Source organism: Variovorax sp. KK3 (assembly GCF_001984055.1).
Classification (GTDB): Bacteria; Pseudomonadota; Gammaproteobacteria; order Burkholderiales; family Burkholderiaceae_C; genus Variovorax.
Window position 1 is genome coordinate 1 of sequence record NZ_LYVO01000033.1, and the last position, 55866, is coordinate 55866.

The 55866-nt window shown below is 67.5% G+C and carries 53 protein-coding genes (1 of these 53 only partly in view); 15 read left to right on the forward strand and 38 right to left on the reverse strand.

The annotated features are described in order from the left end of the window. Positions 1-78 precede the first annotated feature (78 nt). Positions 79-726 (reverse strand): LON peptidase substrate-binding domain-containing protein, encoded by a 648-nt coding sequence (locus B0W80_RS17095; RefSeq protein ID WP_256856603.1) that lies wholly within the window; start codon positions 724-726, stop codon positions 79-81. A 50-nt stretch (positions 727-776) separates the two neighbouring features. Between B0W80_RS17095 and B0W80_RS17100 the strand changes: the two genes are divergently transcribed. After that, positions 777-1337: a YggT family protein gene (locus B0W80_RS17100; RefSeq protein WP_077000369.1), complete on the forward strand. Its 561-nt coding sequence runs from the start codon at positions 777-779 to the stop codon at positions 1335-1337. 25 nt (positions 1338-1362) lie between these two features. On the opposite strand, the gene accD is transcribed toward B0W80_RS17100, so the two are convergent. The 19 genes from accD to B0W80_RS17195 all read right to left on the reverse strand — a co-directional run bounded on the left by accD (position 1363) and on the right by B0W80_RS17195 (position 20696). After that, positions 1363-2235: an acetyl-CoA carboxylase, carboxyltransferase subunit beta gene (accD, locus tag B0W80_RS17105; RefSeq protein ID WP_077000370.1), complete on the reverse strand. Its 873-nt coding sequence runs from the start codon at positions 2233-2235 to the stop codon at positions 1363-1365. 101 nt (positions 2236-2336) lie between these two features. Beyond that, positions 2337-3182, reverse strand: a complete 846-nt coding sequence (trpA, locus tag B0W80_RS17110; RefSeq protein WP_077000371.1) for a tryptophan synthase subunit alpha — start codon at positions 3180-3182, stop codon at positions 2337-2339. Then, complete coding sequence (gene trpB / locus B0W80_RS17115; protein WP_077000372.1) at positions 3179-4456, reverse strand: tryptophan synthase subunit beta; 1278 nt, start codon at positions 4454-4456, stop codon at positions 3179-3181. Before trpB ends, trpA begins: the two co-directional genes overlap by 4 nt. 49 nt (positions 4457-4505) lie before the next feature. Next, a complete protein-coding gene (locus tag B0W80_RS17120; RefSeq protein ID WP_077000373.1) occupies positions 4506-5183 on the reverse strand; it encodes a phosphoribosylanthranilate isomerase in 678 nt (225 codons plus the stop codon). Continuing rightward, positions 5180-5992, reverse strand: a complete 813-nt coding sequence (gene truA / locus B0W80_RS17125) for a tRNA pseudouridine(38-40) synthase TruA (RefSeq protein WP_077000374.1) — start codon at positions 5990-5992, stop codon at positions 5180-5182. The genes B0W80_RS17120 and truA overlap by 4 nt, the downstream gene beginning before the upstream one ends. A gap of 25 nt (positions 5993-6017) precedes the next feature. Then, entirely contained in the window at positions 6018-8810 is a 2793-nt protein-coding gene (locus B0W80_RS17130) for a FimV/HubP family polar landmark protein (protein ID WP_306171862.1), read from the reverse strand. Between the two features lie 105 nt (positions 8811-8915). Continuing rightward, positions 8916-10058 (reverse strand): aspartate-semialdehyde dehydrogenase, encoded by a 1143-nt coding sequence (asd, locus tag B0W80_RS17135; RefSeq protein ID WP_077000376.1) that lies wholly within the window; start codon positions 10056-10058, stop codon positions 8916-8918. A 93-nt stretch (positions 10059-10151) separates the two neighbouring features. Next, complete coding sequence (gene leuB, locus B0W80_RS17140; protein ID WP_077000377.1) at positions 10152-11240, reverse strand: 3-isopropylmalate dehydrogenase; 1089 nt, start codon at positions 11238-11240, stop codon at positions 10152-10154. A 28-nt stretch (positions 11241-11268) separates the two neighbouring features. Continuing rightward, positions 11269-11919 carry a 3-isopropylmalate dehydratase small subunit gene (gene leuD / locus B0W80_RS17145; RefSeq protein ID WP_077000378.1) on the reverse strand — a complete coding sequence of 217 codons (651 nt, stop codon included), beginning with the start codon at positions 11917-11919 and terminating at the stop codon, positions 11269-11271. A gap of 20 nt (positions 11920-11939) precedes the next feature. Further along, positions 11940-13361: a 3-isopropylmalate dehydratase large subunit gene (gene leuC / locus B0W80_RS17150; protein WP_077000379.1), complete on the reverse strand. Its 1422-nt coding sequence runs from the start codon at positions 13359-13361 to the stop codon at positions 11940-11942. Between the two features lie 47 nt (positions 13362-13408). Continuing rightward, positions 13409-14353 carry a LysR family transcriptional regulator gene (locus tag B0W80_RS17155; protein ID WP_077000380.1) on the reverse strand — a complete coding sequence of 315 codons (945 nt, stop codon included), beginning with the start codon at positions 14351-14353 and terminating at the stop codon, positions 13409-13411. A 124-nt stretch (positions 14354-14477) separates the two neighbouring features. Next, positions 14478-14618, reverse strand: a complete 141-nt coding sequence (locus tag B0W80_RS17160; protein ID WP_077000381.1) for an entericidin A/B family lipoprotein — start codon at positions 14616-14618, stop codon at positions 14478-14480. Between the two features lie 120 nt (positions 14619-14738). Next, complete coding sequence (gene gltA, locus B0W80_RS17165) at positions 14739-16049, reverse strand: citrate synthase (protein ID WP_077000382.1); 1311 nt, start codon at positions 16047-16049, stop codon at positions 14739-14741. Positions 16050-16073: 24 nt separating this feature from the next. Next, positions 16074-16376, reverse strand: coding sequence for a succinate dehydrogenase assembly factor 2 (locus tag B0W80_RS17170; RefSeq protein WP_077000383.1), 303 nt, complete (start codon positions 16374-16376; stop codon positions 16074-16076). 22 nt (positions 16377-16398) lie between these two features. After that, positions 16399-17100, reverse strand: a complete 702-nt coding sequence (locus tag B0W80_RS17175; RefSeq protein WP_077000384.1) for a succinate dehydrogenase iron-sulfur subunit — start codon at positions 17098-17100, stop codon at positions 16399-16401. A 20-nt stretch (positions 17101-17120) separates the two neighbouring features. Then, entirely contained in the window at positions 17121-18932 is a 1812-nt protein-coding gene (sdhA, locus tag B0W80_RS17180; protein ID WP_077000385.1) for a succinate dehydrogenase flavoprotein subunit, read from the reverse strand. Positions 18933-18937: 5 nt separating this feature from the next. Then, entirely contained in the window at positions 18938-19303 is a 366-nt protein-coding gene (gene sdhD, locus B0W80_RS17185; RefSeq protein WP_077000386.1) for a succinate dehydrogenase, hydrophobic membrane anchor protein, read from the reverse strand. A 10-nt stretch (positions 19304-19313) separates the two neighbouring features. Continuing rightward, entirely contained in the window at positions 19314-19760 is a 447-nt protein-coding gene (gene sdhC, locus B0W80_RS17190) for a succinate dehydrogenase, cytochrome b556 subunit (RefSeq protein ID WP_077000387.1), read from the reverse strand. Positions 19761-19934: 174 nt separating this feature from the next. Continuing rightward, positions 19935-20696, reverse strand: coding sequence for a GntR family transcriptional regulator (locus B0W80_RS17195; RefSeq protein ID WP_143684668.1), 762 nt, complete (start codon positions 20694-20696; stop codon positions 19935-19937). 206 nt (positions 20697-20902) lie between these two features. On the opposite strand from B0W80_RS17195, the gene B0W80_RS17200 reads away from it, so the two are divergent. The 5 genes from B0W80_RS17200 to B0W80_RS17220 all read left to right on the forward strand — a co-directional run bounded on the left by B0W80_RS17200 (position 20903) and on the right by B0W80_RS17220 (position 26940). Next, positions 20903-21889 (forward strand): malate dehydrogenase, encoded by a 987-nt coding sequence (locus tag B0W80_RS17200; RefSeq protein ID WP_077000389.1) that lies wholly within the window; start codon positions 20903-20905, stop codon positions 21887-21889. 18 nt (positions 21890-21907) lie between these two features. Then, positions 21908-22684 carry a trans-aconitate 2-methyltransferase gene (gene tam, locus B0W80_RS17205; RefSeq protein WP_077000390.1) on the forward strand — a complete coding sequence of 259 codons (777 nt, stop codon included), beginning with the start codon at positions 21908-21910 and terminating at the stop codon, positions 22682-22684. 10 nt (positions 22685-22694) lie between these two features. Beyond that, a complete protein-coding gene (locus B0W80_RS17210) occupies positions 22695-23693 on the forward strand; it encodes a CoA ester lyase (protein ID WP_077000391.1) in 999 nt (332 codons plus the stop codon). Between the two features lie 27 nt (positions 23694-23720). Next, positions 23721-24287, forward strand: a complete 567-nt coding sequence (locus tag B0W80_RS17215; RefSeq protein ID WP_077000392.1) for a hypothetical protein — start codon at positions 23721-23723, stop codon at positions 24285-24287. A gap of 61 nt (positions 24288-24348) precedes the next feature. Further along, a complete protein-coding gene (locus tag B0W80_RS17220) occupies positions 24349-26940 on the forward strand; it encodes a bifunctional aconitate hydratase 2/2-methylisocitrate dehydratase (RefSeq protein ID WP_077000393.1) in 2592 nt (863 codons plus the stop codon). A 98-nt stretch (positions 26941-27038) separates the two neighbouring features. On the opposite strand, the gene B0W80_RS17225 is transcribed toward B0W80_RS17220, so the two are convergent. Together B0W80_RS17225 and B0W80_RS17230 are read right to left on the reverse strand one after the other, a co-directional pair. After that, positions 27039-27539, reverse strand: coding sequence for a pyridoxamine 5'-phosphate oxidase family protein (locus B0W80_RS17225; RefSeq protein ID WP_077000394.1), 501 nt, complete (start codon positions 27537-27539; stop codon positions 27039-27041). Positions 27540-27645: 106 nt separating this feature from the next. Then, complete coding sequence (locus B0W80_RS17230; RefSeq protein WP_077000395.1) at positions 27646-28473, reverse strand: helix-turn-helix domain-containing protein; 828 nt, start codon at positions 28471-28473, stop codon at positions 27646-27648. A gap of 130 nt (positions 28474-28603) precedes the next feature. Here B0W80_RS17230 and B0W80_RS17235 point away from each other — a divergent pair, with 130 nt between their 5' ends. Next, on the forward strand, positions 28604-29020 hold the full coding sequence (locus tag B0W80_RS17235) for a hypothetical protein (RefSeq protein WP_077000396.1): 417 nt from the start codon (positions 28604-28606) through the stop codon (positions 29018-29020). Between the two features lie 122 nt (positions 29021-29142). Continuing rightward, on the forward strand, positions 29143-31911 hold the full coding sequence (acnA, locus tag B0W80_RS17240; RefSeq protein WP_077000397.1) for an aconitate hydratase AcnA: 2769 nt from the start codon (positions 29143-29145) through the stop codon (positions 31909-31911). Between the two features lie 155 nt (positions 31912-32066). Here acnA and B0W80_RS17245 read toward each other — a convergent pair whose 3' ends face one another. Then, on the reverse strand, positions 32067-33521 hold the full coding sequence (locus tag B0W80_RS17245; RefSeq protein WP_179106953.1) for a C13 family peptidase: 1455 nt from the start codon (positions 33519-33521) through the stop codon (positions 32067-32069). A 100-nt stretch (positions 33522-33621) separates the two neighbouring features. Between B0W80_RS17245 and B0W80_RS17250 the strand changes: the two genes are divergently transcribed. From B0W80_RS17250 to B0W80_RS17265, 4 genes are read left to right on the forward strand one after another with little or no spacing between them, the layout of a single operon-like run. Next, entirely contained in the window at positions 33622-33915 is a 294-nt protein-coding gene (locus B0W80_RS17250) for a FeoA family protein (RefSeq protein WP_256856604.1), read from the forward strand. Then, on the forward strand, positions 33908-35806 hold the full coding sequence (locus B0W80_RS17255; protein WP_077000399.1) for a ferrous iron transporter B: 1899 nt from the start codon (positions 33908-33910) through the stop codon (positions 35804-35806). Before B0W80_RS17250 ends, B0W80_RS17255 begins: the two co-directional genes overlap by 8 nt. 1 nt (position 35807) lies before the next feature. Then, complete coding sequence (locus B0W80_RS17260) at positions 35808-36086, forward strand: DUF6587 family protein (protein ID WP_077000400.1); 279 nt, start codon at positions 35808-35810, stop codon at positions 36084-36086. Positions 36087-36091: 5 nt separating this feature from the next. Beyond that, positions 36092-37273: an FAD-dependent monooxygenase gene (locus B0W80_RS17265; RefSeq protein ID WP_077000401.1), complete on the forward strand. Its 1182-nt coding sequence runs from the start codon at positions 36092-36094 to the stop codon at positions 37271-37273. Positions 37274-37308: 35 nt separating this feature from the next. On the opposite strand, the gene B0W80_RS17270 is transcribed toward B0W80_RS17265, so the two are convergent. From B0W80_RS17270 to B0W80_RS17310, 9 genes are all read right to left on the reverse strand, one after another. Continuing rightward, the gene (locus B0W80_RS17270; protein ID WP_077000402.1) at positions 37309-37629 is read right to left on the reverse strand and encodes a type II toxin-antitoxin system PemK/MazF family toxin; all 321 of its coding nucleotides are present in this window, start codon (positions 37627-37629) and stop codon (positions 37309-37311) included. Beyond that, positions 37623-37877 (reverse strand): antitoxin, encoded by a 255-nt coding sequence (locus B0W80_RS17275; protein WP_077000403.1) that lies wholly within the window; start codon positions 37875-37877, stop codon positions 37623-37625. Before B0W80_RS17275 ends, B0W80_RS17270 begins: the two co-directional genes overlap by 7 nt. Before the next feature lie 81 nt (positions 37878-37958). Then, positions 37959-39206: an SMI1/KNR4 family protein gene (locus tag B0W80_RS17280; protein WP_077000404.1), complete on the reverse strand. Its 1248-nt coding sequence runs from the start codon at positions 39204-39206 to the stop codon at positions 37959-37961. 145 nt (positions 39207-39351) lie between these two features. Continuing rightward, entirely contained in the window at positions 39352-41673 is a 2322-nt protein-coding gene (locus B0W80_RS17285) for a molybdopterin-dependent oxidoreductase (RefSeq protein ID WP_256856605.1), read from the reverse strand. 2 nt (positions 41674-41675) lie between these two features. Next, positions 41676-42476 carry a CoxG family protein gene (locus tag B0W80_RS17290; RefSeq protein WP_077000405.1) on the reverse strand — a complete coding sequence of 267 codons (801 nt, stop codon included), beginning with the start codon at positions 42474-42476 and terminating at the stop codon, positions 41676-41678. Further along, a complete protein-coding gene (locus tag B0W80_RS17295; RefSeq protein WP_077000406.1) occupies positions 42466-42969 on the reverse strand; it encodes a (2Fe-2S)-binding protein in 504 nt (167 codons plus the stop codon). Before B0W80_RS17295 ends, B0W80_RS17290 begins: the two co-directional genes overlap by 11 nt. Continuing rightward, entirely contained in the window at positions 42966-43838 is an 873-nt protein-coding gene (locus B0W80_RS17300) for a xanthine dehydrogenase family protein subunit M (RefSeq protein WP_077000407.1), read from the reverse strand. The genes B0W80_RS17295 and B0W80_RS17300 overlap by 4 nt, the downstream gene beginning before the upstream one ends. Further along, entirely contained in the window at positions 43831-46122 is a 2292-nt protein-coding gene (locus B0W80_RS17305) for a xanthine dehydrogenase family protein molybdopterin-binding subunit (protein ID WP_077000408.1), read from the reverse strand. Before B0W80_RS17305 ends, B0W80_RS17300 begins: the two co-directional genes overlap by 8 nt. A 10-nt stretch (positions 46123-46132) precedes the next feature. Next, entirely contained in the window at positions 46133-47125 is a 993-nt protein-coding gene (locus tag B0W80_RS17310) for a tripartite tricarboxylate transporter substrate binding protein (protein ID WP_077000409.1), read from the reverse strand. Between the two features lie 97 nt (positions 47126-47222). Between B0W80_RS17310 and B0W80_RS17315 the strand changes: the two genes are divergently transcribed. Beyond that, the gene (locus B0W80_RS17315) at positions 47223-48077 is read left to right on the forward strand and encodes a helix-turn-helix domain-containing protein (RefSeq protein WP_077000410.1); all 855 of its coding nucleotides are present in this window, start codon (positions 47223-47225) and stop codon (positions 48075-48077) included. Here B0W80_RS17315 and B0W80_RS17320 read toward each other — a convergent pair. After that, on the reverse strand, positions 48001-48999 hold the full coding sequence (locus tag B0W80_RS17320; protein ID WP_077000411.1) for a LysR family transcriptional regulator: 999 nt from the start codon (positions 48997-48999) through the stop codon (positions 48001-48003). The genes B0W80_RS17315 and B0W80_RS17320 overlap by 77 nt on opposite strands. A gap of 165 nt (positions 49000-49164) precedes the next feature. On the opposite strand from B0W80_RS17320, the gene B0W80_RS17325 reads away from it, so the two are divergent. Then, positions 49165-49575 (forward strand): nuclear transport factor 2 family protein, encoded by a 411-nt coding sequence (locus B0W80_RS17325; RefSeq protein WP_256856607.1) that lies wholly within the window; start codon positions 49165-49167, stop codon positions 49573-49575. Here B0W80_RS17325 and B0W80_RS17330 read toward each other — a convergent pair. From B0W80_RS17330 to mdlC, 3 genes are read right to left on the reverse strand one after another with little or no spacing between them, the layout of a single operon-like run. After that, entirely contained in the window at positions 49572-50717 is a 1146-nt protein-coding gene (locus tag B0W80_RS17330) for an alpha-hydroxy acid oxidase (RefSeq protein ID WP_077000413.1), read from the reverse strand. The genes B0W80_RS17325 and B0W80_RS17330 overlap by 4 nt on opposite strands. Before the next feature lie 19 nt (positions 50718-50736). After that, entirely contained in the window at positions 50737-51702 is a 966-nt protein-coding gene (locus B0W80_RS17335) for a tripartite tricarboxylate transporter substrate binding protein (protein WP_077000414.1), read from the reverse strand. Between the two features lie 56 nt (positions 51703-51758). Beyond that, a complete protein-coding gene (gene mdlC, locus B0W80_RS17340) occupies positions 51759-53330 on the reverse strand; it encodes a benzoylformate decarboxylase (RefSeq protein ID WP_077000415.1) in 1572 nt (523 codons plus the stop codon). A gap of 87 nt (positions 53331-53417) precedes the next feature. On the opposite strand from mdlC, the gene B0W80_RS17345 reads away from it, so the two are divergent. Then, positions 53418-54329 carry a LysR family transcriptional regulator gene (locus B0W80_RS17345; protein WP_077000416.1) on the forward strand — a complete coding sequence of 304 codons (912 nt, stop codon included), beginning with the start codon at positions 53418-53420 and terminating at the stop codon, positions 54327-54329. A 27-nt stretch (positions 54330-54356) separates the two neighbouring features. Here B0W80_RS17345 and kynA read toward each other — a convergent pair whose 3' ends face one another. Next, positions 54357-55226 carry a tryptophan 2,3-dioxygenase gene (gene kynA, locus B0W80_RS17350; protein WP_077000417.1) on the reverse strand — a complete coding sequence of 290 codons (870 nt, stop codon included), beginning with the start codon at positions 55224-55226 and terminating at the stop codon, positions 54357-54359. 10 nt (positions 55227-55236) lie between these two features. Then, positions 55237-55866, reverse strand: partial view of a kynureninase gene (kynU, locus tag B0W80_RS17355; RefSeq protein ID WP_077000418.1) — the final stretch only. Its footprint extends 654 nt past the window's final position; 630 of the gene's 1284 nt are visible here — the last part of the coding sequence; its start codon lies beyond the right edge, outside the window — the gene reads right to left on this strand; the stop codon is at positions 55237-55239.

Genomic DNA, 55866 nt, shown 5'->3' on the forward strand with positions numbered 1-55866 from the left:
GGGCAATAAGGAGGCACGGGCGCTCGCGCGCAACCGGGCATTTTAGCCCGCGGTGTCCTGCCGCCCAGGTTGCGCGAGCTAGGTTGCGATGCCGGTTCGCGCCAGCAGGTCGCCGACCAATTCGAGGCGCATCAAGGGGCTGTCCAACTCCATCAAGCGCTGCTTGAGCGGCGGCGGCACAGGCAGCAACTCGCACCAGCGATTGGCGACCCAGCCGCAATCGTCGAAGCGGTAAGGGGGCTGGATGGGCAGGCGAACCTGCTCGCTGTCCTCCATGCGGCGACGCTCTTCGAGCGTGTTGACCAGTCGGCGCAAGGCGACGGCCGTGGGCTCGAGATCCTCGGGCACGGCCACGTCGATGTCGTCGGGCAGCATCTCGACCTGCGCGAGCCACAGGCCGTTCTTCTGCAGTTCGCTGGAATGCAGTCGGAAGCGCTGCGTGCCCTCGCATTCGATCTGCATCAGCCCGGCCTGGGGCACCTCGAAAGTGCGGATCGCGGCCAGCGTGCCGACCCCGGCGAATCGCTCGGCATCGGCGCCGGCGCGCCGGACTTCGCCGCCCTGCGTGAGGCTGACAACCCCGAAGGGCAGTGCTGCCTTGTGGCATTTGCCGATCAGGTCCAGGTAACGCACTTCGAAGATGCGCAACGGCAGGAAGCCGCCGGGAAACAGCACCGTGCCGAGGGGGAACAAGGGCAGCGGTTGAGTGAGGGGTTGAGTCGTCATCGTGAGACCTGGCGTGGCTATCATCGCATTCCGTTCACGACAGCGCCCTCATGCTCTACCAGATCCCTTCGTTTCTGCTCGACGTGATCGTCGGCCTTCTCGGCGGCGCCTGCCTGCTGCGTCTGTACATGCAGTACCACCGTGTGCCCTTCGGAAATCCGCTGGGTCGCTTCGTGTTCGCCGTCACCGACTGGATCGTGCTGCCGCTGCGGCGCATCGTGCCCTCCGTCAAGCGCTGGGACCTGGCCAGTGCCATCGCTGCCTGGCTGCTGGTGATGTTCAAGTTTCTGCTGCTGTGGACGCTGATGGGTGCGCTCGGGCGCTGGGCCATCTTGCCGCTGGTGTCGCTGATCGGGCTCATGCAGCTCGCGGTGTCGGGCCTCACCGCTTTGCTGATCGTCTACGCCATTCTTTCGTGGGTGCCGAGCGCATCGTCGATGCTGCAGGACCTGATCGCCCGGCTGGCCGAGCCATTGGTGCGCCCGTTGCGCCGCTTCATCCCGCTGGTGGGCGGCGTCGACCTGTCGGCGCTGGCGGCCATCGTGTTGCTCCAAGTCGGCGCCATCGTGCTCGGCAACCTGATGGGCGCGGCCTTCGGCATGGGCCGCTAGGCCCGGCGGCCGCGCCAGGTCTTTTTCAGATCACCGCGTCGGCCGGCTGGCGCAGCAGCATCGCCAGGGTGTTGGCCACGGTCTTGCGCAGCTCGCGCCGGTCGCAGATGAAATCGATCGCGCCCTTGGTCTGCAGGAACTCGGCCCGCTGAAAGCCCTCGGGCAAGGTCACGCGCACGGTGGATTCGATGACGCGCGGGCCGGCAAAGCCGATCAGCGCTTTCGGTTCCGCGATCACCACGTCGCCGACGAAGGCGAACCCGGCGCTCACGCCGCCCATGGTCGGGTCGGTCAGCACGCTGATGTAGGGCAGGCCCTTCTTGGCCAGTCGGGTGAGCGAGGCGTTGGTCTTGGCCATCTGCATCAGAGACAGCAGACCTTCCTGCATGCGGGCGCCGCCGGTGGCGGTGAAGCAGATGAAGGGCACCTTCTGCTCGATGGCGGTCTCGACGCCGCGCACGAAGCGCTCGCCGACCACGCTGCCCATGCTGCCGCCCATGAAGTCGAATTCGAAGCAGGCGACCACCACGTTGATGCTGTGGACGGAGCCGCCCATCACGACCAGCGCATCGGTTTCGCCGGTGTTCTCGAGCGCTTCCTTGAGCCGCTCGGGGTACTTGCGGCTGTCCTTGAACTTCAGGGCGTCGACCGGCAGGACTTCCTGGCCCACTTCGTAGCGGCCCTCGGCGTCGAGGAAGGCGTCGAGCCGGGCACGCGCGCCGATGCGGTGGTGGTGGCTGCAACTCGGGCACACGTTCTGGTTGTGCTCGAGGTCCGTCTTGTAGAGCACGGTGTCGCAGCTCGGGCACTTGATCCAGAGGCCTTCGGGCATCTGGCGGCGCTCGCTGGGGTCGCTGGGGGCAATCTTGGGCGGAAGCAGTTTTTCGAGCCAGCTCATGGAATCTCCAATTCGACGTTCTCGCGAAGGATGCCTTCGAGACAATTAGCTCCCCTCGCCCGCGGGCGGGAGAGGGGCTGGGGTGAGGGCGATACGACCGATTATCGGCCAGCCGCGTTCTTGGCCGTGGCGGCCGGCAGGGCATCGAGCGCCTGCCGGATCTCGGCCAGGAACTCCCGCACCAGCGGCACCACCTGCTCGCGCGGCTGACCGTCGATCAGCTGGATGATGCGCGTGCCGATCACCACCGCGTCGGCGGTCGATCCCACGGCCTGGGCCGTGCGTGCATCGCGGATGCCGAAGCCCACGCCCACGGGCAACTGCACGTGCTCGCGGATCTTGGGGATCATGCGGCCCACGGCTTCGGTGTCGAGGTGGCCCGCGCCGGTCACGCCTTTGAGGGAAACATAGTAGACGTAGCCTGCCGCGATACGCCCCACCTGTGCCATGCGTTCCGCAGTGCTGGTCGGCGCGAGCAGGAAGATCAGGTCGATGCCATGCGCCTGCAATGCCGCCGCGAAGTCTTCGCATTCCTCGGGCGGATAGTCGACCACGAGCACGCCGTCGACACCGGCCGCGGCCGCGTCGCGGATGAAGCTGCCCTTGCCGTGCACGCCGTCGTAGCGCTCGACCGGATTGGCGTAGCCCATGAGGACCACCGGCGTGGCATCGTCCTCCTGCCGAAACGTGCTTACCATGGCCAGCACCTGCTTCATGCCGACGCCGAACGCCAGCGCAGCCTCGCCGGCTGCTTGGATCACCGGTCCGTCGGCCATGGGGTCGGAGAACGGCACGCCGAGTTCGATCACGTCGGCACCGGCCTCGACCATGCCGTGCATCAGCTCGGGCGTGATGTCGGCGTAGGGAAAGCCGGCGGTGACGTAGGGGATGAGCGCCCTGCGGCCATGCGCGCGAAGGCGCTCGAAGGTGGCGGCGATACGGCTCATGCGCGGCCTCCCTTCACGCTCAGGCCGCGCATCGACGGCCGGTCGTAAAAGTCCACGCCCGACAGGTCGGCCACGGTGCCGATGTCCTTGTCGCCGCGGCCCGAGAGGTTGACCAGGATCGACTGGTCGGCACGCATCGTCTTGGCGATCTTCATCGCGTAGGCCACCGCATGGCTCGATTCGAGCGCCGGAATGATGCCTTCGCTTCGGCACAGGTAGTGAAAGGCTTCGAGCGCCTCGGCGTCGGTGATGCCCACGTACTCGGCGCGCCCGATGTCGGCCAGGTAGGCGTGTTCGGGGCCCACGCCGGGGTAGTCGAGCCCGGCGCTGATGCTGTGAGTTTCGGTGACTTGGCCGTCGTCGTTCTGCAGCAGGTAGGTGCGGTTGCCGTGCAGTACGCCGGGGCTGCCGCGCAGGATCGACGCCGCGTGCTTGCCACTGTCCAGGCCTTCTCCGGCCGCCTCCACACCGACCAGGCGCGTGCCGGCGAAGGGGATATAGGGGTGGAATATGCCGATGGCGTTGCTGCCGCCGCCCACGCAGGCGACCACGACATCGGGCTGCCGGCCCTCGGCCTCGCCGGTGATGCCTTGCGCAGCCAGCATGGCGGGCATCTGCGCGATGCATTCGTCGCCGATCACGCGCTGGAAGTCGCGCACCATCATCGGATAGGGATGCGGGCCGGCCACCGTGCCGATGATGTAGAAGGTGTTCTCGACGTTGGTGACCCAGTCGCGCATGGCTTCGTTGAGCGCGTCCTTCAGGGTCTTGCTGCCGGACTCCACCGGTACCACGGTCGCGCCCAGCAGGTTCATGCGGTAGACGTTGGGGCTTTGGCGCTTGACGTCCTGGCTGCCCATGTAGACCACGCATTCCAGTCCGTAGCGCGCACAGATGGTGGCCGTGGCCACGCCGTGCTGGCCGGCGCCGGTTTCGGCGATGACGCGCGGCTTGCCCATGCGACGGGCGAGCATGGCCTGCCCGATGGTGTTGTTCACCTTGTGCGCGCCGGTGTGGTTCAGGTCTTCGCGCTTCAGGTAGATCTGGGCGCCGCCCATCTCGCGGCTCATGCGCGCCGCGTGGTAGATGGGCGAGGGGCGGCCCACGAAATGGGCCAGCTCGTGGCGGAATTCGGCGAGGAACTCGGGGTCGTCCTTGTATTTGGCGTAGGCCTCGCGCAGTTCGTTGATCGCGAGCGTCAGCGTCTCGCTGGCGAAGGTGCCGCCATAGATGCCGAAATGGCCGCTGGCGTCGGGTTGGTCGTAGGTGTTCATGGTGTCGATCGGTAAGCGGCCGCGCCGGACGATCGAACCGGGCGACGCGCTAGGCCTCTGCATCGGCCGCTCGTACGGCGGCCACGAATTCGCGGATCTTCACGGCGTCCTTGATGCCCTTGGAGGCCTCGACGCCGGAGCTCACGTCAACGGCCAGCGACTTTGCGGCCGTGCGCAACCGGCGAATGCCATCGCCCACGTTTGCAGGTGCGAGCCCACCACTCAAGACGAGGTGAGCGTCGACGGCGGTTGGAAGAAGTGACCAATTGAATGCCTTGCCGCTACCGCCATAGCCGTCGACATGGGCGTCGAGCAGGATGGCCTGGGCGCGGGAGTAATCGGAGGCGTATTTTACGAGGTCGAAGTCCGCTGCGGTGGCATCCAGCGGAATGCGGGCTGCCCGCATGTATCGGTGGGCGCCTTGCCCGCTGGCTTCCCAGCAGTGCGCCGGCGACTCATCACCATGGAACTGGGCCATGCCGCCGGGCACGCCGCGCAGCGCAGCCTGTACAACCGCCGCCGGCTCGTTGACGAACAGCAGCACCGGTGTGACGAAGGGGGGCAGGCGCTCCGCCAACTGCCGCGCGCGTTCGGCGCTCACTGCGCGCGGGCTGGGCGGATACAGCACGAAGCCCACGGCATCGGCCCCGGCGAGCACTGCGGCGTCCACATCCTGCTCGCGCGTCAGTCCGCAAATCTTGATGCGCGTCCGGGCAGCGTGAGTCATGGCGGGCCATCATACGCAGCACCCTCGGCGTGCAATGTGGCCTCGGGCGGAAGCCCCCAGCCGGCGTCGTACAGCGGACCCACGAAATAAAGCCCATTCGGCGAGAAGGTCGGCGCCGCGACGAGGCGGCTGCGCGCTTCCAGCACTTCGAGCATCCATTCGGGCGAGGCTTTGCCGTGGCCGATGCGAACCAGGCAACCCATGATGTTGCGGATCATGTGGTGCAGGAAAGCGTCGGCCTCGAATTCGAAGTGCCAGCGGCAGCGATCGGACTCGCCGCGGCGGGTGATCTCGATGCGGCGGACTTCCTTCACCGGCGAGAGCGCTTGGCACGCCGATGCGCGGAAAGAGCTGAAATCGTGCCGGCCTACGAGCAGCGCTGCCGCAGCCTTCATGGCGTCACCATCGAGCGGATACATCGACCAGCCGACGCGGCCGGCGTCCAGGCTCGGTCGCACCGGCGACTGCGAGAGCACGTAAAGGTAGCGCCGCGTCAGCGCGCTGGCCCGGCAATGAAACGAATCGGGGACCGGCTGCGCCCATTGCACGGCGATGTCGTTGGGCAGGTAGCGGTTGGTGCCGCGCATCCAGGAGAAAGCGGTTCGGTCGACCGTGGTGTCGAAATGCACCACCTGCATCAGCGCGTGGACGCCGGTGTCGGTGCGGCCTGCGCACAGCGTGGAAATGGGCTGGGCGGCGAACCGTTCGAGCGCATGCTCCAACTTGTCCTGCACCGTTCGGCCCGAGGACTGGCTCTGCCACCCTTCGTAGGCCTGGCCGTTGTAGCGGATGCCGAGGGCCAGCCTCACCGGAACATCGGCGCCAGCATGGTGATCAGCGCAGCTCGCCGAGCAATTGCTTGGCTTCCGCCTTGATCTCGCCCGAGCCTTCCGCGGCCACTTCTTCGACCAGCGAGCGAGCGCCTTCGACATCGCCCAGCGCCTTCAGTTCGCGCGCCAGCGACAACTTGATGGCGTGTGGGTTCTCGCCGTGTTCGGGCAGCGATTCCAGGCGGGCGCGCTCGGTGTCGGCGGGGGCACGCAGGCCCGCCATGCCGCTCATGTCGAACTCGATGAAACCGGAATCGTTGGGCAGACCGGCGCGCACCGTGACCGGCTGCGTCATGTCGTCGTCCCTGGACAGCGGGGCGCGCACGGTGGTGGCGTCGAGCGCAGCCGGCGCGGTGTCGAAGTCGTTGTTCAGATCCAGGCGCGGTGCCGCCGTAGGACCGGAATGGCTGCCGTTCTTGACACCCGATGCGGCGGCCTGGTGGGCATTCAGCGACGGCACCTGGATCTGCGTGGGCGGCAAGGTCGCGCCGACCGCAGCCGGTGGCTTCGCCGGGACCGGGGGCTTGGTCAGGTCCAGGTCGAAATCCAGCGGTGCGACCGACGGCACGAAGGCCGGCGGCGGCGCCGGTGCAGGCGCCGGCGCAGGCGCCGGCGCAGTGATCTCGAAGGGAACCGGTGCGGTGTCGACCTGCGCGGAGGCTGAGGCGCTGGCTGCGGCAAGGGTGCCGGCGAATGCGGCTTCTTCTGCTGCCGTCACGTTGCTCCGGCTGCCCGATTCATACAGCGGATTGCCCGGGTCGAGTTCCTTGCCCATTTCGGCGACCCGGCCCCAGTCGCTGCCGGTACCGCCGGTCAGCTTGTGGACGTCCGTGGCCAACGCTTCGAAGGCGCGCAGATCGCGTCGCTTGGCGTGGATCTCGAGCAGCTTGAGGTGGATGGCCGTGCGCTCCGGATTGACGCGCAGCGCTTCGCGAAGAATCTCTTCGGCCTGAAGGTCGCGGCCATAGGCGAGGTAGACGTCGGCCTCGGCCACCGGGTCGACGTCGCCCGCGTCGAGCTGGCTCGGCGAATAGGACAAGGACGAAACGATGGAATTGCCGCGGTTCTTGGTGTCCACCGACTCGCCGCCGCTGGCGCCGAAGAAGGAATCCTTGGGAATGCGGCTTTCGAGGAACACGCTTTCGCCCGCATCCTTCTGCTTGCGGCCGAGCACGCGGTAGAGCAAGAAGCCGATCAGCAAGGCGATCAGCGCGGCGGCACCGAGCACCAGCGGGTTGTCGAGCAGTTCGTCGAACAAACCACGTTCGGGCGGCGCGGCAGCGGGCGCAGGTGCTTTGGCCGCAATTGCAGGTGCACCGGGCGTGGCCGGTGCAGCCGTCGGAGCGGGCGTAGACGCCGGCGCCGTTGCCGACGGCGCAGTTGCTGGCGCTGCGGTTGCCGGCGCCGCGGTGGCCGGTGTCGTCGCAGCCGGCACGGCGGGAGGCGCAGCCGAAGGTGGAGCGCCTGCAGGGGCAGGCGAGCCCGCTGCTGGAGCAGTGGCTGCAGGTGCAGCCGCCGCGGGCGTGGTTGCCGCCGGTGCCGGCGCGCCGGCCGGCGGTGTACCGGTGGCGCTTTGCAGTCTGTTCAGCTCCTCGATGTTCTTCGACAGTTCGGCGACGCGGGTGCTGTCGTTTTGCGCCTGGCGATTGCGGGCTGCCTGCTCTTCACCCTGCCGGGCGGCGCCGCCTTGCGTAACGCGGAGGCGGTCGGAAGTCGCGTTGGCCGCATTGCGGTCTTCGACGTTGGCTTGCAGCCTGCCCTTGGCCTGCCGGTCGGCCTCGGCGACTTGCGAGGTCGGCGCGTTCTCGGCCAGGCGGCGGCGGTAGCTGCCGAAGTCGCGGCTCTGCGCGACGACGGTGCGGCGGGCCTCGTCCGTCGGGACGGTGGTGGCCTGGGCGGCACTCGGCACTTCGAGCACCGAACCGGCCTTGATGCGGTTGACGTTGCCGTTGATGAAGGCGTTGGGATTAGCGCGCAGCAGCGCCACCAGCATCTGATCGAGAGAGACGTCGGCCGGCTTGTTGGCGGCGGCGATGCGGCCCGCCGTATCGCCCGGCTGAACGGTGACCTGCTGGCCGCCACCCCCCGCGGGTGCCGGTGCGACGCGGGCTGCTGCTGGTGCTGGCGGCGCGACGGGCGGCGCCACGGCGACGGCGGGCGCTTGGCGGCGTTGCGGCGCCGCAGCGATTTCGGGGGCGACACGCTGGACTGGCGGCGGACTGAGTTGGGGTGCGATCGGCGCGATCGGCGGGGCGGCCTGCGCTGTCCGGGCGCGGGGAGGATCGAGCAGCACCGTGTAGTCGCGCACCACGCGACCGGCGTTCCAGTTGGCCTCGATCAACAGGTCGATGAAGGGCTCGCTCAGCAGGCGATTGCTGGTGAGCCGCACCACGTAGCGCCCGTCGGCGCGGCGCTGCAGGCTGGTCCGCACATCGCCGAGCACCGAGTTGTAGGGCACGCCAGCGGCATTGAATGCCTCTGAAGAAGCGATGCTGACACGGAGGCCGTCGGCTTCACCTGGCGCGATTTCCGATACGTCGATCTCGGCCCGCAAGGGCTCGCCCAGAGCCGACTGCACGTTGAGCCGACCGAGCGTGAGCGCCGAAGCGTCGATGCTGACAAGCCCCAATCCCAAGGCGACCGCCGTGCTGAGAACAGAGAGCCTGCCGAGGGCTGGCAGGCGCAGGGACGGACAGGTGGCCGGGAGTCGGGCCTCTGGCAACGGGTGTCGTGTCATGCTGGTAGGGGCAAATCTCGCCCGAAAGTGTAAGAGGACGTTAACATCATCATCCCGCACTGACAAGGCGACAAGCCTTATCTACCCAGTACGCACCAACTTCGGCGCCCATTCTGCGTTGCAGTACCGCAACGCGAGACGCCTTTCGGGCGTCCCGAAGCTGCTTCAAGCCTCGAGCAGGATGCGCAGCATGCGGCGCAGAGGCTCGGCCGCACCCCAGAGCAACTGGTCGCCGATCGTGAATGCACCCAGGTATTCGGGCCCCATCGCGAGCTTGCGCAGGCGGCCCACGGGGATGTTCATGGTGCCCGTCACCGTGACCGGCGTCAGGTCGCGCATCGTGGCTTCGCGGTTGTTCGGCACCACCTTGACCCAGGCGTTGTCTTCGGCGATCAACGCCTCGACGTCGGCCAGCGGCACGTCCTTCTTGAGCTTGAAGGTCAGGGCCTGGCTGTGGCAGCGCATGGCTCCGACCCGCACGCAGAAGCCATCGACCGGCGTGGCAGCAGTGCCGAACCCCGCGCCCTGGCCGAGGATCTTGTTGGTCTCGGCACCGGCCTTCCACTCTTCCTTGCTGACGCCTTCGCCCAGGTCCTTGTCGATCCAGGGGATCAGGCTGCCGCCCAGCGGCACGCCGAAGTTGGCCGTTTCGGAAGCGCTCAGCGCCTGCTGGCGCGACAGCACCTTGCGGTCGATTTCAAGAATGGCGGACTTCGGGTCGTCCAGCAGGGCGCGAACCTCGCCGTTGAGCGTGCCGAACTGGGTGAGCAGCTCGCGCATGTGCTGCGCGCCGCCGCCCGAGGCGGCCTGGTAGGTCATGCTGGTCATCCACTCGACCAGTCCGGCCTTGTAGAGGGCGCCCACGCCCATCAGCATGCAGCTCACCGTGCAATTGCCGCCGATCCAGTTCTTGCCGCCCTTGGACAGGGCGTTTTGAATCACCGGCAGGTTGACCGGGTCGAGCACGATGATCGCGTCGTCGTTCATGCGCAGCGTGGAAGCCGCGTCGATCCAGTGGCCGTTCCAGCCGGCAGCGCGAAGCTTGGGGAACACCGCGCTCGTGTAGTCGCCGCCCTGGGCGGTGACGACGATGTCGCACTTCTTGAGCGCCTCGATGTCGTGCGCGTCCTTCAACGTGGTCTCGTTCTTCGCCATGGCCGGGGCCTTGCCGCCAGCGTTGGAGGTGGAGAAGAACAGTGGCTCGATCAGCTGGAAGTCGCCTTCGGCCTGCATGCGGTCCATGAGGACCGAGCCGACCATGCCGCGCCAGCCGACGAGACCGACCAAAGGTTGAGTTGCGTTCGCCATTTCAGTGTGCCCTTGTGAAGAAAGAAGAAAGTCGTTTTCTCTTTGCGCCCGGCTCGTCGGAGCCGGGGAAGGGCATGACGAAGCGGGCTGCGGTTAGCCGGTAATCGTCTTTTTGGTGATGGCTGCCACCACGGCGTCGCCCATCTCGCGCGTGCCGACCTTGGTCGTTCCATCCGACCAGATGTCCGCCGTCCGCAGGCCCTGCGCCAACACGTGCTTGACCGCCGACTCGATACGGTCGGCAGCTTCGGGTTGGTTGAGGGAGAAGCGGAGCATCATGGCAGCGGACAGGATTGTAGCCAAAGGATTGGCAACCCCTTTGCCCGCAATGTCGGGAGCGCTGCCGTGGCTGGGCTCGTACAGGCCCTGGTTGCTGGCATTGAGCGAGGCCGAGGGCAGCATGCCGATCGATCCGGTGAGCATGGCTGCCTCGTCGGACAGGATGTCGCCGAACATGTTGCCCGTGACCACCACGTCGAACTTTTTCGGCGCCTTGACCAATTGCATCGCAGCGTTGTCCACGTACATGTGGTCGAGTTCCACGTCGGGGTATTGCTGGCTGACCTCGGTCACCACGTCCTTCCAGAGCTGGAAGGTCTCGAGCACGTTGGCCTTGTCGACGCTGGTGACACGCTTGCTGCGCTTGCGTGCCGCCTGGAACGCCACATGCGCGATGCGCTCGATCTCGGGACGCGAGTAGCGCATGGTGTCGAAGGCTTCTTCGGCGCCGGGAAAGTGGCCGTCCGGCGCGCTGCGGCGGCCGCGCGGCTGGCCGAAATAGATGTCGCCGGTCAGCTCGCGAATGATCAGGATGTCCAGCCCGGCGATCAGCTCGGGCTTGAGGCTCGAGGCGTCGACCAGTTGTTCGTAGCAGATTGCCGGACGGAAATTCGCGAACAGGCCCAGGTTCTTGCGCAGGCCGAGGATGGCCTGCTCCGGACGCAGCGAGCGCTCGAGCCGGTCGTATTTCCAGTCGCCCACCGCGCCGAACAGCACGGCGTCGGCCTCCTTGGCCAGCTTGAGCGTCGACTCGGGCAAAGGATGGCCGTGCGCCTCGTAGGCCGCACCGCCCACGAGTGCCGATTCCATCTCGAAGCTGAGATCCAGCGTGTCGAGCACGCGGATGGCTTCGGCCACGATTTCGGTGCCGATACCGTCACCGGGAAGAACTGCGATTTTCATGAGGTCCTGCTGAAAAAGATGATGGTGTTCAGGCAACCAACTGGTGGGTCAACCAGGGCTTGCGGGCCAGCCGCTCGGCCTCGAAGGCCTGAATCTTGTCCTTGTGCCGCAGCGTGAGCCCGATGTCGTCGAGCCCGTTGATCAGGCAGTACTTGCGAAAGGGCTGCACGTCGAAGGCCAACTCGCTGCCGTCGGGCTTGACGATGACCTGGCGCTCCAGGTCCACCGTCAGACTGTAGCCCGGGAAAGCGAAGGTCTCGTCGAACAGCTGCGCCACCTGGGCCTCGGGCAGCACGATCGGCAGCAGCCCGTTCTTGAAGCTGTTGTTGAAGAAGATGTCCGCATAGCTCGGCGCGATGATGGCGCGAAAGCCGTACTGGTCGAGCGCCCACGGCGCATGTTCGCGCGAGGAGCCGCAGCCGAAGTTCTGGCGTGCCAGCAGGACGGAGGCGCCGGCGTAGCGCGGCTGGTTGAGCACGAAGTCGGGGTTCGGCTTGCGCGATGCCGGGTCCTGGCCGGGTTCGCCCGGGTCCAGGTAGCGCCAGGCATCGAACAGGTTGGGGCCGAAGCCGGTCTTGCGGATCGACTTCAGGAACTGCTTCGGAATGATCGCGTCGGTGTCGACGTTCTCGCGGTCCATGGGTGCCACGAGGCCCTTGTGCACGGTGAATTTCTGCATGGTGATGGTTCCTTCTTGCCTCAGGCGAACTGGCGAACGTCGACGAAATGGCCATGCACGGCGGCGGCCGCCGCCATGGCGGGGCTCACGAGGTGCGTGCGGCCGCCGGCACCCTGCCGGCCCTCGAAGTTGCGGTTGCTGGTGGAAGCGCAGCGCTCGCCAGGCTCCAGGCGATCGGCATTCATCGCCAGGCACATCGAGCAGCCGGGTTCGCGCCATTCGAAGCCGGCCGCCTTGAAGATCTGGTCCAGGCCCTCGCGCTCGGCCTGCTCCTTCACCACGCCCGATCCCGGCACCACCATGGCCAGCTTGACGTTCTTGGCCACCTTCTGGCCGAGCTTCTTGACCACGGCGGCCGCCTCGCGCATGTCCTCGATGCGGCTGTTGGTGCAGGAGCCGATGAACACCTTGTCGATGAAGATGTCGTTCATGGGCTTGTTCGGCTCCAGGCCCATGTAGCTCAAAGCGCGCTCGATGGCGCCGCGCTTGTTGGCGTCTTTTTCCTTGTCCGGGTCGGGCACGCGGCCATCGACCGGCACCACCATCTCGGGGGACGTGCCCCAGGTGACTTGCGGCCTGATCTGGTTGGCGTCGAGTTCGACCACCGTGTCAAAGTGCGCGCCCGGGTCGGAATGCAGCGTCTTCCAGTATTCGACGGCCTGATCCCACTCTACGCCCGTGGGCGCCATGGGCCGGCCCTTCACGTAGGCGAGCGTCTTGTCGTCCACGGCCACCATGCCGGCGCGCGCACCGGCCTCGATCGCCATGTTGCACACGGTCATGCGGCCTTCCATCGTGAGGTCGCGGATGGCCGAGCCAGCGAACTCGATGGTGTAACCCGTGCCGCCGGCCGTGCCGATGCGGCCGATGATGGCCAGCACGATGTCCTTCGCGGTGCAGCCGGGCGCGAGCTTGCCCTCGACCTTGACGAGCAGGTTTTTCGCCTTCTTGGCCAGCAGCGTCTGCGTGGCCATCACGTGCTCGACTTCGCTGGTGCCGATGCCGTGTGCCAGCGCGCCGAAGGCACCGTGCGTGGACGTGTGCGAATCGCCGCACACGACGGTCATGCCCGGCAGCGTGGCGCCCGATTCGGGCCCGATCACGTGAACGATGCCCTGGCGCTTGCTCAGAAACGGGAAGAAGGCTGCGGCGCCGAACTCCTTGATGTTGCTGTCCAGCGTGGTGATCTGCTCCTTGCTGATCGGGTCTTCGATGCCGTCGTAGCCGCGCTCCCAATGCGTGGTCGGCGTGTTGTGGTCCGCGGTGGCCACCACCGAGCTGATGCGCCACAGCTTGCGCCCGGCTTCGCGCAGCCCTTCGAAGGCCTGCGGGCTGGTCACCTCGTGAACCAGGTGGCGGTCGATGTAGAGGATGGACGTACCGTCTTCCTCGGTGTGGACGACGTGTTCGTCCCAGAGCTTGTCGTAGAGCGTGCGTGCCATGGTGATGGTCTCTTTCGTGGGGATGAAAATCGTGTGCCGGTCCGGACTCAGGCGGCCAGCGGATCGGCCGCCGCGTCGGGCGCCTGCAGGTGCTTGACCAGCATGCGCGCCGCGACCGGCAGCGTGGAGAAATCGCGTGCCACCAGCCGGATCTGGCGCTCGGCCCAGGGGTCCTGCAAGGTCACGGTGCGCAGGCCACGGCCGATGCCGCCCTGCATCAGCTCGAAGGCCCGCAAGGGCATGACACCCACACCCAGACCGTTTTCGATCATGCGGCACATGGCGTCGAGCCCGGTGACGTGAATGCGCAGCTTGATGCTGCGGCCGGCTGCCTGCGCGGCCTGGTGCATGGCGACGTAGATCGAGCTGTTGGTGTGCAACCCGACGTGGTCGAAGGCCAGCGATTCCGCGAAGTCGACGGCACGCAGGTCCGCGAGCGGGTGGCCTTTCGGAACGATGAGCACGAGTCTGTCGTGCCGATAAAGCAGGCTCTGCAGTTCGTTCGCGCCCTCGGGCATGTGGCAGATGCCCAGGTCGGCGGCGCCTTCATGAACGGCCCGCACGACCTCGCTGCTCAGGTGCTCTTCGAGGTCGATCTTGATGGCGTCGTGCTCGCGCGTAAAGGCGCCCAGGTCCTCGGGCAGGAATTGGACGATTGCAGAAATGTTGGCGTGCACGCGCACATGGCCGCGCACGCCTTCGGCGTATTCGCTGAGTTCGCCCTGCATCTTCTCGAGGCTGTAGAGCACCGAGCGGGCATGGTGAAGAAGGCTCTCGCCGGCTGGCGTGAGGTCGACGCCCCGTGCATGACGATAGAGAAGGGGCGTGCCAAGCGTGGCTTCGAGGTCCGACAGGCGTTTGCTGATGGCCGACGCGGCGATGAACTCGCGCTCTGCGGCCCGACCGATGCTCCCCAGTTCGCAGACGGCTACGAACAACTGCAGCGACGTGAGGTCGATGCGGCGAGCGAAGCTGCGTTCGGTGGAGATCATGGTGGGGCGATGGCATCTCGTATGGAGATGGAGGCCCCTATTTTCTCCCCGTTTTATTTGTCTAGCCATCGCGTTGCGCGATGGCTAGCGTGCCCGCAGGCGATGTGCGCCTGCGGCCTTCGACTTACTGGCGCTTCTTTCCGGCGTCTTCCATCTTTTCGCCCGCCTTCTGCACGTCCTGGCCAGCACCTCTCCAGGTGTTGCAGCCCGACAGAGGCACGGCGAGGGTGAATGCGACAGCGACGAGTGCAACAAGCTTCTTCATGGTGTGGCTCCTTCGTTAAAAAGTGCTACGAACATTGCGCCTCGCGGAAAGCGCCGCGTGTCAGCCAAAACGCAAAAAAGCTGCCCGAGGGCAGCTTCATGGGATGAGCGCCGGTGGCGATCAGCGCTTGCCGATCGGTTGCACGTCGCGCTTCGGCGAGCCTTCGAAGAGCTGGCGCGGCCGGCCGATCTTGTACTCGGGGTCGCCGATCATCTCGTTGAGCTGGGCGATCCAGCCCACCGTGCGCGCGAGCGCGAAGATGGCGGTGAAGAGCGGCACCGGAATGCCGATCGCGCGCTGCACGATGCCCGAGTAGAAGTCGACGTTGGGGTAGAGCTTGCGCGAGACGAAGTATTCGTCTTCGAGCGCGATCTTCTCCAGCGCCATGGCCAGCTTGAACAGCGGGTCGTTTTCCAGGCCCAGCTCGCCCAGCACCTCGCGGCAGGTTTCCTGCATGAGCTTGGCGCGCGGGTCGTAGTTCTTGTAGACACGGTGCCCGAAGCCCATCAGCTTGACGTTCGAGTTCTTGTCCTTGACCTGCTTGATGAACTCGCCGATCTTGTCCACGCCGCCAGCCTTCTGGATGTCGTAGAGCATGTTCAGCGCCGCCTCGTTGGCGCCGCCGTGTGCCGGGCCCCACAGGCAGGCCACGCCCGCAGCGATGGCCGCGAAGGGGTTGGTGCCCGACGAGCCGCACAGGCGCACGGTCGAGGTCGACGCGTTCTGCTCGTGGTCGGCGTGCAGGATGAAGATGCGGTCGAGCGCGCGTTCGAGGACTGGGCTCACCTTGTAAGGCTCGCACGGTGTCGCGAACATCATGTGCAGGAAGTTGCCCGCGTAGCTGAGCTCGTTCTTCGGGTACATGTACGGCTGGCCGATGGTGTACTTGTAGGCCATGGCCACGAGCGTGGGCATCTTCGCGATCAGGCGGATCGCGGCGATCTCGCGGTGCTTCGGATTGTTGATGTCCGTGCTGTCGTGATAGAAGGCCGACAGCGCGCCGACCAGGCCGGTCATGATGGCCATCGGATGCGCGTCGCGGCGGAAGCCGCGCAGGAAGAACTGCATCTGCTCGTTGACCATCGTGTGGTTGGTCACGAGCTTGGTGAACGAGCCCTTCTGCTCTTCGTTGGGCAGCTCGCCGTACAGCAGCAGGTGGCAGGTTTCCAGGAAGTCGCAGTTGGTGGCCAGCTGCTCGATCGGGTAGCCGCGGTAGAGCAGTTCGCCCTTGTCGCCGTCGATGTAGGTGATGGCCGATTCGCACGAGGCCGTCGACATGAAGCCCGGGTCATACGTGAACATGCCGGTCTGGGCGTAGAGCTTGCGGATGTCGATCACGTCGGGGCCCATCGTGCCCTTGTAGATCGGCATCTCGACGCTCTGTCCGCCGTTGCTGAACGACAGGGTGGCTTTGGTGTCGGAAGCTTTCATTGCGAGTGTCTTTCAAAAAAATGATCAGGAATGGAGGGGATGCGCGCCCTCGGTACGCATCAGCTGCAACAGCTCAATCACTTCGGCGCCGGCCCATCCGGGCTCGGGCTCCTTTCGGCGAAGGAGGAGGTCGAGCAGATCGTTGTCCGACAGGTCCATCAATGTCTCCAGTGCCTGCGCCTGCCCGCAGGTCAGACCTTCTTCATAGCGCGCGAAGAAGCGGGCGATGAAGAGGTCGTTTTCGAGCAAGCCGCGCCGGCAACGCCACTTGAGCTTGCTCAGCGCGCGTTCGCTGATGGGCTGGTCGAGGTCGGCTGCGGATTGCATGAGCGATGTGTGAACTTAAGGGCTAGATCGCGCGGCGAACCATCAGTTCCTTGATCTTGCCGATCGCCTTGGTGGGGTTCAGGCTCTTCGGGCACACGTCCACGCAATTCATGATCGTGTGGCAGCGGAACAGGCGGTACGGGTCTTCGAGGTTGTCCAGGCGTTCGGCGGTGGCTTCATCGCGGCTGTCGGCGATGAAGCGGTAGGCCTGCAGCAGGCCGGCCGGGCCGACGAACTTGTCGGGGTTCCACCAGAAGCTCGGGCAGCTGGTCGAGCAGCTCGCGCACAGGATGCACTCGTACAAGCCGTTGAGCTCGTCACGCTCCTCGGGCGACTGCAGGCGTTCCTTCTCGGGCGGCACCGTGTCGTTCTGCAGGTAGGGCTTGATCGAGTTGTACTGCTTGAAGAACTGCGTCATGTCCACGATCAGGTCGCGGATCACGGGCAGGCCGGGCAGCGGCTTCAACACGATCGTGCCCTTGAGCGAGAGCATGTTGGTCAGGCAAGCCAGGCCGTTCTTGCCGTTGATGTTCATCGCGTCGGAGCCGCAGACGCCTTCGCGGCAGGAGCGGCGGAACGACAGCGTGGGGTCTTGCGCCTTGAGCTTCATGAGGGCGTCGAGCAGCATGCGCTCGTGGCCGTCGAGCTCGACTTCCACGGTTTGCATGTAGGGCTTGGCGTCCTTGTCCGGGTCGTAGCGGTAGATCTGGAATGTGCGCTTCATCGTGAAAACCTGTGATGTTCTTAGAAGGTGCGGACCTTGGGAGGCACGGAGTCGACCGTCAGCGGCTTGAGCTTGACGGGCTTGTACGACAGGCGGTTGTCCGCGCTGTACCAGAGGGTGTGCTTCATCCAGTTCGCGTCGTCGCGGCCCAGCGGCGCGACCGGGTCGTCGGCCGGGCGTTCGTAGTCTTCCACCGTGTGTGCGCCGCGGCATTCGCGGCGAGCGGCGGCCGACACCATGGTGGCCTGCGCCACCTCGATCAGGTTGTCGACTTCGAGCGCCTCGATGCGCGCGGTGTTGAAGACGCGCGACTTGTCCTTGAGCGTCACGCCGGCGACGCGCCCGCGCACCTCGGCGATCTTCTGGACCCCTTCGTCCATCGATGCCTGCGTGCGGAACACGGCGGCGTGCTTCTGCATGACGGCACGGATGTCGTTGGCCACGTCCTGCGCATACTCGCCAGAGGTCGATGCCTCGAGCTGGTTCAGGCGTGCCAGGGTGCGGTCGGCGGCATCGGCCGGCAGCGGCTTGTGCTCACGGTTCTTGTCGTTGAACTCGACGATGTGGTTGCCGGCTGCGCGGCCGAACACCAGCAGGTCGAGCAGCGAGTTGGTGCCCAGGCGGTTGGCGCCGTGCACGCTCACGCACGAGCATTCGCCCACGGCATAGAGACCGTTGACCACCGAGCTGTTGTCGTCGCCCTTCTGGATGACGACCTGGCCGTGGATGTTGGTCGGGATGCCGCCCATCTGGTAGTGGATGGTCGGCACCACCGGGATCGGCTCCTTGGTGATGTCGACGTTGGCGAAGTTGACGCCGATCTCGTACACCGAGGGCAGACGCTTGTGGATGGTCTCGGCGCCCAGATGGTCCATCTTGAGCAGCACGTAGTCCTTGTTCGGGCCGCAGCCGCGGCCTTCCTTGATTTCCTGGTCCATCGAGCGCGAAACGAAGTCGCGCGGCGCCAGGTCTTTCAACGTCGGGGCGTAGCGTTCCATGAAGCGCTCGCCGTTGCTGTTGATCAAGATCGCGCCTTCGCCGCGGCAGCCTTCGGTCAGCAGCACGCCGGCGCCGGCCACGCCGGTCGGGTGGAACTGCCAGAACTCCATGTCCTGCAGCGGGATGCCCGAGCGCGCGGCCATGCCGAGGCCGTCGCCGGTGTTGATGAAGGCGTTGGTCGATGCACCGAAGATGCGGCCCGCCCCGCCGGTGGCCAGCAGCACGGTCTTGGCCTGCAGGATGTGCAGGTCGCCGGTTTCCATCTCGAGCGCCGTGACGCCGACCACGTCGCCGACGTCGTCGCGGATCAGGTCGAGTGCCATCCACTCGACGAAGAACTGCGTACGGGCCTCCACGTTCTTCTGATAGAGCGTGTGCAGCATCGCGTGGCCGGTGCGGTCGGCCGCGGCGCAGGCGCGCTGCACGGGCTTCTCGCCGTAGTTGGCCGTGTGGCCGCCGAAGGGGCGCTGGTAGATGGTGCCGTCCGGGTTGCGGTCGAAGGGCATGCCGAAGTGTTCGAGTTCGTACACGACCTTCGGTGCTTCGCGGCACATGAACTCGATCGCGTCCTGGTCGCCGAGCCAGTCGGAGCCCTTGATCGTGTCGTAGAAGTGGTAGTGCCAGTTGTCTTCGCTCATGTTGCCGAGCGAGGCGCCGACGCCGCCCTGGGCCGCCACGGTGTGCGAGCGGGTCGGGAAGACCTTGGAGAGCACGGCCACGTTGAGGCCGGCCCGAGCGAGCTGAAGCGAAGCGCGCATGCCGGAGCCGCCGGCGCCGACGATGACGACGTCGAACTTGCGCTTGGTGATCTGTTCTTTGGTGTAGGCGGACATGGCTATCAAACTCTCCAGAGCACTTGGATGGCCCAACCCGCGCAACCGACAAGCCAGACGATGGTGAAAACCTGCAAAACCAGGCGAATGCCGACGGGCTGGACGTAGTCCATCCAGACGTCACGCATGCCCACCCAGACGTGATAGAGCAGCGAAGCGATCGTCGCGAAGGTCAGCACCTTCATCCACTGCGACGCGAAGATGCCGGCCCAGGCGTCGTAGCCGATGGGGCCGCGCGTGAAGAGCACCTGCGCCAGCAGGATGATGGTGAAGAGCGCCATCAGCGCGCCGGTGATGCGCTGGCTGAGCCAGTCGCGCAGACCGTAGTGCGCGCCGACGACGACGCGCTTGGAGCCGTAGTTCACAGACATCTCGTGCTCCTCAGTACAGGCCGAACAACTTCGCGCCGAGGGCGAGGGTCAGCAGGATGCTGACGGCCAGCGTGGCGATGGCCGAGCTGTGACCGAACTCCTTGCTCACCGCGGCGTGGCTGACGTCCATCCACAGATGGCGCAGGCCGGCGATGAAGTGGTGCAGGTAGGCCCAGATCAGCGCCAGTGCCACCAGCTTGAGAAACCAGCCCGGAACGAAACCAAGGCCGCTGTTGAAGGCGGCCTTGAAGCGGGCGTAGGAGTATTCGGAAGACACGGACGTATCGAACATCCAGATCACGAAGGGCAGCAGCAGGAACATCAGCACGCCGCTCACGCGGTGCAGGATCGACACCAGGCCGGCGGGCGGCAGCCGGTAGGTTGTCAGGTCGGTGAAAGCGTTGATGTTGCGGAATTGGCGCCGCTGAGATCGGGGAGGTGTGGCCAGCTCTGTCATGAGGACTTTCGGAATTATTCGGTTGGCGGCTTGTTCTTTGGCAGAAATGCAAACAACGCAAAATTCTATTGCAACGCACCATCGCGGCGCTGACGCGTGCATGTCATCGCACTGCCGTGGTCGGATGCTCGCCCTCGGGCGACGCTGCGGAAATGCACCTTCATCACACCTTTGTCAGCCCAGCTCGTTGCGATAGTGGTGCGCGTCGGTGCGGTAGAGCCCGCGGCGCAGTTCCATCGGCGTGTCGTGGTAGGTGTGGGCCAGGCGCTCCACGCTCAGGAGCGGCGTGGCGGTGCTCACCTGCAGCAGCCCGGCCTGCGCTGCGTCGGGCAGCACGGCGCGGATCTTCTCCTCGGCCCGCACCATGCGCACGCCGAACTCGGTTTCGAACATCGCGTACATCGGCCCGTGCCATTCGCGCAGGCGCTCGGCCGTCAGGCCCTTGAACGGCGCCCCGGGCAGCCAGAGGTCTTCGAGGATGGTGGGCACGCCGCCGTAGGCCAACACGCGCCGCACCTGCAACACGGCGTCGCCGGTGCGCAGCGCCAGCAGGCGGGCGATGTCGGCGGTGGCGCGCAGCCGCTTGCAGTCGACGATCTCGCGCTCGGCCGGGCCCTCGCTGTCGACGTCGCCGCTGTCGGGCACGAGTTTCAGGAAGCGGTATTGCACGTGCTGCTCGGCATGCGTCGCGACGAAGGTGCCCTTGCCCTGGCGCCGTACCACCAGGTTCTCGGCGGACAGTTCGTCGATCGCCTTGCGCACGGTGCCCTGGCTCACGCGAAAGCGGGCGGCCAGGTCGATCTCGCTCGGGATCGGCTCGCCGGGCTTCCACTCGCCGGCGTGCAGGCTCTGCAGGATCAAGGACTTGATCTGCTGGTAGAGCGGGCTGAACGAGGGCGTCGCCGACTCGGGGAGGGCGGTGGAGGAGGTGGTCATGGCAAGGTCGGCCGCGCTGCGAGAGTGCTTCCGGGGCGACATCTTATATAAGACACAAGACCGGCGCCATCGAATGCGCAAATCGGCATAAAATCCGGGCCGGCCTTTGCGACCGGGCGAGATCGACACGGATACCGCCCGGCCCCCGACCTCCGCGGCCGAATCCGCGACCGCGCACCCGTATTCACCTTTCCTGGAGTTTTCCCATGAGCAAAAAGCCCGTTCGCGTTGCCGTCACCGGCGCCGCCGGTCAAATCGGTTACGCCCTGCTGTTCCGTATCGCCTCCGGCGAGATGCTCGGCAAGGACCAGCCGGTCATCCTGCAACTGCTCGAGATTCCGGACGAGAAGGCCCAGAAGGCGCTCAAGGGCGTGATCATGGAGCTCGAAGACTGCGCCTTCCCGCTGCTGGCCGGCGTGGTGCCAACCGGCGATCCGCTGGTGGCCTTCAAGGACGCCGACTACGCGCTGCTCGTGGGTGCCCGCCCCCGCGGCCCCGGCATGGAGCGCGCCGACCTGCTGGCCGCCAACGCCCAGATCTTCACCGCCCAGGGCAAGGCGCTCGACCAGGTCGCCAGCCGCAACGTCAAGGTGCTGGTGGTCGGCAACCCCGCCAACACCAACGCCTACATCGCCATGAAGAGCGCGCCCAGCCTGCCGCGCAAGAACTTCACCGCCATGCTGCGCCTGGACCACAACCGCGCCGCCAGCCAGATCGCCGCCAAGACCGGCACCGCCGTGGGCGACATCGAGAAGCTCACCGTCTGGGGCAACCACTCGCCCACGATGTACGCCGACTACCGCTTCGCCACCGTCGGCGGCAAGGGCGTCAAGGACCTGATCAACGACCAGGTCTGGAATGCCGACACCTTCCTGCCCACCGTGGGCAAGCGCGGCGCCGCCATCATCGAGGCGCGCGGCCTGTCGTCCGCCGCTTCGGCCGCCAACGCCGCCATCGACCACATTCGCGACTGGGCGCTGGGCTCCAATGGCAAGTGGGTCACCATGGGCATTCCGTCCGACGGCCAGTACGGCATTCCGAAGGACGTGATCTTCGGCTTCCCCGTCACCACCGAGAACGGCGAGTACAAGCTGGTCGAAGGCCTGGAAATCGACGCGTTCAGCCAAGAGCGCATCAACAAGACGCTGAAGGAACTTCAGGACGAGCAGGCCGGCGTCGCCCACCTCCTGTAAGCCATCCGCGTCCCCGGCATGCTCGACTGGAACCCCGCGCTCTACCGTCGCTACGAAGACGAGCGCACGCGCCCTGCACAGGAGCTGCTGGCGCGGGTTCCGCTGACCGAGGCCGCCCATGTGGTCGACCTCGGCTGCGGTCCCGGCAATTCCACCGAACTGCTGGTGCGCCGTTTTCCCGGCGCCGAAGTCACCGGCACCGACAACTCCGAGGCCATGCTGGTCAGCGCGCGCGAGCGGCTGCCGCAGGCCCGTTTCGAACTCAGCGACATCGCGGCCTGGCAGCCTGCGCAGGCGCCTTCGCTGATCTATGCCAACGCCTCGCTGCAATGGGTGCCCGATCACGAGACGCTGATCCCGCGCCTGTTCGCCGCGCTGGCCCCTGGTGGCGTGCTCGCCATCCAGATGCCCGACAACCGCGCAGAGCCTACGCATCGGGTGATGCGCGAAGTGGCGGCCGAGGCCCCGTGGGCCGCGGCCATCGGCGACGCCGACAAGCTGCGCACCGAACTGCTGCCGCTGGCCGGCTACTACGACCTGCTGGCCGCCGACGCGGCGCAGGTCGACGTCTGGCGCACGGCCTACCAGCACCCCATGGCCTCGGCTGCCGCCATCGTCGAATGGGTGCGCGGCACGGGGCTCAAGCCTTTCGTCGACCGCCTGCCGGCCGATCTGCAGGCGAGCTTCCTGGCCGAGTACGAGCGGCGCGTCGACGGCGCCTATCCGGCGCGCAGCGACGGCAAGCGGCTGCTGGCCTTTCCGCGCATGTTCATCGTCGCGCAGCGCAAACCTTGAACGAATCGACATGAGCGAATCCGTGCATCCCCAGGACGTGCTGCTCGGCGCCCAGGCCGGCGCCGTGGTGCTGCCGGTCTGCGACCACTACAGCGGCGTCGAGGCGCGCATGCGCAAGAGCCTCGCGCTGCAGGCCGAGATGGCCCAGGAATTCGGCGCCTGCGTGTTCGACGTCACGCTCGACTGCGAGGACGGCGCCCCGGTCGGTGGCGAGGCCGACCATGCGGCGCTGGTGACCGAACTGGCCCTGGCGGCCGCCCCCGGCATGCGCGTCGGCGTGCGCGTCCACCCGGTCGACCATGCGGCCTTCGCCGGCGACGTGATGACAATCGCCGGCCGTGCCGGGCACCGCCTGAGCCACCTGATGGTGCCCAAGGTCGAGTCGGCCCGCGACGTGCACGAGGCCGTCGAGGCGCTCAACGCCGTCGGCGCCGAAGCCTTGCCGATCCACGTGCTGATCGAGTCGCCCTTCGCCGTTCACCAGGCCTTCGAGATCGCCGCCCATCCGCGCGTGCAGTCCCTGAGCTTCGGCCTGATGGACTTCGTGTCGGCCCACGGCGGCGCGATCCCCGCCGACGGCATGGGCGCCGCGGGCCAGTTCACGCATCCGCTGGTGGTGCGCGCCAAGCTCGACATCTCATCGGCCGCGCACGCGCACGGCAAGGTGCCGTCGCATTGCGTGGTGACCGAGTTCAACGACGTCGAGGCGATGCGCGGCGCAGCAGCGAAGGCGGCCAACGAATTCGGCTACACGCGCATGTGGAGCATCCATCCGAACCAGATCCGCCCCATTCTGGAGGCCTTCGCGCCCGACGAGCGGCAGATTCAAACCGCAACAAAAATCCTCGTGTCCGCGGTCGCGGCCAATTGGGCCCCGGTCAGTTTTGATGGCACATTGCACGACCGCGCAAGCTACCGTCATTTCTGGCAGGTACTTTCGCGGGCACACGCCACCGGGCGCGCATTGCCGCCCGAAGCGCAGGCCTGGTTTGCGCCGGTGTCCTCCTGAAACCGAACTCCTCCAAAGGAAAGACCCATGAAGAAAATCGCCATCGCTTTCGCCGTCGCCCTCGCACTGCCGCTCTCGGCCGTGGCCCAGGGTGCCGCCGACGCGGCCAAGCCGCCGCTCAAGGAGCGCGCCAAGGACGCGGCCAAGAAGACCACGCAGAAGGTGGTGCCCAAGCGCGTCATCAAGAAGATCGAGGAAGCCAAGCCGATCAGCGAAGAATCGGACGTGGTGCTCACGCCCGAAGACCTGGCCGTGTCCAAGCGCGTGCTGACCGGCACGATCAAGTGCGAACTGGGCGCCAGCGTCGCGATCGAGAACAGCCAGAAGAAGGAAGGCTTCTTCGTGCTGACGCACGGCACGACCAAGTACTTCATGCACCCGGTCAACAGCCGCACCGGCGCGATCCGCCTCGAAGACCCCAAGGCCGAAGCCATGTGGCTGCAGCTGGGCAACAAGTCGATGCTGATGAGCCAGAAGCAGGGCCTGCGCCTGGCCGACGAATGCCAGGCGACCGAGCAGGCCATGATGGCCGAGGACATGAAGAAGAACCCGCCCAAGAGCCTGTTCGAAGGCGCCGACGGCGACAAGAAGTAAGCCAAAGGCGCAGGCGGCCCGCCTTTTGCTAGGCCGCCACGGTTCCGATCCGGAGAGAAAAATGTTGCAAGCCTACGTTGACCATGTCGCCGAGCGCGCCGCGCTCGGCATCCCGCCACTGCCCCTGTCGGCCAAGCAGACCAGCGAAGTCATCGACCTGATGAAGACCGCGACTGGCGAGAACGGCGAGTTCCTGCTGAACCTGCTCACGAACCGCGTGCCGGCCGGCGTGGACGATGCGGCCAAGGTCAAGGCGAGCTACCTGGCGGCGGTGGCCCACGGCACCGAGAAGAGCCTGCTCCTCTCGCGCGCCCATGCCACCGAGCTGCTCGGCACCATGCTGGGCGGCTACAACATCAGCCCGCTGATCGACCTGCTCGACGACGCCGAGGTCGGCGCCGTCGCGGCCGAGGGTTTGAAGAAAACCCTGCTCATGTTCGACCAGTTCCACGACGTCAAGGACAAGGCCGACAAGGGCAACGCCAACGCCAAGGCCGTGCTGCAAAGCTGGGCCGATGCCGAATGGTTCACCAGCCGGCCTGAAGTGCCGCAGAGCCTGACCGTGACGGTCTTCAAGGTGCCTGGTGAAACCAACACCGACGACCTGTCCCCGGCGCCCGACGCCACCACGCGCCCCGACATTCCGATGCACGCGCTGGCGATGCTCAAGAACAAGCGCGAAGGCACGGCTTTCACGCCCGAAGAAGACGGCAAGCGCGGCCCGATCAAGTTCATCGAATCGCTCAAGGACAAGGGCCACCAGATCGCCTACGTCGGTGACGTGGTCGGTACCGGCTCGTCGCGCAAGAGCGCCACCAACTCGGTGCTCTGGTTCACGGGCCAGGACATCCCCTACATCCCCAACAAGCGCTTCGGCGGCGTGTGCCTGGGCAGCAAGATCGCGCCGATCTTCTACAACACCATGGAAGACGCCGGCGCGCTGCCCATCGAGCTGGACGTCAACCAGATGGAAACGGGCGACGTGATCGAGCTGCGCCCCTACGACGGCCAGGCGCTCAAGGACGGCAAGGTCATCGCCGAATTCAAGGTCAAGAGCGACGTGCTGTTCGACGAAGTGCGTGCCGGCGGCCGCATTCCGCTGATCATCGGCCGCGGCCTGACGGCCAAGGCGCGTGAGGCGCTGGGCCTGCCGGCGTCGACGCTGTTCCGCCTGCCGGTCAGCCCGGTCGACACCAAGAAGGGCTTCTCGCTGGCCCAGAAGATGGTCGGCCGCGCCTGCGGCCTGCCGGAAGGCCAGGGCGTGCGCCCCGGCACCTACTGCGAGCCCAAGATGACCTCCGTCGGCAGCCAGGACACCACCGGTCCAATGACGCGCGACGAACTGAAGGACCTGGCCTGCCTGGGCTTCAGCGCCGACCTGGTGATGCAGTCCTTCTGCCACACGGCGGCCTACCCGAAGAAGGTCGACGTGAAGATGCACCACGAGCTGCCGGACTTCATCTCCACCCGCGGCGGCGTGTCGCTGCGCCCTGGCGACGGCGTGATCCACAGCTGGCTCAACCGCCTGCTGACGCCCGACACCGTGGGCACCGGCGGCGACAGCCACACCCGTTTCCCGATCGGCATCAGCTTCCCGGCCGGCTCGGGCCTGGTGGCCTTCGCGGCCGCCACCGGCGTGATGCCGTTGGACATGCCCGAATCGGTGCTGGTGCGCTTCAAGGGCAAGATGCAGCCCGGCGTGACCCTGCGCGACCTGGTCAACGCGATTCCGCTCTACGCGATCAAGCAAGGGCTGCTGACGGTCGAGAAAAAGGGCAAGAAGAACATCTTCTCCGGCCGCATCCTCGAGATCGAGGGCCTGCCCGAGCTCAAGGTCGAACAAGCCTTCGAACTCAGCGACGCCTCGGCCGAGCGCTCCGCCGCCGGCTGCACGGTGCACCTGAACAAGGAGCCGATCGCCGAGTACATCAACAGCAACATCACGCTGATGAAGTGGATGATCGCCGAGGGCTACGCCGACGCGCGCACGCTGCAACGCCGCATCGCCGCGCAGGAAGCCTGGCTCAAGAACCCGCAACTGCTGGAAGGCGACGCCGACGCCGACTATGCGGCGGTGATCGACATCGACCTGGCCGAGATCCACGAGCCCATCGTGGCCTGCCCGAACGACCCGGACGACGTGAAGACGCTGTCGGACGTGGCCGGCGCGCAGATCGACGAAGTGTTCATCGGCTCCTGCATGACCAACATCGGCCACTTCCGTGCGGCGTCGAAGCTGCTCGAAGGCAAGCGCGACATCCCGGTCAAGCTGTGGATCGCGCCGCCCACCAAGATGGACGCGCACCAGCTCACCGAAGAAGGCCACTACGGCGTGTTCGGCAACGCCGGCGCGCGTACCGAGATGCCGGGCTGCTCGCTGTGCATGGGCAACCAGGCGCAGGTGCGCGAAGGCGCGACGGTCATGTCGACCAGCACGCGCAACTTCCCGAACCGGCTGGGCAAGAACACCAACGTGTACCTGGGCAGCGCCGAGCTGGCCGCCATCTGCTCGCGCCTGGGCCGCATTCCGACGAAGGAAGAGTACATGGCCAGTGTGGGCGTGCTCGAGGCCGCCAGCGACCAGATCTATCAGTACCTCAACTTCGACAAGATCGAAGAGTTCACCGAGGTCGCGAACACGGTCACGGCCTGAGCCTCACCGCGCATGACGAAGCCCGCCTCAGGCGGGCTTTGTTTTTGGCGCTGCCCGCTGCCCGAACCGGGCCGGAACCCAGCTGGACCGAGCCAGAATCAGCTGACGCGCAGCTTCTCGTGCTCCGCCAACTGCTTGGGCGGGTTGCCGGTGACGGCCGACGCGGCCATCTTGAGCAACTGCACCATCTTGCTGTCGGTCACATCCCAGTACTCGGCCTCGACGATCTGCACGCCGAGCAAGCCCAGGTTGGGGTCGGTCACGCCCTTGGGGAACCAGGCCTTGGCCATGGTGGTGAAGAGGCGTTCCTTGAGCGCCTGGTCTTCCACCAGCGCGGCGCGCCCGGCGACCGACACGTAGCTGTCGGCATCGGTATTGGCGTACGCGACGTTGACCACCGGGTCGGACGCGACGTGCCGGGCGACGTCGCCGTCCTTCGGCACGAAGAAGTACAGGGTCGCGCCTTCGTTCAGGTCCTTGCTCTGGGTGGTGAGCGGATGGCTGTGCAGTTGCCCGTCGCCATGGCGGTGGGTCAGCATGCCGTAGCGGGTGTCCTTGATCAGGTCCCAGAGCTTGGCGTGTTGGTCGTTGGTGGGCATGGGCATCTCCGTTGAGTTGAAAGGGATGCGTTCACGCTAAGACCCGTTGCACGCGCGCGCCGACGCGAATGATCGCGTCTGCATGTGGTCCGTGGCCGACCCGCCGTCAGCCTGATGCCTGCGCCGCCATCGCGGCAAGCACCGCCGCCGTATGCGCGTCGGCGGGGAAAAAGGACTCGACCGCCAGTTCCTGCAGCGTCACGTCGACCGGCGTGCCGAAGATGGTGGTGGTGCTGATGAAGCTCAGCACGCCTTGCGGCGATGCGTACTGGAAGGGCACCGCCACGCCGGCCAGTTCATGGTGCATGGCCGGTGTGTCGTGGCTGACGCTCGGCGTCGGATAGGCTGCCAACTCGTCGTGCAGCGAGGCCAGCGTCGCATCGCCCGTGGCGGCGATCTGCTGCTGCAGGCGCTCCAGCAAGTGCGCGCGCCATTGCGGCAGGTTGGCGATGCGCGGCGCCAGGCCGTCCGGATGCAGGCTGAGCCGCAGCACGTTGACGGGCGGCGTGATCAGTTCGATGGATGCACCCTCCATCAGCAGCGGCACGAGGGCGTTGTGGGCGACCAGGTTCCAGTGCCGGTCGACCGCCAATGCCGGGAAGGGCTCGTGCCCCTTGAGCACCAGGTCTACCGCCTGGCGCGCGGGGGCCAGCGCCGGGTCGTCCAGCGAGCGCTGCCGGTACATCGGCGCATAGCCGGCCGCCACCAGCAGCGTGTTGCGCTCGCGCAGCGGCACGTCCAGCCGCTCGGCCAGGCGCAGCACCATCTCGCGGCTGGGTTCGGCACGGCCCGTCTCCACGTAGCTCAAATGCCGGGTGGACACCTGCGCCTCGTGCGCCAGGTCGAGCTGGCTCAGGCGGCGGTGCTGGCGCCAGTGGCGCAGGTGGGCGCCGAAGGAATCGGCGGCGGTGGGCGGCGTCGGTTGCGAGGTCATGGCGCCATCCTAGTGAAGCGGCGCATGTTGCCGATGACCTGGCAGGTCATCGACCGTCGGCGCCGTGGCCGGAATCATCGGGGCACAACGCAGCAGGAAGGGCCTGCAGCGATCACCCAGGAGCCTCGAAATGTCCGTCTTCGCTTCCCCCCGATTCCTTCCCCGCGTGATGGGGGCCGATGCCTTGTCCTGTGCCGCCACGGGTTTGCTGCAGCTGGCGTTCACGGCTCCGCTGGCCCGGTTGACGGGCCTGCCGGCGCCGCTGCTGCTGGCCACGGGCGTCTTCCTCGTCGCCTATGCGACGGCAGCCGCATGGATGGCCCTGCGGGCCCAGCCGCCGCGCCGGCTCATCGGCCTGATCGCCGCGGGCAACCTGGGTTGGGCCGTCGGATGCATCGTGCTGCTCGCCGTGAGCGGTGGCGCGTTCAGCGTCTTCGGTTGGGCCTGGGTGCTGGCCCAGGCCGTGACCGTGGCACTGCTGGCCGAAATGCAGTGGCTGGGCCTGCGTCACACTCGGCCGGGCCGCACGGGAATCTACGCCGCCTGAGAGCGTGGGCGACGCGGCGCAGAGCCCGGAGGCGCCGTTGGGGGATGGCTTCCCGAGCGATCACCCCGTCATCGAACCCTGCTATCTTCGAGGCGCTTCCACGATCCCCCAAGGAGTTCCTCATGGCCCAAGAACCGGCACACGCTTTTGCCCCCGCGCTCAAGACCTTCAAGACGGCATCGGGCAAAGCCGGCAAGTACTGGTCACTCAAGGAACTCGCGAAGCAGTACCCCAACGTCGAGAAGCTGCCGGTGTCGATCCGCATCGTGCTCGAGTCGGTGATGCGCAACTGCGATGGCCAGAAGGTCACGCCCGAGCACGTGGAGCAGCTCGCCAACTGGGCACCCAACGCCGACCGCACCGAAGAGATTCCGTTCGTGGTGACGCGCGTGGTGCTGCAGGACTTCACCGGCGTGCCGCTCCTGGCCGACCTGGCCGCGATGCGCAGCGTGGCGCAGAAGCTGGGCAAGTCGCCCAAGACGATCGAGCCGCTGGTGCCGGTCGACCTGGTGGTGGACCACTCGGTGATGGTCGACCACTTCGGCACGCCGAAGGCGCTCGACCTCAACATGAAGCTCGAGTTCCAGCGCAACAACGAGCGCTACCAGTTCATGAAGTGGGGCATGCAGGCCTTCGACACCTTCGGCGTGGTGCCGCCCGGCTTCGGCATCGTGCACCAGGTCAACCTCGAATACCTCGGGCGCGGCGTCTACAAGAGTGCCGCCGACAAGGCGGACACGCCGGTCTACTACCCCGACTCCCTGGTCGGCACCGACAGCCACACGACCATGATCAACGGCATCGGCGTCGTCGGCTGGGGCGTGGGCGGCATCGAGGCCGAGGCCGCGATGCTGGGCCAGCCGGTCTACTTCCTCACGCCCGACGTGGTGGGCTTCGAGCTCGGCGGCAAGCTGCGCGAGGGCGTCACCGCCACCGACCTCGTGCTGTACGTCACCAACATCCTGCGCAGCGAAAAGGTGGTGGGCAAGTTCGTCGAGTTCTTCGGGCCCGGTGCGGCCTCCATTCCCGTGCCCGACCGCGCGACCATCGGCAACATGGCGCCCGAGTACGGCGCGACGATGGGCTTCTTTCCGGTGGACGAAGCCACCGTCGAGTACTTCAAGGGCACGGGCCGCACCGACAAGGAAATCGAGCGCTTCGAGGCCTACTACAAGGCGCAGGGCCTGTTCGGCATGCCGGCGCCCGGCCAGCTCAATTACACCAAGGTGGTGAAGCTCGACCTCGGCACCGTCACGCCCAGCCTGGCCGGCCCCAAGCGGCCGCAGGACCGCATCGACCTCGGCCACCTGGCCACCCGCTTCACCGAGCTCTACAGCAAGCCGATCGAGGCCAACGGCTTCAACCAGCCGGCCGAACAGCTCAAGACGCGCTACCCGATCGCCATGGCGGCGTCGCCGGAGGGCACGCGTGCCAACGAAGGCGAAGTGAGCATCGGCAACGGCGACGTGCTGATCGCCGCCATCACCTCGTGCACCAACACGTCCAACCCCAGCGTGCTGCTGGCGGCCGGCTTGCTGGCCAAGAAGGCGGTGGAGGCGGGGCTCACCGTCAAGCCGCACGTGAAGACCTCGCTGGCGCCCGGCTCGCGCATCGTGACCGAATACCTCGAAAAGGCCGGCCTGCTGCCGTACCTCGAGAAGCTGGGCTTCTACCTGGCCGGCTACGGCTGCACCACCTGCATCGGCAACGCGGGCGACCTGGCGCCGGAGATCAACGACGTCATCACCAAGAACAACCTGGTGGGTGCGGCGGTGCTGTCGGGCAACCGCAACTTCGAGGCCCGCATTCATCCCAACATCAAGGCCAACTTCCTGGCCTCGCCGCCGCTGGTAGTGGCCTACGCGATCGCGGGCAACGTGATGGTCGACCTCATGACCCAGCCCGTGGGCAAGGGCAAGAAGGGGCAGGACGTGTACCTGGGCGACATCTGGCCGAGCGTGAAGGAGATCGACCAGAACCTGCGCTATGCGATGAACGCGAAGGCCTTCCGCAAGAACTACGAGCAGATCCAGGACAACCCCGGCAAGCTGTGGAGCAGCATCAAGGGCACGACCGGCCAGGTGTACGACTGGCCGGCCTCGACCTACATTGCCGAGCCGCCCTTCTTCGACGGCTTCAAGATGGAGCCGCACGCTGCGGACGCGGGCTTCCGCAACGGGCGCATCATGGCGCTCTTCGGCGACTCGATCACCACCGACCACATCTCGCCGGCCGGCTCGATCAAGGAAAGCTCACCGGCCGGCATCTGGCTCAAGGCGAACGGCGTGTCGAAGGCCGACTTCAACAGCTACGGTTCGCGCCGCGGCAACCACGACGTGATGATGCGCGGCACCTTCGCCAACGTGCGCATCAAGAATCTCATGATCCCGCCCGGCGCCGACGGCTCGCGCGAGGAGGGCGGGCTCACGCTGTTCCAGCCCGGCAACGAGAAGATGGCCATCTACGACGCGGCGATGAAGTACATCGAGCAGGACGTGCCCACCGTCATCTTCGGCGGCGAGGAATACGGCACCGGCTCGTCGCGCGACTGGGCCGCCAAGGGCACGCAGCTGCTGGGCATCAAGGCCGTGGTGGCGCGCAGCTTCGAGCGCATCCACCGCGCCAACCTGGTCGGCATGGGCGTGCTGCCGCTGCAGTTCCGCGGCGCCGATTCGTGGGAAACGCTCTGCCTCACCGGCGACGAGAAGATCGACGTGGTGATCGGCGGCGAACTCAAGCCGCAGATGGACGTGAAGCTGGTCGTGCACCGCGCCGATGGGTCTCATCAGGAGGTGACGGTGCGCCTGCGCATCGATACGCCGATCGAGGTCGACTACTACAAGCACGGTGGGATTCTTCCGTTCGTGCTGCGGCAACTGCTGGCTGCTTAGATCTCCCCCAGGCTCCCCCACTTCGTGTGGTCCGCCAACCCCCTCACCGGGGGCAACACCAGCGGCCCGGCAAAGCCGGTTCCGCGGTGTTCCCCGCCTCGTGTGCGCGGGAGGTGGCCGTAGGACGAGGCTCTAGTTGTTGTCGAGGCGCTGCGTCAGCTTCTCGAGTACCGGCCGGATGCCGTCGCCCAGCTGATCTGCGGGTTCGAGAAGCCGTCTTCCTTGCCGGCGTCGATCTCGCGCTGCTTGATGACCGGCACCGCGGCGGCGAAGGCGGCTTCGAAGGAATGGCGCTTTCGCAGTTCTTCGTCGAAGAGCGCGCGGCCGAAGAAGGTCAGCTCGGAGCGGTGGCCGCAGCCGTAGGACGTGTGATCGGCATCGGCGGCCGTCATGATCAGGCTGTCGTCGGTGGCCAAGGGCTCGATCCATCCGCCCGAGTAGCAGGCCGAGATCGCGACCACCCGGTGGCGAATGCCAGCCGCGTCGAGCGCCTCGCGCAACTGCTGCGGCGTCAGCCATTGCACCGTGAGCGGCCAGTGCGACGACGCCAGCTTGAAGTCGCGCGCGCCGTGCGAGGTCATGTAGATCACCAGCAGGTCTTCGTCGCGGTTCATGCGTTCGCCCATGGCCGCGATGGCGCGCTGCAGGTTCAGCGGCGTGGCCCACGGCAGTTCCTGCGCGGTGCTCACGTGATTGAGCAGGCGCAGCACGCGGCCCTTGGCGTCGAAGCGCTCTTCGAGCACCTCGGTGACCATGCGGCTTTCGCGCAGGAAGACGTCTTCGGATGCATAGGGTGCGAACACCAGGCCATAGACGTTGGCCTGGCCCTCGCGGCGCGGGGCGATGCCGTCGACGGCGCGCTGCCACACGGCCTGCTGGGCCTCGAACAGCTCCTGCGACAGGTACATGCGGGGCCGCTCGTCCTTCGAAGAAGCGCTGACTTCCTCCTGCCAATAGCGGTCCTGCACCTGCAGCGACTGCCAGATGTCCAGTGCGCTGAGCGCGAGCAGGCCCGGCACGAAGATCGCGAGCCGGCTGGCGTTCGGCGCGCAACGGGCCATGAGCCACACGGCGGCCATCACGCTGATGCCGAGCAGCGCGCCATACACCGTCCAGAAGCCCCTCGTCGTGGTCAGAGCGGCAGGCAGCCAGCCCCGGAAATAGGCGATCGACAGGCCGATCATGAGAAGCGTCCAGGGCAGGGCAGCCCAGGTGCCGAGCGCGAACCAGCGGCTCAGGCTGCTGCGCCGTGCGTCCGGCGCCGACCCCGAATTCGAGCCCGGCGTCAGCGTCCACCAGCCGAGCCACAGCATCAGGCAGACCGGCCACAGGCTCTCGAGCGCGGGGAGCGGATGGAAACGCGCCGGCCCGTCGATCTGGAGGCGCGCGAGTGCGATGAAGAGCAGGCTCGGAATGGCCACCAGCAGCATCAGCTGCCAGGGGCGCGGCGAGCCTTCGATGCGTGGCGCGAGCATCAGTGAGGCGCGCAGTCCCGCAGCCATCCAGCGGCCCAGCGGCGCGGCTGCGGGAGCACGCTTTCCTTCGGCGGCTGCACGGGCTTCCGCCGGCGCGCCGATGTCCTCGTCCTTATCAGTTTGTGGATCGTTCATGCACCGATCATGCCTCTCGCGCGGGGGTACTCCGGCCGCCAATCGCCCGGCGCCGCCGATTTCGAGAATAATTCTCATTTTTGTCGAACGGGATTTGCGGGTGACCACAACGAACGGCGCGGCCACGGCGGCCGCCATCAGCCTCGATCAACTGCCCAGCCACGAATGGGCCACGGTGCTGGATGTCTCCAGGCCCGAAGAGGCCGAAGAACGCGACCTGGTGCTGCGCCTCACCGAAATCGGCTTCGTGCCCGGCGAGGTGGTGCGCATCGTCGCCACCGGCGTGCCCGGCCGCGAGCCCCTGGCCGTTCGACTGGGCCACACCACTTTCGCGCTGCGGCGCCACGAAGCCGCGCTGGTGCGCGTGATGCCGGGAGCTGCAAAGCATGTCTGAGGCCACCGTCAGCTTCCAGCCCGGCGCCGCCGTGTCCTCGGCGCCGCCCGGGCGCATTGCCCTGCTGGGCAATCCCAATTGCGGCAAGACCGCGCTGTTCAACCTGCTCACGGGCAGCCGCCAGAAGGTGGCCAACTACGCCGGCGTAACCGTCGAGCGCAAGGAAGGCATGCTGCGCACGCCCGCCGGCCGTCGCGTGTTCGTGCTCGACCTGCCGGGCGCCTACAGCCTGAACGCGCTGTCGGCCGACGAGGCGGTGACGCGCGACGTCGTCACGGGCAAGAGCCAGGAGGCGCTGCCTGACCTGCTGGTGTGCGTGACCGACGCCACCAACCTGCGGCTCAACCTGCGCCTGGTGCTCGAAGCCCGGCGCCTGGGCCTGCCGATGGTGGTGGCGCTCAACATGACCGACATGGCGAAGAAGCAGGGCATCGCGATCGACGTGCCGCTGCTGTCGCGCGAACTCGGCGTGCCCGTCATCGAAACCGTGGGCGTGCATGCCGGCGGTGCCCAGAACCTGCTCGCTGCCCTCGATGCACCGGTGGCGGTGGCGCAGACCGTGCAGTGGCAAGCGCCCGACCTCGACGACGTGCTCGCCACCCAGCGCGAGGTGCGCCGCATCCTGTCGGCCGTGGTGCGCGAGCCCGCCGGCAGCCTGGACTTCAGCGATCGCCTCGACCGCGTCGTCATGCATCCGCTGTGGGGCACGCTGGTGCTGGCCGTCACGCTGTTCCTGATGTTCCAGGCGGTGTTCAGCTGGGCCGCGCTGCCCATGGATGCCATCAAGGACGGCACCGCTGCCATTGGCGAACTGATCAAGCGAGTGGTGCCCGAGGGCATGCTGCAGAGCCTGCTGGTCGACGGCATCATCGCGGGCGTCGGCGGCGTCATCGTCTTCCTGCCGCAGATCCTGATCCTGTTCCTCTTCATCCTCGCGCTCGAAGATTCGGGCTACCTGCCGCGCGCTGCCTTCCTGCTCGACCGCGTGATGGGCACGGTGGGCTTGTCGGGCCGCTCCTTCATTCCGCTGCTGTCGAGTTTCGCCTGCGCCATTCCCGGCGTGATGGCCACGCGCACCATCAGCAACTGGCGCGACCGCCTGACCACCATCATGATCGCGCCGCTGATGACCTGCTCGGCCCGTCTGCCCGTGTATGCGCTGCTGATCGCCGCGTTCATCCCGGCGACCACCGTGGGCGGCGTATTCAACCTGCAGGGCGTGGTGCTGTTCGCGCTGTACGTCTTCGGCATCGTCTCGGCCATGGCCGTGGCCTGGGTCATGAAGCGTTTCCGCGACACCAAACAGCGCTCGCCGTTGATGATGGAGTTGCCGGCCTACCGGTGGCCCAACCTGCGCAACCTGGCGCTGGGCTTGTACGAGCGGGCGTGGATCTTCATCCAGCGCGTGGGCACGATCATCCTGACGCTGACGATCCTGCTGTGGTTCCTGTCGACCTTCCCTTCGCCGCCCGACGGCGCGACCGGCCCGGCCATCCAGTACAGCCTGGCCGGCACCATCGGCCGCTGGCTCGAGCACATCTTCGCGCCCATCGGCTTCAACTGGCAGATCTCGATCGCGCTGGTGCCCGGCATGGCGGCACGCGAGGTGGCGGTGGGTGCACTCGGCACGGTGTATGCGCTGTCGGCCACCGGCGACGACGTGGCCGGCGCGCTGGAGCCGCTGATCGCCGGCAGCTGGTCGCTGGCTACCGCGCTGTCGCTGCTGGTCTGGTATGTCTTCGCGCCGCAGTGCATTTCGACCCTGGCGGCGGTGAAGCGCGAAACCGGCTCGTGGCGCTACGTGTGGATCATGGCCGGGTATTTGTTCGCGCTCGCCTACATTGCGTGCCTGGTGACTTATCGTGTGACCCTGGCACTCACAGGAGGATGAGATGACTCAACAGATCATCGTCGGCTTGATCGTCGCCCTGGCCGCGATCTACGCGGTCTGGCGCTGGATGCCCGCCGGCTGGCGCCGCTCGGCCGCCGCGCGGCTGGCTTCGGGCTCGCAGCGCGCGGGCCTGGTCGATGCGCAGCGCGCGCAGCAACTCGCCAAGTCGCTGGCCAAGACGTCCGGCTGCGGCTCCTGCGACAGCTGCGGCAGCTGTGCGACCCCCGCCGCGCCGTCGACCGACAAGCGCCAACAAACGCCGGCCACGCACAAGCCTTGAGCGGCATGCCCGCCGCGCACATCCTGGTCGCAGGTGGCGGCATCGCGGGCCTGTCCAGCGCACTCGCGCTGGCCCGCCGCCGCCATCGGGTCGACCTGTTCGAACAGGCGCTTGCCTTCGCCGAAGTCGGCGCGGGCATCCAGCTGGGCCCCAACGTCGCACGCCGGCTGCAGGCGCTCGGCGTCTGGGAGCCGCTGATGCGCATCGCCGCCAAGCCCGAGGCGCTGGTCGTGCGCAGCGCGGTCCACGGCGGCGAGATCGCCCGGCTGCCCTTGGGCAATGCCATGTTGCGCAGCTACGGCGCGCCCTACCTTTGCGCCCACCGCGCCGACCTGCACGGGCTGCTTCTCGCGGCCGTGCGCGGCAGTGGTGCCGTCACACTGAACACCGGGGCACGCATCACCGATGCCGTCGCACGGGCCGGCGCCGTGTGCGTCGCGAGCACGGCGACCCACGCCTGGGAAGGCGACGCACTGATCGGTGCCGACGGTTTGTGGAGCGCCGTGCGCGCCCGCGTGGTCGGCGACGACCAGCCGCCGCGCGAGACCGGCCACACCGCCTGGCGTGCGCTGATCACGCAGTCCTCGCTGCCGGCCGCCTTGCGCAGCAACCAGGTCAGCGTCTGGCTGGGCCCCCGTCTGCACGCGGTGGCGTACCCGGTCCGTCGCGGCGAGGCGCTCAACGTGGTGGTGCTGGCCGAGGCCGCGCCCACAGGCGACGCGCGCGACTGGGACCAGGCCAGCAGCCTGGCCACCCTGCAGGCAGCGACCGGCCACACCGATGCCAGCGTGCAGGCATTGCTCGAAGCCATGCCCGCCTGGCGCGCCTGGACCTTGTGCGACCGGCCACCGCTCAGCGGCCCGGAGCAGATGGCCGGCGAACGCGTGGCCCTGGCCGGCGACGCGGCGCATCCCATGCTCCCCTATCTGGCCCAGGGCGCGGGCATGGCGATCGAGGACGCAGTCGCGCTGGCCGAAGCGCTCGACGGCTGCGACGCGGAAGCCGTGCCGCAGCGGCTCGCGCTTTATGCGCGCGCTCGTTGGCAGCGCAATGCGCAGGTGCAGGCCAAGGCGCGCCGCAACGGCGAGATCTTCCACGCCACCGGACTGATGCGAATGGGGCGTGATGCGGCGATGCGAATGATGGGGTCTCGGCTGCTGGATCAGCCTTGGCTTTACGGTGCGTGACAGCGCTTTGGATTGAGGCCAGGCCTTCATCCGGGTCAGGCTGCAAAAATCTCCTGCAGCGTCTCCAGCGTCGAGAGCATCGTCTTGGCTGACACTGTGCCAAGTTTTTTCGCCAGGCGAACTTTGTCGACCGTGCGTACCTGATCCAGGAGTATCAACCCCTTCGTCCCACTGTGCGTCAATGCAATTCGAAATGGTGCCGGGAATCCTTTGGAAGTCATCGGGGCCACGATGACCGTGCGCAGATGGTCGTTCAACTCCGAAGGCGACACCACCACGCACGGGCGGGATTTCTTGATTTCACTGCCGACTGTCGGGTCCAGGTTGACGAGCCAGATTTCCCCGCGTCTTACCAAGACAACTCCGCATCTGCCTCGTTGCCGAACTCACCCATGACCAGCTCGTCGTCTCCCTTGCGAGCCAGGGTCTCGGCGGCCTCGGCCCACCCAGAACGCGGCGGCCGAGTCGCTTTTCGCAGGACGATGGCGCCATCCTCTACCGTCAAATCGGCAACTTCTGCGTCGCCGAATCCTGCCTGCGCCAAGATGGGCTTGGGCAGAACAATGCCCTTGCTGTTACCGAACGGTCTGATACTGACTTCCATGATTCACTCCTGTGGTAACAATGTTATTACTGCGGAAGCGTCCAGGTCAAGCCATACCGGTGACTCGCGTGCTGATTGGCATCAAAGCTCGAAGCTCTGCAAATGATCGACCCGCTCGGCCAGCCCCTCGGCCCCGAGGTAGTGACTGACCTTCCCCGTCCGCACATCCGCCAGCGCGCGTTCCAGATCGCCCAGCATGTCCTGCCGCGTCTTCTCGAAGGCCGTGGAGAGGTCGTGGTGGCGTTGCCGGTAGGCATCGGCGATCACGCGCGCGGCGGCGGGTGCGCCGCAGGCCACACACTCGGCGATGGCGGCCACGCTGGGCTCGGCGCCACGTTCGAGCAACTGCGTGGCCAGCACGGGGGAGATGGCGCTGTCGATGCCGTCCAGCGCGTCGGGCGACACCGGTGCGCCGGCTCCCACCAGCGCTGCGGCGGCGTGGTGGGCGCCATGGGACAGGGCGAGGTCGGTGGCCACCGCACTGCCCTGCAGGGGGCCGTCGAGCGCGACGCCGGCGGCGGCCAGGCGCTGGATCAGCGCCGCATCGTCGGTCGCCACCGCATGGCGCAGCGCGATGCGCGAGAGCGCGCCGTCGCGGTCCAGCGTGCCCTCGGCCAGCGGGCTGCGCCAGTCGACCACCGCACGCCGGTAGAAAGCCACCAGCTTGTCCACCAGTTCGAGCGAGAGACCGTGGTCCTCGTGCCGCTCGTCCAGAAACTCGAGCAGCGACTGGCCGGTGAAGTAGTCGCCGGCCGGCTCGAGCGGGTCTTCGTCGAGGCGCAGCGCGGCGAAGGCTGCGGGGAGGTCGTGCGCGACGGTGGTCAGGCCGTCTTCGTGCATCGCATGGGCCCAGGCATCCGGCAGGCCCTGCTTCCAGGCCAGGACGTGGCCGTGGTCGGCGCCGGGCTCGACCACGGTGTAGATGCGGTCGCTGTACTCGAAGCCGCCGAAGGGCAGGGCGGTCAGCAGGCCGTCCCAGGGTTCTCCGCGCGAGGCGGCCGCTTCGCGGGCGCTTTCCTGTTCGTGCGCGATCCAGCCCTGCAGGTCGTGGTAGCCATCGCTGCCGTTCCAGAACAGTTCGCCCCAGCTGACCGCCTCCTCGCTGCCGTTCATGCGCAGGTGCAGGTCGTAGTCGATGCGGCCGCCCGCAGTGCGTTGCCACAGCGCCGTCAGCTCCGGCGGAATCGGGCCCGCGCACAGGGCCTGCACGGCGGAGATCTGCTCGACCGTCATCGGCGGCTGGGCGTCGAAGATCACGCGGCCTGCGAAGAGCACGATGCCGTGCTCGCGCAAGGTGGCCAGTTCGTCATCGGCAAAGTGGTCGCTCATGTCGTCTCTCCTTGTCGTCGGCGTGCCCGGTGGCGCGGCGGCCGAAGGTCCGCGAGCCATGAGAGCCGGGCCGTGAAAGAGAGTATCAACTTCTGGGCGCTGCGCCACGCACCACCCCTCGGGGTGGATGCCCATGCGTGGCGCGTCAGCCGGCGTGTGCGGCGAACGCCGGTGGATCGAAGGCCGTGACCGCTGGCGGCAGATCGCATTTCTCGACCTGCACCAGCACCGTCTGCACCATGGTCGACTGCGCGAGCCTGGACGTGCCGCGGTCCAGCGTGACCACGTTGGGATTGCCGTGCTTCTCGAGGCTGCCCGGCTCGCCGCCCTCGGCCGGGTCGTACCAGGCACCGGTGGCGATCTGGGCGACGCCGGGGCGCAAATGGTCCGAGATCACCACGCCGGCCAGGAACGCGCCGCGGTCGTTGAAGACGCGTGCCACGTCGCCCGCTGCGAGGCCGCGCGATCGCGCCTCGTCGGGATGCAGCGTGAGCGCCTCGCGTCCGGCCACCTTGCACAGGCGGCTGGCCGGGGCGTGGTCGTGCTGGCTGTGGAGGCGTGGAGTCGGCTGGTTCGACATCAGGTGCAGCGGAAATCGCGCGGCGTCGGCCGAACCCAGCCATTCGGCAGGCTCCAGCCATGACGGGTGCGGCGGGCAGTCCGCGTAACCGTAGCCTGCGATGGTGTTCGAGTAGATCTCGATGCGGCCCGACGGCGTGGCCAGCGCATGCGCGGCAGGGTCGTCGCGGAAGTCGCCCAGCAACGCCTTGGACCGGGCTGGCGGCGGAAATTCGTAGGAGCCCGCGTCCCAGAAATCCTGGAACGGCGGCGGCTCGAAGCCGAGCGCCTGCGCCCGTGCACGCGCACCTTCGTACATGTGCTTCAGCCACCCCATCTCGTCCCGCCCCTCGGTGTAGGCGTGGCCGAAGCCCAGGCGCGCGGCCAGCTTCGCCATGATGTCGAAGTCGTTGCGTGCCTGGCCGACCGGCTCGATCACCTGCTTCATCGCGATCCAGAAAGGCGTGTACTCCTGCGCGAGGATGTCGTTGCGCTCCATCGTGGTGGTGGCCGGCAGCACGATGTCGGCGTGCCTCGCAGGCGGGTTCCACCACGGCTCGTGGACGATGACCGTGTCCAGCCGCTGCCAGGCCTCGAGGAAGCGGTTGAGGTTGCCGTTGTGGTGAAACGGGTTGCCGCCGATCGAGTACAGAAGCTTCGTGTCGGGATAGGTGATGGTCTTGCCGTCGTACTCGATGCTTTCGCCGGGGTGCAGCAACATGTCGGCGACGCGCCCGACCGGCACGTAGGCCTTCACGGGATTGGGGCCGAGCGGCAGGGTCGGCCTCGGCAGGTCGTCATGGTGCGGCTGCGTGGTGCCGCTGATGGCACCGAAGCCCAGGCTGAAGCCGCGGCCCGGCAGGCCGATCTGGCCCAGCATCGCGGCGAGCGTGATGGTCATCCACACCGGCTGTTCGCCATGGTCCGCGCGCTGGATCGACCAGCTCGTGGTGACGAGCGTGCGCGATGCGGCCATCGTGCGTGCGAGGCCCTCGATGACATCGGCAGGCACCTCGGTGATGCGGCTGGCCCATCGCGCATCTTTCGGTTGGCCGTCCTCGCGGCCCTTGAGGTAGGCCTGGAAGCGCTCGTAGCCTTCGCAGTGCGTCGCAAGGAATCCGCGGTCGCACAAGCCTTCGGTCTCCAGCGTGTGCGCCATGCCCAGCATGAGGGCGACGTCGGTGCCCGGCCGCAGCGCGATCCATTCCGCCTTCACCTCCGCGGGCAGGTCCTGGCGCGACGGGCCGATGTTGACGAAGCGGATGCCCGCCGCCGCGGCGCGCCGGAACCAGTCCGGGCTCTGGTGCGCCACCGCGCCGCCGGGGTCGATCTGGGTGTTCTTCAGCGACGCGCCACCGAACATCACGACCAGTTCGGCGGACGCCACCACCTCGGCCCAGGGCACCACCATCTCGGTGATGTCCGAGCGGCCCAGGATGTAGGGCGTGATGTGCAGCGCTGCGCCGAAGCTGTGGTTGCCGCGCTTGTCGACGTAGCCGCCGTGCAGGCCCAGGAAGCGCTTCAGCACGCTGGGCGAATGGTGCAGACGTCCGGCACTGGCCCAGCCGTAGGAGCCGCCGTAGATCGCCTCGTTGCCGAACTGCGTCTTGACGCGCTGCAGCGCGCCGGCGACGAGGTCGATCGCTTCGTCCCAGCCCACCGGCACGAAGGGCTCGCCGCCGCGCTTCCTCGTCTTCTCGCCCTGCAGGTAGCCTGCGCGCACGTAAGGCTGCTCGATGCGCAGCGGGCTTTGCACCGTGTCGGGCAGGCTGGCCATGTAGCTCGGCGGGTGCGGGTCGGCGCGGAAGGGCGTGGTGCGGACGATCTGGCCGCGCGGATCGACCTCCACGTTGTAGACGCCCCAGTGCGAGGCGGTCTGGACCGTGCGATGGCCGCGCGGCATGTTCATCGTCATTCCTTCACGGTTGCCGGCCGCAGGCAGTCGCGCAACAGCGCGGCGCATTCGGCGGCCGCTTCCAAGGGCCAATGGACGGTGACGGCGGCGCCGTCACGCATCAGATCGATGCGGATGTGGCGTGGACTCGGCGGCGTATCGCGCTTCGAGAGCGCGCCCAGAAGGCGCGGCCACCAGCCGATGGGTGTCGGCCGGACAGCAACGGCCTCGTGCTCGACGAGTTGCTGCGCGACGCCCAGCACATGCGATGTCGATGCGGTGGGTGCAATGAGCTTGGTGGGCGCAGCAGGTTCGGCCACGGGCCGCGCCACGTCGGCATCGGACGACCCCGGCCCGCCCGGCCCATCCTGCTGTACCTCGATCCGCTTCGCCAGGTTCTGCCCGAACTCGTCCCACATGCGATCGGCCTTGGTCTTCATGACGCTCAGGCCGAAGCTGCCCAGCCGGCCCAGCACGTCGACCTTGACCTTCATGCGCAGCGCGGTGCTGCCGTCGGGCTGCTCGTCCAGCACCATCTCGCTTTGCTGCTTGAGCGAACTCGCGACCGAGGCGTCTTCGCCCGTGCCTTCGCAGCGCAGGTAGTGCGGCGCGCGCTGCTCGAGGATGGTCGTCTTGAGCCTGAACTTCGCGCTGATGAAAGCGATCTTCACGGCCATCACGGCCTTGTACTCGGTGGGGCTCAGCACCTCGATCGACTGCATGCCGGGCACGCAGCCGCCCATCACCTCGGGGTCGAGCAACAGGGCCCACACGCGCGCGGGCGGCGCGGCGATGGCCAGGGTCTTTTCAATTTCCATGGGGCACCTTCTCTTGCACGTTCTTTTGCATCATTTCCGCGGCGTCCATCACGGACTCCACGATCTGGCTGTAGCCGGTGCAACGGCACAGGTTGCCGTTGAGGCCCTTGCGGACCTCGTGCTCCGTGGGGTGGGGGTTCTTCGCGAGCAAGGCGCACGAGGCCATGACGAAGCCCGGCGTGCAATACCCGCACTGCAGGCCGCCGCAGCGCATGAAGGCGTCCTGCACGGGGTGAAGCTCGTCGCCGCGGGCCAGGCCTTCGACGGTGGTGATGGCGCAGCCGTCGGCGTGCACCGCCAGCGACAGGCAGGACTTCACGACCTCGCCGTCGACCAGCACCGAGCAGGCGCCGCAGACGCCGGTCTCGCAGCCGCGCTTGGTGCCCGTGAGGTGCAGGTCGTCGCGCAGTAAGTCGGCGAGCAGGCGTCGCGCGGAAACCTGCGTCTCCTGCCGCTCTCCGTTGACGACCAATGCGATCGTGTGAAGGCTCATGTCTCTTCTCCAGTCAGGCCGAACAGGTCGGCGATGGTGCGGCGGCATGCGATGCGGACCATGTCGCGCCGGAAGTCGGCGGTGCCGCGGTTGTCCGAGATCGGGTCGATCTCGGCCGCGACGATGTCGGCGGCCTCCGCAGCCACCATCGGGTCGACGGTCCTGCCGCGCAGGAATTCCTCGGCACGGGCGAGGCGGCCCGGCACGGGTACCGAGGCGCCCACCACCAGCCGCGCCTCGCGGCACAGCGCGCCATCGCGCCGCACCACCAGCGACACGCTGGCGAGCGGCCGGTGCTCGGCAGCCGTGCGCAAGAAGCGCGTGTAGCGGCCGTCGGCGCCGGGCTGCGGCGGCGGCACGCGGATGGCGACCAGCAGTTCGTCGGGTTCGAGCGCGGTCACGTAGTAGTCGACGAGGAATTCCTCGATCGACAGCGTGCGCTCGCCGCGCGCGCTGCCCAGCACCACCTGGGCGCCATGCGCCATCAGGCAGCCGGGCGGGTCGGTGGCCGGGTCGGCGTAGCAGAGGTTGCCGCCCAGCGTGCCCTGGTTGCGCACCTGCGGGTTGGCGACCTGCGCGGCCATGGCGGCAAGCGTCGGGTAGTGCTGCCGCACGACGTCGGCGCGCGCCAGCTCGGCGTGCCTGACCAGCGCGCCGATGCGCAGGCCCTGCTGCGGATCGAAATTGATGCCCCACATGCCATCGAGCCGCAGGGCCGACACCACGTGCGAGGGCGCCACCATGCGCTGCCGCATCGCCAGCAGCAAGGCCGTGCCGCCGGCCATTACGCGGCATTCGTCGCCCAGGTCGGCCAGCATGCGGCTGGCTTCCGCCACGGTACGCGGTTCGAGGAATTCGAAGTCATGCATGGCGCGGCTCCTCGCGGCGGCGCAGCGCGGCCAGCACCTTCTCGGGCGTAATCGGCAGCTCGGTGATGCGCACGCCGACCGCGTCGAACACGGCGTTGGCGATGGCGCCCGGGCCGGGCAGGATGGCGGTTTCGCTCGCGCCCTTGGCGCCGTAGGGGCCGTTGGGGTCGTTCGATTCGACGATGCCGCTGCGCAGCATGGGCAGGGCGTCGGGCGAGGGCATCGTGTAGTCGGCGAAGTTGCCGTTGACGATGCGACCGTCTTCCACCTGCAGGCGCTCGTAGAGCGTCCAGCCGATGGCCTGGGCCGCCGCACCGTTGCTCTGGCCGTGCACAGCGAGCGGGTTGAGGGCCTTGCCGCAGTCGTCGGAGACGAAGCTGTCGACCAGCGTGACCTGGCCGGTCTCGGTGTCGACCTCGACCTCGACCGCCTGCGCCGCGAAGGAATAGGCCGGTGCGATGTTGCCCATGAGCGTGTTCTTGTCGAACATCTCGGTGCGCGCATCCCAGCTGCCGGTGACCTGGATGCCTTCGCCGCCGTGGCGCCAGAGGTGCGCGCGGGCCAGCTCGGCCAGCGTCAGGCTGCGTTCCGGCGCAGCGCGCAGGTGCACGCTGCCGCCCGCGCACTGCAACTCGGCAGCCGGTGCCTGCAGCATCGTGGCCGCCTGGTCCATCAGCTTGTCGCGCGCGGCCCGCGCCGCAACGATGGCCGCGTTGCCGGCCGCGATGGTGACGCGCGAGGCCAGCGAGCCGATGCAGAAGGGCGCGCTGTCGGTGTCGGGTGCGACGACGTGGACGTGCGCCAGCGGAATGTCGAGCTCGTGCGCCACCACCTGGGTCAGCATGGTCATCGCGCCCTGGCCCATGTCGGCCTCGCTGCAGTGCAGGACGACACGGCCGTCCTCGTTGACCTTCAGCATGACGGTGGAGCCGTCCCAGTCGCCGATGGTGCGGTTGCCGCTCACGTGCATGGCCGCGGCCAGGCCCAGGCCGCGCCGCTTGGCGCCGTGGCCGGCGATGCGGCCGCGGCGGGTGTGCCAGCCGATGGCTTCGGTGCACTGCGCCAGGCACTCGGCCAGGCCCGTGCTGCCGATCTTCCAGCCATGCACCGAGGTCTCGCCGCGCTCCAGGGCATTGAGGCGATGCACGTCGAGCGGGTCGAGTCCCAGCTTGCGCGCCATGGTGTCGAGGTGGCTGTTCAGCGCGAACAGCATCTGCGTGCCGCCGAAGCCGCGAAAGGCGCCGTGCGGCGGCGTGTGCGTGTAGACCAGCGTGGCGTGCGAACGCACGTTGGGATTGCGGTGCATGTTGTCGCTGCGCATGGCGCTGACGTGCATCACCTCGGCCGAGAGCCCGCTGTAGGCGCCGCAGTCGGCGACGATGCGCACGTCCTTGGCGACGATGCGCCCGTCGCGGCTCATGCCCAGCTTGAGCGTGATGCGCTCGGGCACGCTGGTGCAGCAGGCCAGGAAGTCTTCGAGCCGGTTGTTGACAAGCCGCACCGGCTTGCCGGTGCGCAGCGCGAGCGCGCCGGCGATCAGGCTGTTGGCGTCTTCGATGATCTTGCCGCCGAAGCCGCCGCCGGTGGTCGACTGGATCACGCGGACGCGCGACACCGGCAGCTCCAGCACGGCGGCCAGGCGCGCGCGTGCCAGGAAGGCCGATTGCGTGGAGGTCCACACCTGCAGGCGGCCGTCGGGGTCGACCATGGCCACAGAGGCCATCGGCTCCATGTAGCCCGGGTACTGCGAATGCGTGCTGTACGTGGCCTCATGCACCAGGTGGGCTTGTGCGAAGGCCGTGTCGACGTCGCCACGCTCGAATCGAATCTCGTGCGACACGTTGTTCGCGCGGCCGGGATGCACGGTCGGCGCCTCGGCATCGAGCGCTTCCTCGGGCGTGAAGAGGGCGGGCAGCTCTTCGTACTCGACCTCGATCAGGTCCAGCGCGTCGCGCGCGATGTCTTCGCTGGTCGCAGCGACGGCAGCCACTTCCTCGCCGGCGAAGCGCACCACGTCGCGGGCCAGCGTGAGCCGCTCCTTGTGGTGCACGCCCCAGGGCACCTGCGGGCCGTCGGCGCCCGTCACGACCGCCTTGACGCCCGGCAGCGCCAGGGCCTGCGTGGTGTCGATGCGCACGATGCGCGCGTGCGGGTAGGGGCTGCGCAGCACCTTCCCGTGCAGCATGCCGGGCAGCTGGATGTCGCCCGCATACTGCGCGCGGCCCATCACCTTGGCGCGTGCGTTGACCTGGGGCACCGAGGTGCCCAGCGTGGATTCGCTCATGGGAGCCGCCTCAGTCGGCCGTGATGGCCAGGTCCTTGATCAGCTTGCCCATCGCCTGGTATTCGGTGGCGTTGGTCTTGGCCAGCACCTCGGGTGCGCCGCCGACCGGCAGGGCGCCGAAGGTCGCGAGCTTGGCCACCACCTCGGGCGACTTGACGATCTCGTTGAGGTGGCTGTTGAGCAGCCGCACCACGTCCGCCGGCGTGCCCTTGGGCGCGAAAAAGCCGTTCCACGCGCCGACCACCACGTCCTTGTAGCCCGCTTCCACCAGCGTGGGCACGTTGGGCGCGAGCGGCGAGCGCTTGGCGTCGCCGATGGCCAGCGGCGTGAGCCGGGCCGTGCTGGTGTACTGGCTCACCACGCCGAGCGTGACCCACGCCGTGTCCACGTGGCCTGCCACCACGTCGTTGACCGAGGGCGCGACGCCGCGGTAGGGCACGTGCGTGATCTTCACGTTGGCGGCGCGGTTCAGCCATTCGCCGACGATGTGCATCGGCGAGCCCGCGCCGGGGCTCGCGTAGGTGAGCGACTTGCCCGACTTGGTCAGCGCGATCATCTCTGGCACCGACTTCACGCCGACGCCGGGGTACGCGACCAGCACGAGGGGCTGCGTGGCGATCTGCACGATCGGCTCGAAGCCGTTGAGCACGTCGTAGCTGGCGGCCGGCGACAGGCGCATCACCATGGGCGCGGTGGTGAACGGGTTCGGCGTGAACAGCAGCGTGTAGCCGTCGGGCGCCGCACGGCCGACGAAGCCGTTGCCGATCGTGCCGCCGGCGCCGGGCTTGTTGTCGACGATCACGGGCTGGTTCAGGCGCTGCGACAAGCGCTCGGCGAGCATGCGCGCGATCGAGTCGGTGTCGCTGCCGGGCGGGTAGGAGACGACGACGGAGATCGGCTTGGCCGGGTAGGCCGTCTGGGCTGCCGCCGGAAGGATGGCGGAGCAATAGCCGCAGGTGAGCGCGAGGGCACCGAGCGCAAGTTGACGACGAAGGGTGTTCATGTGGGTGGCTCCCGGGCTTGGCCCGCAGCAGGTGGTTGAAGAAGGCGTGCGAATTCTGGAATTCGCGACCCCGCGCCGCCAGACATAATTTCACTCAATGAACCAATCGAAGCGCGATGCATTCCGCGGCGCCGGCCCTGCGCCCGGCGTGAAGTCGATCACCGCCCTGCGGCGGGGGCTCGACGTGTTCTGGTCCATCCAGCAGTCGTCCGCGGCAACGCTGGCGGACCTGCACCGCCAGACCTCGCTGTCGAAGGCGACCTTGCTTCGCATCCTGAAGACGCTGCAGGAGGCCGGCTGGATCGCGCGCAACGAGGTCGAGAACCGCTACGTGCCGGCGGCGAGCCCCGGCGAGTCGGGGCTCGCGGTGGCATGGCGCACGCGCCTGTCGGCCCTGGCGACGCAGCCGCGGGAGCAGCTCCAGAAGGTCGTGCCCTGGCCCATCGACCTGGCGGTGCGCGACGGACTGGCGATGCTGATCCTCGACACCAACCGGCCGATCAACGGGCTCGCCGTCAACTACCGGGTGCTGGGCTTCCGCCCGCGGCTGCTGCTGTCGTCATTGGGCCGCTGCTACCTGGCCTTCTGCCCCGATGACGAGCGCCGGCGGCTGCTCGACGCGCTGGCCCGCTCGCCTTACGAGGTCGACCGCGCGGCATTGAAATCGCACGGCGCCCGCGACTGGGCGAGCCGATATCGAGCGCAGGGCTATGCGTCGCGCGACCCGAGCCCGACCAGCATGGATTCGCCGGAGCGCTTCGGCGCGATCTCGGTGCCCATCGTTCTGGATGGCGCAGTGGTCGCCTGCATGAGCTGCGCGTGGCTGCCGGCCGTGGCCACCGAGCAGCAGATCGTGGAGCGCCATCTCGCGGACCTCAAGGTCGCAGCGCGTGCCGTGCAAGACCGGCTGTCGGCCGCGCGCTTTCCGGCCGCGGCGCCGGACGTGCAGTAGCCGGCCCGGTCCCGAGCAGCAGTGCCTTCACCGCAGGGCGCTCGAACCAGGCCACCAGGTGGTCCAGCATCGCGCGGACCTGGGGCGCCATGTGTGCCCTCGTCGCATAGATGGCACACACGTCGAGGGCGGGCGGCTCGAAGTCCGGCAGCACCTGCACCAGTTGCCCGGCTTCGAGATGCTTGGCCACCGACAGGTAGGGTTGCATGGTGATGCCGCCATCGTCCAGAGCAGCCGCCAGCAGGAAGAGCGAATCGTCGGCGCACAGGTGGCTTCGGATCGGCACGTCGACGGCGGCCTCGTCCTGACGCGCGCGCAGCCTCCAGCTCGACAGGCCCAGCGGCGCATAGACGGCGCAGTCATGGTGCAGCAGATCCGCGGGCGCCCTCGGCATGCCCCGGCGCGCGAGGTAGTTCGGCGAGGCGCACAGCACCGACATGCACACCCCGAGTGGCCGGGCGACCAAACTGCCGTCGAGCCCCGAATGGATGCGAACGGCCAGATCGACGCGATCGTCCACCAGGTGCAGCGCGCGGTTGTCGACGGCAAGCGCCACACCCACGTCGGGATGATCCCGATGAAACGCGGACACGGCGGCCGCCAGCGTCGCCTGCCCCAGCGAATGCGAACAGCTCATGCGGATCTGGCCTCGCAGCGGGTGGCTGTCGACGGGCCGCGACTGGGCCAGTTGGCGGGCGTGCGACAGCATGTCCCTGCATCGCCTCAACGCTTCCTCGCCACCCGGCGTGAGCGAGATGCTTCGTGTCGTCCTGTTCAACAGGCGCACGCCCACCCAGCATTCCATGTCGACGAGATGGCGCGAGACCATGGCGCGCGACATGCCCAGGGCGTCCGCGGCCGCGCTCAAGGACGAGCGCTCGGCGATCGCCACGAACACTTCGGAGGCGGTCAGGCGATCCATTTGTCAACGATGCCGCGACACAGAATTGCACGCACGGGGCTCCTTCTTCGGCCGTGCTGCCTCTAGCATCGTCCGGCCGATCCTGGCGCTTTTCATTCCCGAACCTCCATGCGTCACTCTTCAAAGATTTCCTGCTTGCTGGCCATTGGCGCCATCGCCGTCCAGATGTCGTTCGCTCCGGTCGCCTCTGCCGGCACGCCTGCCGAAGAGGCCAATCGCGCCGCGGTGCTCGATTTCTACGAAAAAGGCCTGAACCAGAAGAACGCGGATGCCGCGCTGGTTCACGTCGGCAACCGCTACGTTCAGCACAACCCCAATGCCGCGGACGGCCCCGAGGGCTTTCGCAAGTTCATCGCCTTCCTCGCCGAGAAGTTTCCGCAGTCGCGCAGCATCATCAAGCGCTCGTTCGTCGAGGGCGACTACGTGATCCTGCACGTCCACGCCCTGCGCGAACCCAACACGCGCGGCAACGCGATCATCGACATCTTCAAGCTCGAGAACGGCAAGATCGTCGAGCATTGGGACGTCAACCAACCCGTGCCGGAGAAGGCCGCGAACGACAACGGCATGTTCTAGGGTAGCCACTCGGCCGGCGCCAGGTGGTTCCGGCCGACGTCGCCCATGGCCGTCACGCCCAGCAGCGCCGCAGCGCGCTCGAGTTCCTGCCGCAGCATCGCCAGCACGGCGTCGACGCCTTGCTCTCCATCGGCGGCCAGCCCGTAGACCGGGGCGCGGCCCAGCAGCACCCCGTGGGCCCCGAGTGCCAGGGCCTTGAGCACGTCCGTGCCGCGCCTGAAGCCGCCATCGACGAGCACCGGCTTGCGGCCTTCGACCGCATCGATTACGCCGGGCAAGGCGCTGATCGACGAGGGCGCGCCGTCGAACTGGCGGCCGCCGTGGTTGGAGACGACGATCGCATCCACGCCCTGCGAAAGGGCGCGCTGGGCATCCTTGGGGTGAAGAATGCCCTTGAGCAGCAGCGGCCCGTCCCAGTGCTTTCGCACCCACTGCAGGCTGCTCCAGTCGAGCGTGCGGTCCATCTCGCGCGCCAGTAAGGCCGCCTGGGCCTGGGCATCGCCGGCCTTGCCTTCGGGCACGAGGTTGACGAACTGCGGTGAGCCCCCCCGGGCCAGCCGCGACAGCCAACCGGGCCGTCGCAGCACGTCGAGGGCGAGACTGGGCGTGACGCGAAAGGGCAGCCGGAAGGCGTTGCGTGCATCGCGCTCGCGCGCACCGCTGACCGGCACGTCGACCGTGAGCACCAGCGCGCCGAAGCGGGCCGCCTTGGCCCGCTTCAGCAGCCGCTCGGCGAACAAGCGGTCCGACAGCACGTAGAGCTGCAGCCATTGCAACGCCGGTGCGTCGGCCTCGTGCAAATCCTCGATCAGCGTGTTCGACGCCGTCGACAGGATGTGGGGAATGCGGGCGCGTGCCGCCGCCCGCGCCAGCATGGCGTCGCCGCGAGGGCGCACGAGGCCGCACAGGCCGATGGGAGCGACGGCGAAGGGTGCGCTCCAGCGTTCGCCGAAGAGTTCGACGGACAGGTCGATGTGCGCGTTGCCCGCCAGGCAATTGGGCATGAGGCGGACCTTCGCGAGATCCTGGATGTTCAGGCGCAGCGTCTGCTCGTCCTCCGCCCCGCCGCGAAGGTAGTCGAAGACGAACCTGGGGAGTGCGCAGTTCGCCTTCTTCTCGTAGTCGCTCGTGTTGATCAGCATCGGGTCAGCATATCGGGCATCAGTCGAGCTTGATGCCGACGTCCTGGATCACCTGGCGCCACTTCTCGCGCTCGCTCATCCAGAAGTCGAGCATCTGCGCCGGCGTGCCGGGCAGCGGCTCGAGCGCCAGCGCATCGAACCTCGACAGCACGGCCGGCGCCTTGAGCGCCGTCTGCAGAGCCTGGGCCCATTGCTGCACGGTTGCGGCGGACGTGCCCTTGGGCGCGACCAGGCCCTGCCACGCATAGGCTTCGTAGCCGGTGACGCCTTGCTCCGCGAGCGTCGGCACCTGGGGGTAGTTCTTCAGCCGCTCGCGGTTGGCCACTGCGATCACCTTGACCTTGCCGGCCGCGATGTGCTGCACCACGCTGCCGCTGTCGATCAGCATGAAGGGCACCTGGCCGCCGATGACGTCGATGATGGCGGCGGCGCCGCCCTTGTACGGCACGTGCGTCACCTTGAGGCCGCTGCGCTGCGCCAGCAACTCGGTGGCCAGGTGGTGCGGCGTGCCCAGGCCCGGCGTGGCATAGCTGACCGGGTTGCCCTGCGCCTTGGCCCACGCCTGGAACTCGCGGAAGTTGTTCACCGGCACGTTGTTGTTGACGACCAGGAACAGCGGAAAGCGCGCCAGCAGCCCGACCGGCACGAAGTCGCGCTCGGCGTTGTAGTTGAGCTTGGCGAAGAGCGAGGGGTTGGCCGCCAGCGTCGCGAAGTCCGCGGTGAACATCACGTTGTTGATGTCGCGCGTGTGGGCCACGTACTCGGCCGCGATGTTGGTGCCCGCGCCGGGCTTGTTGTTGACGATGATCGTGCGGTTCAGTGTCTTGCCCATCGCTTCGGCCACGGTGCGGGCCACGGCGTCGGAGCCGCCCCCCGCGACGAAGCCAACGACCCACTCGATGGGCTTGTCCTGCTGGGCGTTGGCCACTGCGAAGGCGGGCAGCAGCGCCATCGCGAGGGATGCTTGTAGAAGTCTTCTTCTCATCGTCGTCTCCTGGTGTTGAATGGATTCGGATATGTCGGTGCGCCTGGGCTTGCGCTTCACTGCACGTCGAGCTCCAGCAGATTGGTCGTGTTCGATGCCAGCGCTTTCTCGAAGGCCGCATGCAGATCGGCGGCCGCGCCGACCTTGCGCGCGGGGCAGCCCATGCCGATCGCCAGCGAGCAGAAGTCGAGGTCCGGCAGGTCGGTGCCTTGCACCGCGTCACCGGCCGCGAAGCCGAACACGGGCGCGAAGTCCTGCAGCGCCGCGTAGCGCCGGTTGTTGAGGATGACGAAGGTGATGGGCAGGCCGAGCTGCTTCGCGCTCCAGATGGCCTGGATCGAATACAAGCTGGAGCCGTCGCCCATCAGGCAGACGACGCGCCGACCCGGCTTGCCCAGCGCGACGCCGACGGCAGCCGGCATGCCGTAGCCGAGGCCGCCGCTGTCCATCGTGTAGAAGGTTTCGCTTTGCGTGAAGGGAAGGTAGGCCTGCATGACCGGCCGCGCGCTCGGGGCTTCTTCGACCACGATGTCGTCGGGGCGCTTCACTTCGCCGAGCGCTTGCAGCGCATACGCCACCGACATGACGGTCGATGGCTCGGCCCGCTGCGGTGCGCGGCGCTTCCCCGGCGCTTCGCGCGCATTGGTGGGGCGATGAGTCGCCAACTCGCGCACGCTCAGGCGGATGCTGCCGACGCCAGAGGTTCCGACCGGCGTCCATGCCGCGGTCTCGGGGTTGTCGGTGATCTGGTAGAGCGCCGCGCCGTCCGGCACGTGCGGGCCGTCGCCTTCCACGTGGTACGTGAATGCGGGCGCACCGATGGCCAGGATGACGTCGTGGCCGCTCAACAGTGCGACGATGTTTTCCCTGTGCGCGGGCAGGAAGCCTGCGAAGAGGCGGTGGTCTTCGGGAAAGCTGCAGCGACCGGACATGGGCGCGGCCCAGACGCGCGCGTTGTGCAACTCCGCCAATCGGATGACGTCGTCCCATGCGCCGTCGCGGTCCACTGCGCCGCCCACCACCAAGGCCGGGCGCTGCGAGGCATCGAGCGCATGGGCGATCTTCTCGAGCGTGTCGGGCTGCACGCGCAATTCGGTGCTCACGTCGCGGGCCGGCACGTATTCGGCCGGCCTGTCCCAGTCGTCGACGGGAATCGACACGAACACGGGGCCACGCGGCGGAAGCATCGCCAAGTAGTAGGCGCGCGCGATGGCGGGCGGCACGTCCTCCGCGCGGGCGGGCTCGACGCTCCACTTCACGTAGGGCTTGGGCAGCTCGACTGCCTGGTTCGATGCGAGGAAGGGGCTGAAGGGCAGGATGGACCGCGCCTGCTGGCCGGCCGTGATCACCATCGGCGTCTGGTTCTTGTGGGCCGTGAAGATGTTGCCCATGGCATTGCCGACGCCGGCTGCCGAATGCAGGTTGACGAAAGACGCGCGGCGCGTGGCCTGGGCATAGCCGTCGGCCATGCCGACGACGGTCGCTTCCTGAAGCCCCAGGACGTACCTGAAGTCGGACGGGAAGTTGCGAAAGAGCGGCAACTCCGTCGAGCCCGGGTTGGCGAACACCGACGTCATTCCGAACCTGCGCATCAAGTCCAGGACCGAGTCCCGCACCGTGGTCTGCATGAAGTGCCTCCGTTGTTGGAGCGGAGTATTCCGGGCGCGGCCTGCCTTGAATATTGCTTTATCGCGAGAAAGTCATAACCTCCGGGCATGACTTTCGAGATGCAGCAGATCATCGCCTTCAATGCGATCGTGTCCTCGGGCAGCCTGGGCCGCGCGGCGAATGCGTTGAACATCACGCAGCCGGCCTTGAGCCGGACGATCCGCCGGCTCGAAGAGCAGGTCGGGGCGCCGCTGTTCGAGCGGCACTCCAAGGGCATGCAGCTGACGGACGTGGGCCAGGCGCTGATGCCGCATGCGTCGATGCTGCAGCGCGAATCGGAACAGGCCCGCGAAGAGATCCAGGCCATGCTGGGCCTGGCACGGGGAACGATCCGCGTCGGCGCCGTCGCGAGCATCGCATGCCATGTGCTGCCGCTGGCCATCGGCTCGGTGACGAGCAAGTGGCCCAGGCTCAAGGTGCAGATCATCGAAGGCGTCTGGGACCGGCTGGCCAACGCGCTGGTGTCGCGCGAGATCGATCTCGCACTCGCGGTCGAGGCCGATGCCGGTGAGGACATCGAGCCCGTCAAGGACTGCCGCTGGTTCGACAGCAGCACGGTCGTCGCGAGCCGGCGGCATCCGTTGCGCAAGCGGCGCAAGCTCACGCTGGCGGACACGCTCGGCGAGCGCTGGGCGCTCATGCCCAAGGGCACCGAGCCCTACGAGCACTTGAAGCGGATGTTGAGCCGGCAGGGCCTGCCGATGCCCAACATCGTGGTCGAGACGCGGTCTGTCACCAGCCTGAAGAGCCTGATCTCGCACTCGGGCTTCATCGGCTGGATGCCCGAGCCGATGTTCGACGCCGACCTCAAGGCGGGCATGATCGACTCGTTGAATATCGCGGGCGCCGACGACAAGCGGACGCTCACCGCGTTCCGCCGGCGCGGCGGCATCCTGCCTGCGCCCGCGGTCAAGCTGCTGGACGAGTTGCGTGCGATGACTTCGGCGCGGTCGAAGTAACCGGGGCGTCGGCCGGCTCGCTGTGCGTCAGAGGTCCGTGCGCAGCTTCCAGATCTCGGGGAACAGCACCACGTCGAGCATCTTGCGCAGGTAGCTCACGCCGCCCGTGCCGCCGGTGCCGCGCTTGAAGCCGATCACGCGCTCCACCGTGGTGACGTGGCGGAAGCGCCAGAGGCGGAAGGCGTCTTCGAGATCCGTCAGCTCCTCGCCGAGCTGGTACAGGTCCCAGTGGTTCTTGGGGTCGCGGTAGACCACGAGCCAGGCTTGCTCGACGCCGTCGCTGGGCTCGTAGGGCCGGGTCCAGTCGCGCTCGACGTGGTCGGCCGGAACGTCGAGGCCCCGCCGCGCGAGCAGGCGCAATGCCTCGTCGTAGAGCGAAGGTGCGCGCCAGGCTGCTTCGACCTCGGCCAGCAGCTCGGGGCGGTGCGAATGCGGCTTGAGCATGGCCGCGTTCTTGTTGCCGAGCGCGAATTCGATGCAGCGGTATTGCCAGCTCTGGAAGCCGCTGGAACTGCCCAGGTAGGGCCGCATGGCGCTGTACTCGGGGGGCGTCATGGTGGCCAGCACGTCCCACGCGTGCACCAGCTGCTCCATGATGCGCGACACCCGCGCCAGCATCTTGAAGGCGCTGGCGAGTTCGTCCTCGGCGATGTTGCGGATGGCCGCGCGCAGCTCGTGCAGCATGAGCTTCATCCACAGCTCGCTGGTCTGGTGCTGCACGATGAACAGCAGCTCGTCGTGCGCCGGCGAGCGCGGGTGCTGGGCGTTGAGGATGGCGTCGAGGCCCAGGTAGTCGCTGTAGCTCATCGAGGCGCTGAAGTCGAGCTTCGCGCCTTCGTCGTGGACGATGCGTTCGGTGGGCGAAGAAGCCGCTTCGGGCGGGCGTGTGGTGCTCATGGTCCTGCCCTCAGGTCACGGCGAGCCTCTGGTTGAACTCGGGGCGCTTCCACTCGTCGAGCTCGACCACCTGCACCAGGTGCTCCACGGCATTCCAGACATCGACGAAGCCCAGGTATAGCGGCGTGAAGCCGAAGCGCAGGATGTCGGGCATCTGGCTGTCGCCGGCGCGGTAGTCGCCGATGACGCCGCGCGCGATCAGCGCCTGCACGATGGCATAGGCGCCGGGGCCGTTGTCGGCGAGCGCCAGGCAGACCTGCGAGCCGCGCTGCACATGCGCGCGCGGCGTGATCAGCGCGAAGCGGCCGGGGCAGCGTTCTTCCACCAGCGTGATGAAGGCATCGGTCAGCGCCAGCGACTTGGTGCGCAGCGCGGCCATGCTGCCGCGGCCGGCGTCGTGGGCCTCGGCCGCGAGCACGCTGTCGAGCCCGCATTCGAGCGCCGACAGCGAAATGATCGGCTGCGTGCCGCACAGGTAGCGCGCCACGCCCTGGGCCGGGCGGTAGTGCGGCGAGAACTCGAAGGGCGCCGCGTGGCCGAACCAGCCCGACAGCGGCTGCTCGAAGCGGCTCGCATGGCGCGCATGCACCCAGACGAAGGCCGGCGCGCCGGGGCCGCCGTTGAGGTACTTGTAGCCGCA

Coding starts and splice junctions, on each gene's coding strand:
- B0W80_RS17095 (WP_256856603.1), bottom strand. CDS start 726: ATGACGACTCAACCCCTCACTCAACCGCTGCCCTTGTTCCCCCTCGGC.
- B0W80_RS17100 (WP_077000369.1), top strand. CDS start 777: ATGCTCTACCAGATCCCTTCGTTTCTGCTCGACGTGATCGTCGGCCTT.
- accD (WP_077000370.1), bottom strand. CDS start 2,235: ATGAGCTGGCTCGAAAAACTGCTTCCGCCCAAGATTGCCCCCAGCGAC.
- trpA (WP_077000371.1), bottom strand. CDS start 3,182: ATGAGCCGTATCGCCGCCACCTTCGAGCGCCTTCGCGCGCATGGCCGC.
- trpB (WP_077000372.1), bottom strand. CDS start 4,456: ATGAACACCTACGACCAACCCGACGCCAGCGGCCATTTCGGCATCTAT.
- B0W80_RS17120 (WP_077000373.1), bottom strand. CDS start 5,183: ATGACTCACGCTGCCCGGACGCGCATCAAGATTTGCGGACTGACGCGC.
- asd (WP_077000376.1), bottom strand. CDS start 10,058: ATGGCGAACGCAACTCAACCTTTGGTCGGTCTCGTCGGCTGGCGCGGC.
- leuB (WP_077000377.1), bottom strand. CDS start 11,240: ATGAAAATCGCAGTTCTTCCCGGTGACGGTATCGGCACCGAAATCGTG.
- leuD (WP_077000378.1), bottom strand. CDS start 11,919: ATGCAGAAATTCACCGTGCACAAGGGCCTCGTGGCACCCATGGACCGC.
- leuC (WP_077000379.1), bottom strand. CDS start 13,361: ATGGCACGCACGCTCTACGACAAGCTCTGGGACGAACACGTCGTCCAC.
- B0W80_RS17155 (WP_077000380.1), bottom strand. CDS start 14,353: ATGATCTCCACCGAACGCAGCTTCGCTCGCCGCATCGACCTCACGTCG.
- B0W80_RS17160 (WP_077000381.1), bottom strand. CDS start 14,618: ATGAAGAAGCTTGTTGCACTCGTCGCTGTCGCATTCACCCTCGCCGTG.
- gltA (WP_077000382.1), bottom strand. CDS start 16,049: ATGAAAGCTTCCGACACCAAAGCCACCCTGTCGTTCAGCAACGGCGGA.
- B0W80_RS17170 (WP_077000383.1), bottom strand. CDS start 16,376: ATGCAATCCGCAGCCGACCTCGACCAGCCCATCAGCGAACGCGCGCTG.
- B0W80_RS17175 (WP_077000384.1), bottom strand. CDS start 17,100: ATGAAGCGCACATTCCAGATCTACCGCTACGACCCGGACAAGGACGCC.
- sdhA (WP_077000385.1), bottom strand. CDS start 18,932: ATGTCCGCCTACACCAAAGAACAGATCACCAAGCGCAAGTTCGACGTC.
- sdhD (WP_077000386.1), bottom strand. CDS start 19,303: ATGTCTGTGAACTACGGCTCCAAGCGCGTCGTCGTCGGCGCGCACTAC.
- sdhC (WP_077000387.1), bottom strand. CDS start 19,760: ATGACAGAGCTGGCCACACCTCCCCGATCTCAGCGGCGCCAATTCCGC.
- B0W80_RS17195 (WP_143684668.1), bottom strand. CDS start 20,696: ATGACCACCTCCTCCACCGCCCTCCCCGAGTCGGCGACGCCCTCGTTC.
- B0W80_RS17200 (WP_077000389.1), top strand. CDS start 20,903: ATGAGCAAAAAGCCCGTTCGCGTTGCCGTCACCGGCGCCGCCGGTCAA.
- tam (WP_077000390.1), top strand. CDS start 21,908: ATGCTCGACTGGAACCCCGCGCTCTACCGTCGCTACGAAGACGAGCGC.
- B0W80_RS17210 (WP_077000391.1), top strand. CDS start 22,695: ATGAGCGAATCCGTGCATCCCCAGGACGTGCTGCTCGGCGCCCAGGCC.
- B0W80_RS17215 (WP_077000392.1), top strand. CDS start 23,721: ATGAAGAAAATCGCCATCGCTTTCGCCGTCGCCCTCGCACTGCCGCTC.
- B0W80_RS17220 (WP_077000393.1), top strand. CDS start 24,349: ATGTTGCAAGCCTACGTTGACCATGTCGCCGAGCGCGCCGCGCTCGGC.
- B0W80_RS17225 (WP_077000394.1), bottom strand. CDS start 27,539: ATGCCCACCAACGACCAACACGCCAAGCTCTGGGACCTGATCAAGGAC.
- B0W80_RS17230 (WP_077000395.1), bottom strand. CDS start 28,473: ATGACCTCGCAACCGACGCCGCCCACCGCCGCCGATTCCTTCGGCGCC.
- B0W80_RS17235 (WP_077000396.1), top strand. CDS start 28,604: ATGTCCGTCTTCGCTTCCCCCCGATTCCTTCCCCGCGTGATGGGGGCC.
- acnA (WP_077000397.1), top strand. CDS start 29,143: ATGGCCCAAGAACCGGCACACGCTTTTGCCCCCGCGCTCAAGACCTTC.
- B0W80_RS17245 (WP_179106953.1), bottom strand. CDS start 33,521: ATGAACGATCCACAAACTGATAAGGACGAGGACATCGGCGCGCCGGCG.
- B0W80_RS17255 (WP_077000399.1), top strand. CDS start 33,908: ATGTCTGAGGCCACCGTCAGCTTCCAGCCCGGCGCCGCCGTGTCCTCG.
- B0W80_RS17260 (WP_077000400.1), top strand. CDS start 35,808: ATGACTCAACAGATCATCGTCGGCTTGATCGTCGCCCTGGCCGCGATC.
- B0W80_RS17265 (WP_077000401.1), top strand. CDS start 36,092: ATGCCCGCCGCGCACATCCTGGTCGCAGGTGGCGGCATCGCGGGCCTG.
- B0W80_RS17275 (WP_077000403.1), bottom strand. CDS start 37,877: ATGGAAGTCAGTATCAGACCGTTCGGTAACAGCAAGGGCATTGTTCTG.
- B0W80_RS17280 (WP_077000404.1), bottom strand. CDS start 39,206: ATGAGCGACCACTTTGCCGATGACGAACTGGCCACCTTGCGCGAGCAC.
- B0W80_RS17285 (WP_256856605.1), bottom strand. CDS start 41,673: ATGAACATGCCGCGCGGCCATCGCACGGTCCAGACCGCCTCGCACTGG.
- B0W80_RS17290 (WP_077000405.1), bottom strand. CDS start 42,476: ATGGAAATTGAAAAGACCCTGGCCATCGCCGCGCCGCCCGCGCGCGTG.
- B0W80_RS17295 (WP_077000406.1), bottom strand. CDS start 42,969: ATGAGCCTTCACACGATCGCATTGGTCGTCAACGGAGAGCGGCAGGAG.
- B0W80_RS17300 (WP_077000407.1), bottom strand. CDS start 43,838: ATGCATGACTTCGAATTCCTCGAACCGCGTACCGTGGCGGAAGCCAGC.
- B0W80_RS17305 (WP_077000408.1), bottom strand. CDS start 46,122: ATGAGCGAATCCACGCTGGGCACCTCGGTGCCCCAGGTCAACGCACGC.
- B0W80_RS17310 (WP_077000409.1), bottom strand. CDS start 47,125: ATGAACACCCTTCGTCGTCAACTTGCGCTCGGTGCCCTCGCGCTCACC.
- B0W80_RS17315 (WP_077000410.1), top strand. CDS start 47,223: ATGAACCAATCGAAGCGCGATGCATTCCGCGGCGCCGGCCCTGCGCCC.
- B0W80_RS17320 (WP_077000411.1), bottom strand. CDS start 48,999: ATGGATCGCCTGACCGCCTCCGAAGTGTTCGTGGCGATCGCCGAGCGC.
- B0W80_RS17325 (WP_256856607.1), top strand. CDS start 49,165: ATGTCGTTCGCTCCGGTCGCCTCTGCCGGCACGCCTGCCGAAGAGGCC.
- B0W80_RS17330 (WP_077000413.1), bottom strand. CDS start 50,717: ATGCTGATCAACACGAGCGACTACGAGAAGAAGGCGAACTGCGCACTC.
- B0W80_RS17335 (WP_077000414.1), bottom strand. CDS start 51,702: ATGAGAAGAAGACTTCTACAAGCATCCCTCGCGATGGCGCTGCTGCCC.
- mdlC (WP_077000415.1), bottom strand. CDS start 53,330: ATGCAGACCACGGTGCGGGACTCGGTCCTGGACTTGATGCGCAGGTTC.
- B0W80_RS17345 (WP_077000416.1), top strand. CDS start 53,418: ATGACTTTCGAGATGCAGCAGATCATCGCCTTCAATGCGATCGTGTCC.
- kynA (WP_077000417.1), bottom strand. CDS start 55,226: ATGAGCACCACACGCCCGCCCGAAGCGGCTTCTTCGCCCACCGAACGC.